The organism is Nonomuraea sp. NPDC004186 (genome assembly GCF_053603495.1).
Window position 1 is genome coordinate 1 of the sequence record NZ_JBSGFQ010000101.1, and the last position, 46,194, is coordinate 46,194.

Sequence of the window (46,194 nt, forward strand, 5' to 3'; positions counted from 1 at the left end):
TACCAGGCGCCAGTTCCGAATGTGGGTCATATCAAGTGCCGGCGTCGAGCGTGGCAGGCCCAACCGGGCCGTAGGTCAAGAATCACAGTTCCGATACTCGGCATGCCCCGACGACAAGGTCGCCGACGCCGAGATCCGCGCCGCACGCCGACGCCGGGACCAGGCGACGAACTAAGGAAGCTTCGCAACCAGGAGCAGCCTCAGCTCACTGTAATCAAGCTCCTTCTCAGCGCCGACAGCTGTCCACAGGTTCCCCAGCGCCGTAGTCGCCGACGGTGACTCGGTGGCTGAGGCCGCCCGCACGCTCAAGATCGGTCGCTCCACTGCGCACGAAACGCGGGCTCAACGCTGACCTGCGGTTATGTCGTCCCGCGGCCCGTTTCCGCCGTAGCCCGGTGGCACCCGTCCAGGGCGTGACGGATCGCGGTGCGCTCAGGACCCTCAAGAAGAGCGCGGTGGCCGGTGTTCAGGGCGCGGGCGATGGGAGCGCCACGCCGGGCATCACTTCGACTGAGTCAGGACAGCCCTGCTGACCTTCGTCTGATGGACGGCACCCACGGCGCCCCTGATGTCCGTTTAACTACTATAAGTGATGGATATATAGCTTTGGGTAACGGTGGGTGGGCGGCGTTCCGCCTCCACCCCCAAGCGAGAGATGGAGCAGCGATGACCGACCAGCTAATAGAGATCCCCAATTCCGCCACCGTCGCCGACGGCGAGGAGACCGCCCAGGGCACCTACCGCCTGTACTGGTACGGACCAGGAATGAAAAAGACACGCAACGAGGCCTACTCCTTCGCCGCCTCCCGGGGAAACGGGCACCAGCTGGCCGACATCCCCACCGCCTCGTGGCGCGACAGTGCCGCCAAATACCTCAACGGCCCAGCCTGGATCTACTCATGGAGGGGTGACAACTACAGCGAGGGCAACGTCGTGCTCCATCCCAACGGATCGATCGGCACCCTGGAGGACGGAAACCAGCAGCTTCCCTTCCTCATCAGCTACATCCAGTAGCGTTAGAAATTCGGCGGGTGCTACGGCATAGTTCGCCAGCGATCGCAGAGGCCTCGCCGGCGTGAGAGGCCTCGCACAGGCGGGTTGCCGGGGACGGTCTCCCCCTTGAATACCGTCCCCGGTGTCCCATGCGACGTGAGTAGAGGTGTTTCGCCGGGCAGCCTCTCTCCCGGTGTCGACGAAGCGGTTACCCTCCCGGCGTTGGCGGAGCCGGGTCCAGGTGACGATCGTCGCCGTCATGGGCACGGGAGTTGAGGAACATCCGTGTCGTTAAGGCATCATCTGTGCTGGTAGGCAGCCGGGGATACTCCCGCCGCAGTGCGCCTGCCGATAATTACATCCGCCCAGGGGAGCAGGGCGGGTGCGGCATGATGATCGGCCGTGCTCCTTCGCCTGGCCTTCTTGACCGTCACGAACGCCATGGCAGCGCTGCGGCTGCTGCCGATGAGCGATCGGGACAAGGACGTTGAGATACTTGCCCTGCGTCATCAGATCGTCACGCCCATACCCTGCCGGCTGAAGCGGCCTGGGAGGCCGCCCACGCTCCGATCGATCCGCGCTCTCATTCTGCGCCTGGTTCGCGAAAATCCTCATGGGGATATCGGCGAGTTCAACCACGCTTGGCATCAAGGTCGTTGCGTCCGGCGGTCTGGGAGATCCTCAAGCAGGAGGGACTTGATCCGTCGCCCGAGCGGGTTTCCACCACGTGGGCCGACTTCCTGCGCTCGCAAGCCGATGCCCTGCTGGCTTGCGATTTCATCGAGACCATCACCTTGAACGGGCAGCGCCAGTACATCCTGGCGGTCATGGAGCACGCCACCAGGCGCGTCCGAGTTCTCGGCACCACCGCGCACCCGAGCGCGAGCTGGATCAGCCTGGTGATGGACCTGGAGGATACGAGCTCCCGAGACCGGGAGGGGAAGTTCCCAGCCCTCACAAGCGACACCCTCGCCGAGGCCGGCATCCAGACCGTGCCCACCGGGATTCGGATGCCACGTATGAACTCGATCATGGAGCGATGGGTGCAGTCCCGCCGCCGCGAACGCTTTGGACATACGCCGAAGAGACCGGCTCGGCGGGGTTCTCCACGAGCACTCACATGCCGCTTGAACTGCATGGACGGACTTTCCGGCAGGCGCAAGCACCATCAGTTGGTGCCGCAACACCAAGATCTCGATCTCCTTGTCGCGATTGATCCGGGGTAGCAGCCCCAGAAACGAGAAGGTGGTCGTCATCGTCGGGTAGGCCAAGCGCAGTAGCACGATCGACCATTACGCCGTGCGTGGGAGCACAAGAGAGCGCATCACCTCCATGCCTGCGCGGATGGATATTCGCACCCGGAGCGCTATCGGTCTCGCGCCCCGAGGCTGGCCTGATCGGCGGCGGTACGGCCCGCCGCCCAGCCCTCCCGGTCCCAGGACGTGCGGACCGCATGCGAGACCAGGTTCGGGAACATGCGCTCGACCGCCTGCTCCACCTCCTGCTCGCGGGCCGCCAGCATCGGCACCAGGTCGGTGCCTCGGCTGGCGCTCTCCTGCGCGACCGCGTCCGCCGTGGCCTCGGCGAGTCGCTCCCCGATTCTGGAGGCGAACGCCGACAGGAACGACTGGCGGAACGCCTTGTTCCTCGACCGGCCGGTGCCGTGCTTCTTGGTGCCTGAGTTCACGAGCGCGGTCTGCGCCTGCACCAGCAGCGAGGTGAACAGCATCTCCACCCAGGACAGGTCCGCCCAGAACCCCAGCACGGTGGCGAACCCCAGCTCCTTCGACCAGATCACCCGGCACCGGTTGGCCTCGGCGATGAGGTTGAGCAGCACGGCCTTGGGCTGCTCGTACGGCGTGTCGATGCCGACCCGGATGCCCGCCGGGGCCTCACCTCCGCCTGGTTGCGCGTCCAGCATCGCCGCGTCGATGCTGTACTTCGCCATCAGGCTCTGCGCCGCCGACGTGAACGTCTCCGCTTCCGCCTCGTACGTCGTCGACTCCGCCTTGGCAAGCAGCGCCCGCACCCGCGCGAGCGTCTTCTCGCTGACCACGTGCGAGCGTGCCTGGACCGTACGGCGAGCGGCCCCGGGCGGCGGGCTCAACGATTCCAGCCGGGGCAGCCCGGTCAGCAACCCCAGCAGTTCCAGCACACCGGAGGCGGTCACCAGACGGCCGGACCCGTCGCGCGCCTGCCGCGCCGCCAGGTAGCCGCCCTTCCACCACACCGCGGCCTCCAAGCCGGTGAGTTGGTCGCGCCAGCGCTCATCCACCGTGGCCGGCTCATAGGCCCGCATCTCCCAGGCGATGAGGTCGGCCGCCGCCCGCCCGTGCCAGTCGGTCAGCCGCCTGGCCGCGATCCTGACCACGTCGGCGGGCTGCCAGCCGTTCCGCCACAACCCCGAGATCGCACGGGTCGCGACCTCCACCAGCACGCGATCGGCGTCGTCCCGGTCGGCCAGGAAGGCGGCGGCGGAGTCGAAGGACGCCTGATCCTCGCGGGCAAGCGCCTCCATCGCCGCGCCGATCAGCTCATTGGCCTTACTCACACATGCCGTCCACCTTAATGAAAGTCCGCCAGAACTCTACCGTGACGGAACCCCATCCCCTGCGCACCGGCGCGGAGAAAGGCGGCGAGGTCCCGACCGACCCTGTGGGGCTCAAGAACTCGAATCACTCTCAGCGCAGAACCCTCGTCCGGTTGAGCGGGAGGGGGTGAAGGCGCTGAGGGGCATTCCCCCTTGAACATGGACACCTCGGAGACTGGATCTTGAGGTCCAGGGGAAGAGACGTCACTGATGGTGATGAAGAACTATCCGCCCGAATTCACGGCCGACGCGGTGGCGTTGGTGTTGTCGAGGCCGGACCGGACGATTACGTCGATCGCGAGGGATCTGGGGATCAGCCGCGAGACGCTGCGGGTATGGGTGTGCACCGCGCAGGCCGACGAGCAACTGGCCGGGCGGATACGGCGGATCCATGCCGAGCATGACGGCACCTACGGCTCACCCCGGATGACGGCCGAGTTGCGCGCGGCCGGGATCACGGTCAACCACAAGCGGGTGATGCGCGAGCACGGCATCGCTGGACTGCATCTGCGGAAGAAGGTCCGCACCACCATCCCGGAGCCGGACACAGCGCCGGTGGCGGACCTGATACAGCGCGACTTCACCGCTGCCGAGCCGAACATCCGCTACGTGGGCGATATCACCTGCCCGTCGGCGGCGGCCGGTTCCTCTACCTGGCCACTGTGGTGGATCTGTACTCACGTCGGCTGGTGGGCTGGTCGATCGCCGACCACATGCGCACCGAACTCGTCGTTGACGCGCTGCAGGCCGCGGCGTATACCCGGGGTGGCTGTCCGGAGCATCTCATCCACTCCCGACAGCCGGCGCTGCCGCTTGCACACCTGCTGGGGATCGAAGCTGCCCGCCACGTCGCGCGGCACCCGCACCTCCACCGGGCCGACGTTGGTCACCACAGTCTTGGTGCGGCTGCCGTCGCGGCTATTCCGCTATTGTTCCCGGTCAGTCGTGCCGGTCGTAGCCGAGGTGATCGGTGATCTCGCCTTCCGGCGGGGGCTCCAGCACCCGCCACCGCGGGTCCGCGGTCACGTCGAGACGGCCGTGCGCGACCACTGCTGATTGGTGCCGGTGTTGCACGGATACTGCTTGAGGATCACGCCGTCCGCGGTCGATGCGGACGGTACGTCCACGCATTTGCTGCTGTGTCGTGCCCGGAGCTGGAAGTAACTCCCGTTGGCGACCATCTGGAACTGCTGGTTGGTGCCGGTGCCGCAGGTGTACTGGATGAGCTCGGCGCCGTCGGCGGTTGAAGCGCTCACCACATCAAGGCACTTTCCGCTGTGACGGCTGATGATGCGCCAGTAGCCGCTGCCGGCGTCCTGGAACTGCCACTGCTGCCACGCGTTGCCGCCGTACGTGTACTGGCCGACGCGCGCACCGTTGTCGGTGTTCGGTTGCTGGACGTCCATGGCCTTGCCGCTGTGGCGCGCGTTTATCGTGTAGACCGTCGGCGGAGGGGTGGGGTCGCCGACGGTGTCGCCCCAGCCGTATCGGATCCGGTCAGCGCCGGAGGCGTTGCGGACGGTCAAGTTGAGATCGGTGCCGCTGCCGCTCAGGGCGTACATCGAGTAGTGGTCGTAGCCGAGGCTTTCGGTTGGCTTGCCGCCGAGAGCGGGCCAGTAGGTGCCGCCCATCTGGTTGTCGCGCATGACCTGGGCCATGGCGCGGATATGGCGCACGAAGTTGTCGGTGCTGTTGGCGTCGCCGTAGTTGAGGCCGGTAGACATGGGTGCGCCGAACTCGGTCGCGACCGCGCGGGAGGCGCAGTTGCCCAGACGCGTCTGAATGTGGGTTCGGAAGGCGTCGTAGGTCATCGCGCTGTAGAAGAAGGCGTAATGGTGGAAGGACAGCAGCGTCGAGTTGAAGCGGCTGTCGTTGCAGACGTCCCGCAGGTCCTGGCTGTAGCCGGTGCCACCGATGAGCACCCGTCCGGGCACTGCCGAGGTGTGGTAGCTGAGCCAGTTCGCTGCGACGTTGCGCCAGTCCGCCGAGGTGTAGCCGTGCGGCTCGTTCATCGGCTCGAAGTAGACGTTGCTGTTCGAGCCGTACGTGTTGGTCACGCTGGACCACATCGTGTTCCATGCGGCGAGGTTCGTGATCTTGCCGCCGGAGGCGGCGCCGTCCTCCCAATAGGCGAGGATGACCTTGAAGCCACGGGCGGTGGCGGCGTCAATGGCTCCGCGGTAGGCGTTCCACCAGGTCGTGTTGGCCACAGTGTGAGTGTTGATAGGCAGCCGGACGGTGTTGACCCCCATGGTGGAGGCCATGTCGTCGTAGAGGGCGTTGGCTTTGGCCCGTACTGTCGCGTTGCTGTCGGACTGGCTCAGGCCCTGGACGACGAGCGTACCGGTGCTGAAATTGTCACCCAGCACGGCCCAGTTCATGCCTCGGAACTGGCTGGTGGCGGCATTGGCCGGCGACGCGGGAATGACGAGGCTTGCCACTGCGGCGAGCGCGGTCATCACAAGAGGGACCAGCGGCCGGCGCAACGACCGGGTGCTCCGCGACTGTCCTGACGAGCAAGCGTCAGACGCCTTGGTCGGTGTCATGAAACTCCCATCACTAGATCTGAGTTCCTGGGTCTGTGAAGATCACGTTGCTGACGTACGTCCGGGCCGCATCGTGCTGCTCCAGGAGCAGGGCCGGCGGCTCCCCGGCCCGGGTTGCACCGATCGCTGTGCGACGCTCCCTGCCACCGGAGGAATCAGCTGGTGATCCGGAAGGTGGCGTCCGCCCGACCGGTGGCCGTGCTGATCGGATCCAGGCGAAGCAGGTAGTTGGAATGACGGATGTACCGGTCCGGGAAGTTGTATGACTGGAACGACGCCGCCGAGGAGTCGGCCAGGCCCGCCACCCGGCGGAAGGTCGCGTCCCCGCGGAAGGTGGCGGTGCCGTCATACTTGGCCAGAACGAAGTCGTAGTCGTAGTGCCGCAGGTACCAGCCGGGGAAGTTCGACGACTCGAGCGACACCCCCGCCGGATCGGCCAGGCCCGGCACGATGCGCCACTGCGAGTCGGCGAGCGGGCTCACGTTCGGGTCGATACGGACATCGAAGTTGCTGTGCCGCAGGTAGCGGTCGGGGAAGTTGACCGACTGCAGGCGCCGGGTGCCGGCCGAGGCGGGGCCGCCCCACTTGGCCTGCAGCGCGGTGAGCTGCGCCTGGGTGATGCCAATGATCGAACCGTGCCGTTTGCGGCCGGCGCCGAGCGCGTATTCCGAGGCGACGCGGACGCGGTAGCCGCTGGGAGCGGCGAGATTGGTCGTGGTCAGCGGCAGGTAGCCGCGGCCGGCGGCGTACTGGTCGACCCACAGGCCCCACTCGTCGCGGCCGTTGTACTGGTGCAGGATCGGGCCCTCGACCTGCGCGCCCGTGTAGCCGAGGTGGGAGATGTCGCCGAGCCGGGTCCAGCCGGTGAGGATCTGGTTGCTGCCCTCGATCGTGATCTGACCGTCGCCGGACGCGCGGATGTAGCGGTAGCCGCCAACGCTGCCGGGGATCTCCAGGATCTGCGTGTCGATGATGCCCCGGGTGCCCGGCCGGTCGATGTAGAGCTGCGCGGCGGTGAACGTGCGGAAGTCGCGGGTGCGGGAGTAGTAGATGCGGGCTTTGTCGACGCCGTTCCGCGGCGAGATCGTCGCCCAGTAGACGACGTAGTCGCCGCTCGCCGGGTCGTAGATCGCCTCGGGCGCCCACGCGCAGCCGGCGTCGGGGATGGTCCCGGCGACGTTCACCAGGCGCGGCGCCGACCAGGTGACGAGGTCAGGTGACTCCCATACGACGAGCGAGGTGCTGCCATCGTGCTGGGCGACGTCCCAGCCCTTGCCGGCGGCGATACGCAGGTCGGTGGCGATCAGATAGAACCGGTCGCCGGACGGCGCACGGACGATGGCGGGGTCGCGGACGCCGAGTTCGCCGATGCTGGAGGTAAGCACCGGCAGCGAACTGTTGAGATCGGTCCAGTGCAGGCCGTCGGTGCTGGTGGCGAAGTAGATCTGCTCGCCGTTGGCGCTCTCGCCGGTGAAGTGCGCCATCAGATAGGCGGTGTAGGGGGCCGCGGCCTTGGCAGGGCGTTCGAGAACGGTGAGGCCGAGAGCGAGCAGCAGGGCACCGGCCAGGCCGACCAGCGCCGTTCGCCGTAAGAGGTGTGTCATCGTCGCTCCGAAGGTGCGGTGGGGTCAGGAGGAGGTGCGGGTCCACTGCTGGATGTCGGCTCCGTCGGCGGTCGGGGCGCCGGACACGTCCCGGTATTCGCCGCTGTGCCGGGCCGTGGTCCGGTACGACGGCGTGGCGCCTGAGCCCGTGATCACGCCGATGGCGACCTCGATCGTGGTCTGCGAGTGCCAGCTCATGCTCGTCGCGGACGGGAACGTGATCGGCAGCCGCACGTACTGCGAGCCGTTCACGCGGCCGCCCCGCGCGCCGCGCCGGAGCTGACCACCAGGTGGAGGGCGTAGCCGTCGCCGGACTGGTTCGGACGCCGAGGCCGGCGGTGCGGCCGTGCCGGCGGCGGCCGAGCTCGACAGGACCACGACTGGCGCGGTGAGCTTTGGGCGCAGGGACACGGGCCCACCCTCCGGAATCCGCGGCAGAAACATTTGTTAGCGTTAACAAAGAGCTGTGAGTCCCACGAAGAGCCTGAGACAAGATCCCCCTGTGGGAACGGGGACGACCGGATTGCGCGCGACGTTTGAGGCGTCCTGCCGCAGAGCGTTTACGTAACCATCTGACTTGTCAAGAGGCGGCCGAGAAAAGGGGGAATGCGCTTTCCGTGCACCGGCGCGGGCAATGGACCAATCTGACGTGATCACTCAAATGATGGGCGCCTCGACGTGCACCGGCGCTTTGCCGTCGGCATTGATCCCCTGTACGCAGCCACGCTTATAACAGGGACGATAGGGGGACAGAGGCCGGCAGATAAATATCCGCTGCTTCTCGCGGCGATCCTCTCGCCCCCTTTACAGCGCAGGCTCAGGTCGATCGGTTGCGCACCGTCTGCGCGATGACCACGACGGACAAGACGCAGGCCCGCTGCGCGCTCTGACGATCCAGGGGGGCGCCTCTCGCGGCGCCCCCTCTGCTACCCGGCGCTGACCAGCAGGCGGCGCGGCCGATAGACGAACGCGCCGTCGCTCCACCGCACGTCCGCCAGGTCCTCCCGCGCCCGCAGCCCCGGCAGGCCCGTCACCAGGGCGCGGAAGGCCTCCTGCAGTTCCATCCTGGCCAGGTTCGCGCCCAGGCAGTAATGAGGCCCGTGGCCGAAGGCCAGGTGCGGGTTCGGCTGGGCGTCATCGAAGCGGTGGATGTCGAACCGCAGCGGATCCTCGAACGCCTCCGGATCATGGTTGGCCGCCGAGAGGTTCGGCAGCACGACGCTCCCGGCCGGGATGGTCCCGGCGGACAGCGCGACGTCCTGGGTGATCCGCCGCAGCATGCCGTTGCTGCCCGGCGCCTCGTGGCGCAGGATCTCCTCCACGGCCGCCTCGACCTGCTCCGGGCGGGCGGCCAGCTCCGCGTACTGCCCGGGGTGGCACAGCAGCCGAAACGTGCCCCTGATGATCATCGAGGCGGTCGTCTCGTGCCCGGCCACGATCAGCGTGAACACCATGTTGGTCAGCTCGTCCTCGCTGAGCCCGTCGTTTTCGTCGCGCGCCTCGATGAGCAGGTCGATCAGATCCTCCCCCGGCTTGACCCGGTGCTGCTCGATCAGCTCCCGGGTGTACGCCGTGAACTCCGCCAGCCCTTCGTGCCTGGCCTCAGCGCTCGCGTCGGTGGTGGACAGGAAGGTGTCCGTCCAGCCCCTGAACTGCTCGTAGCGGTCCATCGGCACGCCCAGCATCTCGCAGATCACCCGCGCGGGCAGCGGCAGCGCGAAGTCCGCCACCAGGTCGAACTCCGCGCCGGCCGCCTCGATCAGCTCCTCGGCGATGACCGCGGCGCGGGGCCGCCAGCGTTCGATGTGCTTGGGGGTGAACGTGCCGTGCATGATGCGGCGGTAGCGGGTGTGCTCCGGCGGGTCCTGGTTCATGAGCGCCGCCGGGTCGTCATCCAGGAAGGGGCCCTTGACCAGCCGGGGCAGGCCGGGCTCGCGCAGGTTGCGGCTGCTGGCCGGCGACATCAGCAGGCCGCGGACGTCCGCGTACTTGACGATCATCGGGACCCGGTCGCCGCTCGGCAACGTCGCCGGCTCCATCGGGGCCTCGGCGTGCCGCCGCACCAGATCGGGCGAGAGGGTGCCGTACGGGCCTGGGGGAAGGTCTGGCCAGGTCGGGGTGGTGCTGGACTGTTCTGTCAAAGCCGCCTCCGGGCAATGCCGTCGTCCAACAAGCTCGCCGAGAACGTACCCCGAGGATGGTGGCGCGGCAATCTCAGGGGCACCGCCGCGGCCCTGGCCTGCGCGCCGGCGTCGTACTCGATCACGGCGTCGCCTGAACCGCCACCTGCACCCACAACCGCGAGGGGGCCATCCGGAACCGACCGTGCCGGCCGGGGGCGCCCTGATGGGTGCCGACGCGGCACGGGCCAGTGGTGTCGGAGACGGAGTTCGTCACGACGTCGCCCGGGTAGAAGCAGGCCGCCGAGATCTCCCGCAGCACGTTCTTCCGGTACTTCCGCTCCAAGGAAGAGGCCCTGTTCGGCGCGGCGGCCGACGCCGGCACGAACTCCTCCGCCCCGAGATGGCCCGCCGCCTCGGAGCCGACCCGGCCGACACCACCGACCCGCGCGGGGGAGTAGCCGGAGCCCGCGCAGGACTTCGCGCGGCAGCGGCGTCAGGAGAGCTGCGAGGAGGGTCCGGGCTCCCGGGGCGAATCTCACCCCTGGTGCCGACGCCGAGGTGCCGTTCCAGAACGGTGATCCGGTGTGGCAGGCAAGGACCATCCCGGCCGTGTCGCGCACGAATCCGGGCGTCAGAGTTGGCGAGCCGGCCGGCGGCGCGGGTCCGCGTCTTCGCCTGGGCGGCGGCCGACCTGATGGCCGGTCAGCCCATCGAGATGAGGATGGGCGCGACGTATCGCCCGCGGTCGCCCGGGTGGCGGTGGGCGCCGTAAACCATCGTCGGCAGGGCCGCGGGGCCCTCGGTGGGCCCCAGCCCAGTGAGCCACGGGCGCAGGCCCGGGTAGGCGTCCAGCAGGTCGATCCGCACGTCGCGGTCGGCGCCGTGGGCGGCGGCCAGGATGAGCTCGCGGGCGGCTTCCTCCGAGGGCGCGACGACGGGACCGATGACACGGTGGGGGCCGGCGTTCCAGGCCACGGCGAAGCCGCCGTCGGTGACGAGCGTACGCTCGGCCGTGGCCAGCAGGGCGGTCAGCGCCTTGCTCCGGTCGGCCCCGGTGACCTCGGCGTCCAAGTCGAGGAGCGCGGCGTGGTCGTCCGGTGTCGCCGCGCGGACTCCGGACGACCCCGCCGCCCCTTCCATCGGGCCCATAGCGATCGTCAGGCTGCCCGTGGGCCGGAAGCCCAGCCGTTCGTAGACGGGGCGCCCGAACCGGGTCGCGGTCAGCTCCACGACGCGGTCTCCGGCGGCCTCCAGGGCGTGCTCCATCAGCCGCGTGCCGAGCCCCTGCCTGCCGTACCTGCTGGCGACCAACATCATGCCGACGTCGGCCAGCGAGTCGCCGTAGCGGGTCACCACGACGCACCCGGCCAGGCCGTCGCCGTCGGCCGCGTCGACGGCGTAGACCTCACCCGTCTCGAACATCAGCCGCCATTTGGCCTCGTCGGTGGACCACTCGCGATCGCTTTCGAGCCGCTGGCACAGGGGCAGTTCCTCGGGACCGAGAAGTCGAATATCACTCACAGGCGCGAACCTACTCTGTCGGCCACCCCGGCACAGCCCCGGAAGTACCAGAGCCTGTACGGAGTCGAGATCACAGGGATGGCCTGCGCGCCGGTCTGCGGTTCTGGCAGGTCCTCGCCATGGCGCGCCAAGATCTCACCGACGTGATCGAGCGAGAACGGCCCGATCGGCCCAAGGCCGGTGTCGGCGGGCGTACGTACAACCTGTCTACAGGTGCGGTCCGAGCAGGCTCAGGTCGGCGGGCGAGAGCCGGTCGGAAGCGGTCGCCGCCTGATGCCAGTACGGGTAGAGCAGCGGCTGGCGGCTGACCTCGTCCAGCCGGGCGCGCTGCTCGGCCGTCAGCTTCAGGTCGGCGGCGGCCAGGTTGTCGGCCAGTTGCTCGCTGGTGCGCGCGCCCACCACCAGCGACGTGATCGCGGGCCGCCCCAGCAACCAGGCCAGCGCCACCTGCGCCGCCGACACCCCGTGCTCCCCGGCGATGTCGACCAGCACCTCGACGGTGTCGTACAACTGCTCCTGATCGCGTACGGGAGGCTCGTTCCACTCGGTGAGCTGGCGGCCCTCGGACGGCTGGGCGTCCCGCCGGTAGCGGCCGGACAGCAGGCCGCCGGCCAGCGGGCTCCACACCAGCACGCCGAGGCCCTGGTCGATCGCGGCCGGGATCAGCTCGTACTCGGAGTCGCGGGCCTGGAGGGAGTAGTAGATCTGCTGGCTGACGAAGCGCGGCAGGCCGAGCCTGTCGGCGGTGCCCAGGGCCTTCATGAGCTGCCAGCCGGTGTAGTTGGAGACGCCGACGTACCGGACCTTGCCGGCGGTCACCAGGTGATCGAGCGCCGCCAGGGTCTCCTCGACGGGGGTGCGGCCGTCCCATTCGTGCACCTGGTACAGGTCGATGTGGTCGGTGCCCAGGCGGCGCAGGCTCGCCTCAGCCCCGGTGATGACGTGGTGGCGCGACAGCCCGGCGTCGTTGGGTCCGTCACCCATCGGCATGCGTACCTTGGTGGCCAGCAGCAGGTCGTCACGGCGGCCCTGGATCGCCTTGCCGACGATCTCCTCCGACAGGCCGGTGGAGTACACGTCGGCGGTGTCGATGAGATTGACACCGGCGTCCACGCACATGTCGATCTGCTTGCGCGCCTCCTCCACCCCGGTGTCGCCGACGTAAGCGAACTTGCCCCCGCCGCCGAACGTCATCGTGCCCATGGTGAGCACCGATACCCGCAGCCCCGATCGTCCCAGCTCGCGATATTCCATCCCGTCATCATTCCAATCGGCGAGCGGCACCGCCAGGACGCCCGCTCATGGGAAGTGTCCGTTCCGTGGCTAGAGCCGGTGGTTTCGTCTTCGCAGGCGCCCCAGGCGTACTGAGTGCGGCACGGATGGTCGACGACCTGCGTTTCCACCGTGAGATCGCGGGTGGCAAGGCAGCCGGAGATGCGCTTCGCCGGGCCCAACACTGGTTGCGCGACGAGGCACGGTATATCGACGCTGCCCTCGCCATGGAGAACGCACTTGACTCTGGCCGAGTTGTCCCGGCGGGATGTGACGCGCATGTTCGTCGCGCTGGGACGGCGGCGGAATCCGTACGGTGAGCCGATCAGCGCATCCACGTTGGAGCGGGTCCGTGAACCATGCGGTGCGCGAGGACCTGATCGCCGCCAACCCCGCGCAGGGCGTACGGCTGAATGCATCCAGTGGTGTGGACGGCTCGGCGGGAGGCGGCCTGCAGACACGGAGGAGAGCGGCCGCCTGTGGCGGTGTGGACGGTGGAGCAACTGGCTGCCTTCCTGCGTCTCGCACACGAAGACCCGTTGTTCTGTTGTGGTGGCTGGTCTGCGCTGGGTGGACGTCGACCTGGGGCGGCGTGAGCTCACTGGCGCATCAGCTGGTGCACACCGATGATGGGCTGGCCTTGTGTGAGCCGAAGAGTGAGGCCAGCCGGCGGACGGTGGCGCTGGATCCGGAGAGCGTGCGGTTGCTGCGCCGGCATGAGCGTGCGCAGCGTCGGCTGCTGCGGGAGTGCTGGTCTCCAACCAGCCCAATTTTCACCCTCGGAAATGGAACGGCGGTGCAGCCGAGCTATCTCACTCACCGCTTCCACAAGCTGGTGGCCGCCAGCGGGCTGCCGCCGGTGCGGCTGCATGACCTGCGTCACGGAGCTGCGACGTTGGCGCTGGCGTCGACAAAGAGGCTGATCGAGGCCACCTGGCCGGTGCTGATGTCGTACATGCCGTCGCGCAGATAGGCGAACCGATCGAAGGCCGGGGTCAGCGACAGCGAGGTCGGGTAGCCGAAGACCTCGACGTGCCGCCCGCCGGTGCCGTCGATCCGCTGCACGAAGCTGCTCTTCTGGTCCCGCCCGCATCGCCGAGCGGCCCCCGTTCCGTACGGACCTTGCTGATCCCGGTTCCAGGGTGGCTGATCGCCCGGATGGAGGGCCTCGCTGCTGGAGCAGCGCACCGACCAGCCAGTGCTCGTGTTCCGTTCCGCGGTCCTGGCCCACGTCCACGACCGCCTCGGCCGGGAAGAGTTGGAGCGTGCCCGCCGACGGATGATCGACGCCGACGCGGACCTCCTGATCGCCCTCGACGGAACCCTGTTCGCCGAGCACAAGAACGTGAGGTGCGGTGGCAAGGGACTGGCCTTCGCGCCGGCGCGTACGCTCAGTTCAGCCGCCTGCGCGGCCGTGGTCGCTGCGGACGCCGTACCGGCCTCCTGGACAAGTCTTTCAACTGCTCCCAGACCTCATGGCCGTGCTCGAGGTCGGCCATAGGGTTGGCGATCTTGTTGAACGCCGCGACCGGGGTCACCTGCCTGCCACCATTGTCGTCCCATACGGCAACGAGACCGTAGTCTCCCCAGTCGAAGCCCTCAAGCTTCTCAACAGGTATCCGAATGGTCTTGCGCCCATTTATGATCACTACTTCGCCAGGCGCGACGGTGACGCCGACCATGGCATTGCGGACGGCCAAGGCGCCGCCCACCACGAGTCCCACCGCCATCAGGCCAAGCAGCGGCAGACCACTCAGGGTGAGTTTCCACGCGCCCAACACACCCGCACCTGCAGTCATGATCGCGATGGGAGCGACACATGTGACCATCCGCCGTCCTGGACGAGGTCGGAAGGTCACCTGCTGACGTCCCGAGTTGTCGCTCACTCTGGTCTTGTCCTCCTCCATGGGCTTGCGCGCAAGATGTCCGAAACTCCCATCACGCCGGAGCCTCTCAAGCGGCACTGTCATCCAACTTGCACGTCGCTGTCCCTTGAGGGGCCACGGTGATTCCGGACAGCCGCCTTAGTGCTTCCACGGGTGGCCGGTAGCCAAGCGCGGAATGTAGGCGCCGGCGGTTCGCGGATGGCGAGGCAGAGTCAAGGCATGACCGGCGCGCGGCGGAGTCAGGTGGACGAGACACTCGCCATGATCGCCCGGCGACGTCACCGGCCGTCCGGTTGCTCCATGTCTCCGCCGGTGCTGGAGGCGGGGCGGGTGAGGCGGACCATGGCGCGGTACAGCGCGGTGGGTGCGGGAGCCTGCTCCAGCGGCGGGAGGTCGGCGTCTGGGGCGGCGTAGGCGCGCAGCATCTGGCCGACCAGGCGGCGCCAGGCGCCGGGGGCGGCGTCTTGGGTGGCGGCGATGACACCGGCGTTGGCCATCAGCAGGATGACGAGGTCTTCTGAGGTGAAGTCGGCGCGCAGGTGGCCGGTGACCTGGGCGCGGGCGATGAGTTCGAGGAAGCCGTTGTAGGCCTCGGCGCGGCGGGCTTCCAGGGCTTTGGCGGTGGGGAAGGTCATGGCCAGCACGTCGGCGAAGCCGCGGTCGGCGGCCTGCATGGCGCACACCGTGTGGATGTAGCCGGTGAAGCCGTGCCAGGGGTCGGGGTCGGTGAGGGCCTGGGCGACGGCGGCGGCGTAGGCGTCCATGCGGTCGGCGAAGACGGCGTTGATGAGTTCTTCGGGGGTGGCGAAGCGGCGTGACAGGGTGGCCTTGCCGACGCCTGCCTCGCGGGCGATGCAGGCCATGGAGACGCCGATCCCGTGGCTGGCGTACAGGCGGCGGGCGGCGGCCAGGATGCGCTCGCGGTTGCGTTCGGCGTCGGCGCGCAGCCCCGGTTCGGGCTGCCGGTCCAGGGTCGAGTCGGGGTCTGCGGTGGAGGTCATGGTCCCATCTTACCCAAGTGGAACGGGCTGCCCAGTTTCATTGCTAGGCTGTCGACGTGGAACTGGGCACCCCGTTCCACTTTTCGAAAGGTGTACAACATGCGTGCCGTGACGCTGGACTCCGTCCCCGCGACTCCTGCCGTGACCGAGGTCGACACTCCCCGTCCTGAGGCCGGTGAGCTGCTGGTGAAGGTGACCGTCTCCTCGATCAACGGCTTCGATGCCGCCACCGTGGCCGGCTACCTGCAAGGGGTGATGGAGCACCGCTTCCCGCTGGTGATCGGGAAGGACTTCGCGGGCACCGTCGAGGATCTGGGCGAGGGTGTGGACGGTTTCGAGGTCGGCCAGCCGGTCTTCGGGGTGGTGATGAAGCCGTTCGTGGGCACCGGCTCGCTGGCCGAGTACGTCACCGTGTCCGCCGGCTACGGCGTGGCCCCCATCCCGGAGGGCCTGGGCGTTCGGGAGGCGGGCGCGCTGGGACTGGCCGGCACCGCGGCGCTGGACAGCCTCAACGCCGTCGCCCCGGCCGACGGCGAGACCGTGCTGATCTCCGGCGCCACCGGCGGAGTGGGCGCGCTGGCCGTACAGCTCGCCGCCGCCCGCGGCGCCCGCGTCATCGCCACCGCCCGTCCCGGCGCCGAGGCCGACTTCGTCACCGGCCTCACCGACGCCAAACTCGACCTCGTCGACTACACCGGCGACCTGCCGGCCCAGGTCCGCGCGCTCGCCCCGGCAGGCGTGGACGCCGTACTGCACCTGGCGGGCGACGGCGCCGGGCTCGCGAGCCTGCTGCGTCCGGGCGGCCGCCTCGCCTCCACCCTCGGCCTGACCGCCGACGCCGTCGAGACTTCCGGCGTCACCGTCCACACGATCATGGCCGACACCAACCCCCAGACCCTGACCGCCCTGGCCGCCCAGGTCGCCTCGGGCGCGCTGCGGGTCCCGGTCACCGCCACCTTCCCGCTGGAGCAGGCCCCGGAGGCGTTCGCCGCCTTCGGCGCCGGCGCGCTCGGCAAGCTCGCCGTCACCTGCTCCTGAACCGCCCACGAAAGAGATCTGATCATGCCCACCATCGCCATCGTCGGCGCCGGCCCCGGCATGGGCCTGGCCATCGCCCGCACCTTCGGCAGCCGCGGCTTCGACGTCGCCCTGATCGCCCGTACCAAAGAGAAGCTGGAAGCCCTGATCGGCCGGCTCGGCCAGGAGGGCATCACCGCCGCCGCGTTCCCCGCCGACGTGCTGGACCGGCCCTCCCTGTCCGCCGCCCTCGACGCGGCAGCCGAGCGGTTCGGCGGCATCGACGTGCTGGAGTACTCTCCGGCGCCGCACTCGCCGGTCCCCGGCCTCACGATGGCCGTGCCTTCCGAGGTGACGGTGGACAACCTGCAGCCGCAGATCGAGTACAACCTCTACGGCGCCGTGACCGCCGCCGGCGCGGTGCTGCCCGCGATGCGCGCGGCCGGGGCGGGCACGCTGCTGTTCACCACCGGTGGCGGCTCGGTGCATCCGATCCCCATGCTCGGCAACGTCAACGCCGCCGCCGCGGCTCTGCGCAACTGGGTGCTCAACCTGCACAACGAGCTGGCCGGCAGCGGCGTGCACGCCGCGCACGTGGCGATCAACACCTGGATCGGCGAGGGCGGCCCCGAGGGCTTCCCTACGGCCACGCCCGAGCAGATCGCCCCGCTGTACTGGGACCTGCACGAGCGCCGCGACCAGCCCGAGGCCATCTTCAACGGCTGACAGGCGGCTCGCGGCAAGCACTGGCAAGCCGGAGGACCCGTCCCCTCACGCTCACCCCCGTCTTCCCAAGGAAGTCTCATGCACATCGTCTTGTGGATCGTGCAGGCCGTACTGGCCGTCATGTTCGGCATGGCCGGGCTCATGAAGTCCACCCAGCCCAAGGACAAGCTCCAAGCCAAGCTGCCGTGGGTGGAGGACTTCTCCGCCGGCACCGTCCGCTTCATCGGCATCGCCGAACTCGCCGGCGCGCTCGGGCTGATCCTGCCCGCGGCCACCGGCATCGCCCCCGTCCTCACCCCGCTGGCCGCCACTGGCCTGGCCGTGGTGATGATCCTGGCCGCACTCACCCACGCCCGCCGCAAGGAACCCGCCGCGATCGCCTTCAACGCGGTCCTGCTGGTCCTGGCCGCCCTGGTGGCCTGGGGCCGCTTCGGCCCCTACGGCTTCTGACCCCCGTCGTCGGCCGACCAGTGCGACAAGCTGCGAGGGAAGCTCAAGGTGCTGCCCGTCATGGTCCGGTTGGCGGCGCCCCATGCGTTGGTCGAGCTGACGGGCAAGGCCTTTCCCCGACATGCCACGCCAGAGCGGGGCGATTGCGATCCTGAGGTCAGCTGCTCTTGCCCGGCGCCGGCGAAGTGATCCCCCCTGGATCGGCGCGGAGCATGGCCTTGTAAAGAGCGTCATGCTCGGGGGAGGCCGGCAGGGGGCCACGGGCCGGGGCCTCGAAGGACTGGACGAACAGGGCGACGACGCGTCGCCACGCGTCGGGAGCGGCATCGCCGGTGGCGTTCACGACGCCGGCGTTGGCCATGTGGATCAGCACCAGATCCGAGGGGCCGAAGTCCGCACGCAGACGGCCGGTGGCCTTGGCGCGGCCGATGAGCTCCACCATGCCCTCGTACGCCTCGTTGCGGCGCTCCTCCAGAGCCTTGGCGGTGGGGAAGGTCATGGTCAGCACGTCGGCGAAACCGTAGTCGGCGGCCTGCATCGCACAGGCGGCCTCGATGTAGCCGGTGAAACCGTGCCAGGGATCGGGGTCGTCGAGAGCCACGGCGACCGCGTCGGCGTAGGCGTCCATGCGGTCGGCGAAGACGGCGGCGACCAGCTCCTCCTTCGTGGGGAAGTGGCGCAGGACGGTGGCGATCCCCACGCCTGCCTCGCGAGCCACGGAGGCCATGGAGGCGTTCGGGCCGTCGCGTCCCAACACCGTGCGCCCGGCGGCGATGATCCGCGCGCGGTTGCGCTCGGCGTCGCTGCGCAGGGGCTGGGCGGTGCCGATCTTGAAACGGATAAGCCTATCCGAGTTGACGCACCGCTTCGCCATCACGTTCATGCGAAAGGATCGCTGTGACCAGCATCGCCATCGTAGGAGCCGGCCCCCAGCTGGGCCTGGCCATCGCCCGCACCTTCGGCACCCAGGGCTTCGACGTCGCCCTGATCTCGCGTAACGGGGAGAAGCTCGACGGTATCGTCGGCAAGCTCGCCGCCGACGGCATCACCGCCGCCGCGTTCCCCGCGAACGTGCTCGACCGCGCCGGGCTCACTCGCGCGCTCAAGGAGGCCGCCGCGAGGTTCGGCGGAATCGACGTCCTGGAGTACTCCCCGGTGGGGCAGTTCGGCATCACCACACTGACCTCTCCGTCCGGGACCGAACCGTCGGATGTGGAGTTCGAGATGAACTTCCAGCTCTACGGGGCCATCGCCGCCACCAACGCGGTGCTGCCCGCGATGCGGGAGGCGGGCGCCGGCACCCTGCTCTACACCACCGGCGCCGGCTCGATCTGGCCCGACCCGCGGGTCGCCAACGTCAACGCCGCCGCCGCGGCGCTGCGCAACTGGGTGATGAACCTGCACAAGGAGCTCGCCGACGCCGGCACCGGTATCCAGGCCGCCCACGTCGGCATCGACGCGTCCGTCGGCGTATCCATCCTCCCCGGCGTCGAGGCGGTCCAGCCCGAGCAGATCACTCCCCTCTACTGGGATCTGCACACCACCAAGCGCGACGAGGCCGAGCTCGTCTTCCGCGGCTGACACCGCTGTGCCGCGGCGTGCCCGCACCCCCTGAGACCAGGGCAACCGATCCCTGGCATCCGTCGCCGGCTGATGCCCCATCAGCCGGCCCGCCTTCGAGGAGCAGATGGGAATGACCACGACCACCGATCCGTCCTATGTCGACCCGGCATTGATCAACCCCCGTGCGGTACGTCTCGTCCAGGCATTCAAGGACGCTCTGGCCCGTATGCGCGACGAGGAGGGACTGACCTTCGAGGACCTCAACGTGGCCGCCGACCTGCTGCAGAGGATCCAGGCAGCCACCGGCGTCCCCTTGGCGTTGGCCGCCATGCCCCTGTACAGCGAGATCTTCCAGGGTGGCCAGGACGGGTACACCCCCTCAGAAGAGGTCAACAGCCCCACTTACATCGCCGGCTCCCCGCGCATCGACAACCCCGGCACCCTGCCGATGCGTCCGGACGAGCCCGGAACCCCGCTGATCGTCTCTGGTCGTGTCCTGGACGGTCACGGCCGTCCGATCGCGGGCGCCAAGCTGGAGATCTACCACGCGGCGAACAATGGCAACTACTCCGGGCTGTTCGACGACGGAGTGCCCACGTACAACCTGCGCGGGCATCTGTTCACCGATGCCGACGGCCGCTACACGTTCACCACCATCACGCCGGTCGCCTACGCCGACTCCCACACCATGCAGGTCAACGGGGTCCCCGAGGCCGTCGCGGCCCTCGGCCGCAGCCTCTACCGCCCGGCCCACATCCACTACGAGGTCCACCACGCCGACCTGCTCACTCCCTGGCGAGGCGAGATCTACTTCAAGGGAGATCCCGTCATACCGGTCGACTTCGTCGGCGGGACACTGGCCCCTCCCGCCCTGCAGGCCGACACCGTCCTGCACGAGGACCCCGAAGACATCGCCGAACACGGTTTCGCGGGCCCCTACAGGACGATGGCGTTCGACTTCCTCCTCAAGACCGGCACCAGCCCCGACACCATCACCCCGAAGGCCGGGCCCGCATGACCCCGGAGGATGCGACGGCCTGGTCGCCGGCCCGGCTCAACACGGCCTTTACCGCCTCCGTGATCGCCTACGCCGGCGCCACCCCCACCGGCGAAGGCCCTGCTCACCATCCAGCGGCAACCGCCGGACATGTCGTCGAACTCGCCGACCACTACCGGCCCGGCAACCAGATCCTCGTCTCGATCCCCAACTGACGGTCCACACGGGGGGAAGCGCCGCCGGGCGGCAGGCGCTTCCCGCCGTCGTGCGTACCGCGGTTCGACCGGAACTCCGAAGGAACACCATCATGGAGAAGCTCAGCGGCAGGACCGCTCTCGTCACCGGCTCCAGCCGGGGCATCGGCCGCGCCGTGGCCGTCGGCCTGGCCCGCGAGGGAGCCCTGGTCGCCGTGCACTACGCGCACAACGAGCAGGCCGCGCAGGAAACCGTCGAGCTCATCGAGAAGGACGGCGGCCAGGCTTTCGCGGTCGGCGCCGAACTCGGCGTGCCCGGCGACATCGACCGGTTGTTCCCCGGACGGTCCTCCTACGACAGGGACGCCCGTCCGGCCGTTTCAGAGCGTTCGCGCCGGAGATGGCGATTGCGCATGGTGCGTCGAGGCCGCGCGCCACCACCGCGGGGGAGGATTCGGTCGCGCCAGGGACGGGCGGGGGTGTTCCGGCCGGTGCGTTCGTGGTGCACCCGGTCACCGCAAGGGCTCGGCGCCGACGGTAACGCGGTATGCACCGCGGCCGATGTGCATCTGCCACAGGCGGTCGGCGAGCAGGTTCGGGGCGAACACCGGGTCGCCGGGCCGGATGGCACCGGGGACGATGAGCTGGCCCACGTGGATGTTCTGCCCAATGAGCGTGTCATGGAGCATCAGCCCATAGGCGGACTCGCCGGCGAACGCGACGGACGTGCCGGTCACGTTCGGGTTCGGCGTGACGGCGCTGGAGCCGTTGACGAACAAGATCGTGCCGCGCCCGAGCGCGGTCATACCGGGGAGGACCTGCCGGATCGCGGCGACCGGTCCGTGAACGGAGAACTCGACCGCAGCGCTGAGGTCATCGACACCGGTCTCCAGCAGCGGGAGAAGAAACTCGCGCCGCGGGACGGGGCTGTACTGCAGGACCTCGATTGGGCCGAGATCATCGGCCGCGGACGCCAGCGCGGTGGTGAGTCCGTCCCGGTCATGCACGTCAGCAGCGTATGCGCGAGCCGTGATTGCCTGTGCTGCCAGTCCGTCGACCAGGCCCGCGAGTCTTTCCTGGTTCCGGGAGAGCAACGCGACGGCGAATCCCTCGCGCCCGAACCTCTCGGCGGCGGCGATCCCCAACCCGGGACCGGCGCCGATGATCGCGAACGTGGTCATGACCCTCCTGCTTCGACGTCACTGCTGCGAATCGCCGGTGAACTCACGCGCCTGCTTCGGCGAGCGCTCGGCTCGTTCCACGGTAGGCAGGCCGTACCGGGAGGTGGGAGTCCCTGCGAGTACCTCCATCCACCGGGACTCCCTGGACGCTCCAGGGCCTGATTCTCTGGTTGGGCACCCCTCCTGCACCCCGGTACAACCGGGCCGTATGGGTGCGTGTCACCTCACCGTCCAGCAGAAAGCACTTCATCGCGTCATGTCCAGCGATACTGCCCTGACCGTTGCTGCCAAGGCACGACTCCCACTCGTCACGTACGTGCTGGCCGCCGGCACGTTCTTGATGGGTACCACTGAGTTCGTCGTCGCGGGCATTCTTCCCGAGATCGCTCACGACCTCGGCATCACGGTCGCGAACGCGGGGCTGACGATCACGGTGTTCGCGATCGGCATGATCGTCGGTACTCCGACGATGGCGATCGCCACGCTCAAGCTCCCACGGGGGGTGACGCTGGGCCTGTCGCTGCTCGTGTTCGCGATGGGGCACGTCATCGTCGCGACGACCTCGGACTTCGCGCTCGTCCTCGGCGCCCGATTCGTGACCGCTCTCGCCACCGGGGCGTTCTGGGCGGTCGCCGCGGTCGTCGGTGCCAAGGCCGCGGGCCCCGCGGCGAGCTCTCGTGCCCTCGGCATCGTGCTCGGCGGCGGCATGCTCGCCAACGTCATCGGCGTGCCGCTCGGCGCGTTCGCCGGCCAGGCCATCGGCTGGCGTGGCCCGTTCTGGGCACTCGCCGTCCTCGCCGTGCTCGCCGCCGTCGTGGTCTACCGGCTCGTCCCGGCGGATCCCGCATCGGGACCGGCGCCGTCGGTCCGCGCGGAGCTCGCGAGCCTCAAAGACGGCCGTGTCTGGCTCGTCCTCGCCGGATGCGCCATCGTGTGCGGCTCGTCGCTGGCCGCCTACAGCTTCGTCTCCCCGCTGCTCACGACCAACACCGGCCTGAACAGCAGCGCGGTGCCGTTCATCCTCGTCGGCTACGGCATCGGCGCGTTCATCGGATCCAACCTCGGCGGCCACCTGGGAGCTGATCGCCCGTACGCGGTGCTGTTCGCCTCGGCTGGGATGACGTTCCTGGTCCTCGCGGCTCTGTGCGTGTCCTCTCACAATGCTGTCGTCACCGTGGCGCTCATCGCCCTGCTGGGCCTGTTCGGGATGTCGACGAACCCGATCCTCATCGGTATGGCCGTACGCTACGCCGGCCACGCTCCGACACTCGCGTCGGCGCTCAGCACGTCGTCCTTCAACCTCGGCACCGCCATCGGATCGTGGATCGCCGGATACGCGCTCGAATCGACGCTCGGTGCCACCGGACCCGTCGTCGTCGGCACCGTCATCGCCGCACTCTACTTCGTGCCGCTCGGGCTCCTGCTGGGGGTCAAGGAACGCGCCGCCGCCGGTGAGGCCGCCACGATGAGCGCGGGTCCGCCAGGGTGAACTGCTCCCGGGCCCACCATCGAACAGCTCACCCACCGACGGAACCCCATACCGGAGAAAGGATCCGCACACCCATGCGCCTGAGGACCCTCCCGGCGGCAGCAGCCCTGGTCATCGCGCTTTCCCTCACCGCCTGCGGCCGGCCGGCGACAAACGACGGGGCGCCACCAACCGCGTCCACCTCCACGGGGACATCCTCGGCGCCGCCCAGCCCGCCCGTGAGCTCACCAGAACCCGGCGATCAGCGGGCGGCGGGCACAGTCGTGCGGTTCTCGGCGGGATCCACCTCGGTGGACGTCACCATCGGCGAGGACAATCCCGCAGTCCGTGACTTCCTCTCGATGCTGCCGCTGACACTTACGCTGGAGGAGTTCAACGGTCGGGAGAAGATCGCGAACTTGCCCCGCAAGCTCGCCTACGAGGGGTCGCCGGGCTCCGATCCCGAAGACGGCGATCTCATCTACTACATCCCGTGGGGCAACATCGGTTTCTACTACAACACCGATGGCGTCGGGTATTCCGACCAGACCATCCATCTGGGCACGTACGACGCCACGCTCAACAAACTTGAACTCCTCGAGAGCCAAGAGGTCACGGTGGACGTCGTGCGCTGACGTCAGCGCTCGAACCGCTCGGTCGCAGGCCGCGCCGGCTCCTCGGCTCCATACTCGCCGGCGGCCCACGATGCGAGGAGCCGCAGCGCGTCCTCGGAAGGCGAGCCGGGCTCCGCGGTATAGATGGTGAGCGTCAATCCCGGCTCGGCTGCCATCTCCAGCCCTTCGTAGGCGAGCGTCACGTCGCCCACGACCGAGTGGTGGAAGGTCTTGAAGCCGGTGCCGTGGTGTCGCACATCGTGCGCGGCCCAACGGCGGCGGAACTCGTCGTTGCGGGTGCAGAGCTCTCCGATGAGATCGTGGAGTTCCTTGTTGTGCGGGTCACGGCCCGCCTCGGTACGCAGGATCGATACGGTCACGTCCGCGAACGCGTCCCAGTCCGGGTAGAACTCATGCGCGCGTTCGTCGAGGAATGTGAATCGGGCGATGTTCGGCGGCTGTCCGGGCATGTCGTACACGTCCTTGTAGAACGCCCGGGCCAGAGCGTTGACGGCGAGAACGTCCATCCGACCGTTCCGGACGAATGCCGGACCGGCGGTGACGGCATCCAGCGCCCATTGCAGGCTCTGGTGCGGCGCCCAGCTCTTGGAGTTGCGCCGCCGCGGTGGGCGTGCAACCGGGCTTGCCGCATGGGCGAGGTCGAACAGGTGCGCGCGCTCGGCGTCGTCCAGGCGCAGCGCCTTGGCGAGACTGTCGAGAATCTCGGGGGAAGCGCCGCTGATCGCTCCGCGCTCCAGCCGGGTGTAGTACTCGACGCTGACGCCGGCCAGGGTCGCGACCTCGCTACGGCGCAGTCCTGCGACCCGACGATTCGTCCCGGCGGGGAGACCGACCTGCTCCGGTGTGACTCCGGCACGACGGGACGTGAGAAACTCGCGCACCTCCGCTCGATTGTCCATACCTTCCACGGTAGGCGAGAGCCGGTCCCTGAGGGAGTCCCTCCCAGTACCTCCATCAACCGGGACTCCCACGCGCGCGATGGAACCGATTTCCTGGACGTTGTCACAAGGAGTGACGGTCGAGGGTGCTGCCGCACGCGTCGAGGCCGCGTGAGCCGCGGGCACGGCGGCAGCTGGACGAGGTTGGCCTTTCCCAGCCCTTTGCCCCGCGTTTGATCGCCAGGAGCGACTGTGGCGTTGTGGCGGGAATTCCGTCTTTACCTGGGAAAACTTTGCTTCCTGGATACCTGATCATCAAATGAAGGACATCTGATGCGCGCAACCCTGATGTACGGTGCCGGCGACGTTCGAGTCGAGGACGTCCCGGACTCCGTCATCAAGCTGCCCACCGACGCGCTGGTCCGTGTCACCGCGTCCTGCATCTGCGGCAGCGACCTGTGGCCGTATAGCTCGAGGTCCCCGGCGGACGGCCCCGCACGGATGGGGCACGAATTCATCGGCATCGTCGAGGACACCGGCTCCGAGGTGACCACCGTCAAGAAGGGCGACCTGGTCGTCGCCCCGTTCGCCATCTCGGACGGCACCTGCGAGTTCTGCCGCGAGGGCCTGTACACGTCCTGCGTCCACGGCGGCTTCTGGGACGGCGAGCCCGACGAGGGCGGCCAGGCCGAAGCCGTCCGTGTCCCGCTCGCCGACGGCACCCTCGTCAAGCTCCCCGTCGCGGCCGACTCGGCCCTCATTCCGTCCCTGCTCACGCTCTCGGACGTCTTCGGCACCGGCTACCACGCCGCGGTCGCGGGCGGCGTCAACGAGCGCACCCGGGTCACCGTGATCGGTGACGGCGCCGTCGGCCTGCTGGCCGTGCTCTCGGCCAGGCGCCTCGGCGCCGAGCAGATCATCCTCATGGGACGCCACCAGGTGCGCACCGACCTCGGCCGGGAGTTCGGCGCCACCGACGTCGTCTCCGCCCGCGGCGAGGAGAGCATCGCCCAGGTCCGTGACCTCACCGGCGGGCACGGCACGCACGTCGTGCTCGAAGCCGTCGGCACCATGCCCGCCTACGAGCAGGCAGTCGGGGTCGTCCGCCCAGGCGGCGTCATCAGCCGCGTCGGCGTCCCGCAGTACGAAGAGGCCCCGATCGGCTTCGGGAGCCTCTTCCGCCACAACCTCCGCCTGGCCGGCGGACCCGCACCGGTCCGGGCCTACATCGAGGAACTGATGCCCGGCATCCTGGACGGCACCATCGAGCCGGGGAAGGTCTTCGACGCCACGACCGACCTCGACGGCGTCCCAGCCGGTTATCAGGACATGGCCGACCGCAAGAGCCTCAAGGTCCTCATCAAGCCCTGACCGGCGATGCCGGACTCTCCGCGCGACCGGCCGCCGCTGCGAAGCGTGCGGTCGTCCAGGTTCTACGGCGATGGCCGTCCGCCTCCTCTTGCGCTGCTGATTCATTTGTGACGGGAAGGAATAGATATGTCTGATGAAGCCCCTGCGTCTGCTGGTCCAGCCTCTGCCACAGCCGACGGGTCCTCCTCGACGCTCAGCCGGCGTACCTTCATCACGACCGCCACTACCGTGGGGGGCGCGGTCGCGGCCGGCGGGCTCATCCCGCAGTCTCCGGTGAGCGCCGATCCGGCGGCCGCCGCTGAGGTGCCGCTCAGCGGGCGGGTGTCGCTGACCGTCAACGGCGAGCGGCACGCCGCGTCGATCGACAACCGGACGTCGCTGCTGGATTTGCTGCGTGAGCAGTTCGGGCTGACCGGAACCAAGAAGGGCTGCGACGCCGGGGCGTGCGGCGCCTGCACCGTGCTGGTCGACGGTCGCCGGGTCAACGGCTGTCTGACGCTGGCGGTACGGCTGGAGGGCGCCGAGGTCACCACCGTAGAGGGGCTGGCCCTTGACGAGGACGACGACCTGCACCCGCTGCAGCAGGCGTTCATCGACCATGACGCCTTCCAGTGCGGCTACTGCACCCCCGGCCAGATCATGTCCGGCGTCGGCTGCATCCGGGAAGGGCACGCCGGCTCGCCGGAGGAGATCCGGGAGTGGATGAGCGGCAACATCTGCCGCTGCGGCTGCTACGTGAAGATCGTCAAAGCGGTCGAGCAGGCCGCCGGCGGGAAGTGAGTGCCGATGTATCCCTTCTCCTACACCAAGGTCTCCGACGTCGGTGGCGCGATCGCCGCCGGGCGTCGCGGCGGCCGCTACATCGCCGGCGGCACCACCCTGGTGGATCTGATGCGCGAGAGCGTCGAGCGCCCCGGCGAGCTGGTCGACATCAGCGCCCTTCCGCTGAGAGGAGTGACTGCCACCGCGGGCGGGGGCCTGCGCATCGGCGCGTTGGTGTCGATGTCCGAGGCCGCCGCTCACCCCAAGGTGCGCGGCACGTTCCCCGTCATCTCGCAGGCATTGGAGCTGAGCGCCTCGCCCCAGCTGCGCAACATGGCCACCATCGGCGGCAACATCATGCAGCGCGCCCGGTGCACGTACTTCCGCGACGTGACGGCGCGCTGCAACAAGCGGCAGCCGGGCTCGGGGTGCGCGGCGGTGGGCGGCTTCAACCGCAGCCACGCCATCCTCGGCGCCTCCGACCAGTGCGTGGCCACCCACCCGTCGGATGTCGCCGTCGCGTTCGCGGCGCTGGAGGCCACCGTGCACCTGCTCAGCCCGGACGGGGAACGCGGCGTCGCCTTCGCCGACTTCCTGCTGCAGCCGGGCAGCACCCCGGACCGGGAACAGGCCCTGCAGCCAGGGGAGTTGATCACAGCCGTCGAGATCCCGGCCCATCCGCGCCCGCTCAGATCCGGATATCTGAAGGTTCGCGACCGGCAGTCGTACGAGTTCGCGCTCACGTCGGCGGCCGTCGCCCTGCATGTGCGGGGTGGGGTGATCCGTGAGGCGAAGGTCGCCGCCGGAGGCGTGGGCACCGTGCCGTGGAAGCTGCCCGCCGTCGAGCGCCGGCTCATCGGCGAGCGGCCTTCCGAGGCGCTGTGGGCCGAGGCGGCCGAGCAGGCGGTCGACGGAGCCCGGCCGCTGCACCACAACCGATTCAAGATCGAACTGCTCAAGCGCACCGTCGAACGCCAGCTGCGCGTCGTAGGAGGTATGAAGTGAGCCCCCAGCCGCAAGCCGCCGTGGGCGCGCCGCTGTCCCGGGTGGACGGGCGGCTGAAGGTCACGGGCAAGGCGCTGTACGCCGCCGAGCACGACGTCGATGGCGTCGTGCACGCGGTCATCGTCGACAGCGGCATCGGCCGTGGACGTATCACCTCGATCGACACCCGGGCCGCCGTGGCCCACCCGGGGGTGCTGCGGGTGATCAGCCACCTCAACGCGCCGAAGCTGCCGTACTGCGACAACTCCGGGTCGAACAACCCGCCCGGGCGGCGGCTGCGGGTCTTCCAGGACGACCGGGTGCTCTTCTACGGCCAGCCGGTCGCCGTCGTGGTGGCCACCACCTTGCAGGCCGCGCAGCACGGTGCCGGCCTGGTCGAGGTCCGCTACGACGCCGAGCCGTCCTCGACTGATCTGCACGAGGCCGAAGCGGATGAGCCGACGCGTTATGCGCGCGGCGATGCCGAGGCCGGCCTGCGTTCCGCGGCCGTACGAATGGACCTGACCTACCGAACGGCGCGCAACCATCACAACCCGATGGAGCCGCACGCCACCATCGCCCGCTGGAACGGCCACAGGCTCACCGTCTGGGACAAGACCCAGTGGGTCGTGGGCACGCAGACCGAGCTCGCCGCGGTGTTCGGCATCCAGACGCAGGCAGTACGGGTGATCTCCCCGTTCGTCGGCGGCGCTTTCGGCTCGGGGCTGCGGTGCTGGCCGCACGTGGTCGTCGCCGCGGTGGCCGCCCGCGAGACGGCTCGTCCGGTCAAGCTCGTCCTGAGCCGCAAGCAGATGTACTTCGGCACCGGCTTCCGGCCCTCCTGTGAGTACCGGCTGCGCCTGGGCAGCGACCGGGGTGGGCGCCTGACCGGCATGGTCCACGAGATGGACGCCGAGACCTCGTCGTACGAGAAGTTCACCGAGTCCATCCTGGCTCCGGGGCAGATGCTCTACAGCATGCCCAACGTCTCGCAGGCATACCGGACGGTGCCGCTGGATGTGAACACCCCGCTGTGGATGCGCGGCCCCGGCTTCGCCACGGCGTCCTTCGTCATCGAGTCGGCCATGGACGAACTCGCCCACAAGCTCGGCATCGACCCGATCGAGCTGCGCCGGCGCAACGAACCGGCGCAGGACGAGTCGAAGAAGCTGCCGTTCTCCACCCGCCGGCTGCGCGAGTGCTACACCGTCGGCGCCCACGAGTTCGGCTGGCGCCGCCGATCCTCCAGGCCGCGTTCCCGGCGCGAGGGCGACTGGCTGATCGGCATGGGCATGGCCGCCGGCGTCTACGACACCGCGCGTTTCGCCGCACAGGCCCGGGTCCGCCTGAACGCCGACGGCACCGCTGTGGCAGAGGCCGCCGCCAGTGACATGGGGCCGGGCACCTACACCTCCCAGACCCAGGTCGCCGCCGACGCCCTCGGGCTGACCATGCGCACGGTGACCTTCCGGCTCGGTGACTCGCTCTTCCCGCCGACCCCGCCGCACGGCGGCTCGATGACCATGGCAAGCGTCGGCTCCGCCGTGCTCGACGGGTGTAACCAGGTGCGACGGCAGGCGATCAAGCTGGCCGTCGAGGACCGTGGCTCGCCGCTGTATGGAGCGGACGCCGACGTCGTCGTCGTCCGCAGCGGCCGGATGCACGTCGAGGACGACCCCGCGCGCGGCGAGACGTACCAGCAACTCCTGGCCCGCAACAACCGCTCCCACCTGGAAGCGCTCGGCTCCTTCGCCGGGCCGTCCGGTCCCGAGCGGCACTCCTTCTACGCCTACAACGCCACCTTCGCCGAGGTGGCCGTCGACGCGACACTGGGGCTGGTGCGGGTGCGGCGCATGCTCGGCGTGTACGACGCGGGCCGCATCATCAGCCCCAAACTCGCCCACAGCCAGGCGATCGGCGGCATCGTGGGCGGCATCGGCACAGCCCTGCTGGAGCACACGGTCACCGATCACCGTGACGGCCGGATCGTCAACGCCAACCTGGCGGACTACCTCGTCCCCGTCAACGCCGACGTCCCCGACATCAAGACCATCTACCTGGACGGCGAGGACCGCGAGGCCGACCCGCTCGGCGTCAAGGGACTGGGCGAGGTCGTGCACGTCGGCGTGGCGCCCGCCATCGCCAACGCGGTCTTCAACGCCACCGGTCGCCGCATCCGCGAACTGCCCATCACCGCCGAAGCACTGCTCTGACCCGGGCGCTCCAGCGACTCCTTCTTGATGGTTTCGAGGTAGGTGTCGAGGTGGTCGAATTCCCAGACGTTCAGTCCGCAGGCTTTGAGCAGGGACGGTACGTCGAGGTCGGCTTCGGGGGCCAGGATGGCGCCTTGGGCGTCGGTGAGTCCGGCCCCGATCGGTTTGCCGGTGCCGAGCCCGTGTCGTTCGAAGGGCAACCCGTCTGCGGTGCTCAGCCAGTTCGTCCACGGTCTGAGCCCTGATGAGGAGGCGGCCCTGCGCGCGCTGCTCGACGGATCCGGGAGCGGCAGGTGAATCTGGAGATCTACCTTCCCGTCGCGCTGCTCACCATGGCGAGCACGCTGATGGCCTGGCGGCAGCCGCGCATGCACCCGGCCTGGCACGCCCGGTTGCTGATCCTTCTCATCGGAGCCACGGCCCTGACCGTGCTGGGCATGCTCGCCTTCGTCGTCATGATCGCGATAGGCACATTGACGGCGGCCAAAGCCACCGTGATGGGCCGCGTCCTCATCGGCCACGGGCAGGTCCCCGCGGCTGTCGCCGGTGTGGTGATCGTGCTCCTGCTGATCATGGGCGGCGCCGTCATCCATGCCGTCGCACGCTGGCACCGGGACCTGCGGGATGCCAAGGCGCTGGGCACGGGCGTGGTGGCCGACGAGCGCCCCTTCGCCATGGCGGTACCGGGAAGGCGTGGAGGAGTGATCCTCTCCAAAGGGCTGCTGAGCATGCTGTCCCGGCGGGAGCTGGAAGTGGTGCTCCGTCACGAGGCCGCGCACATCCAGTACGGCCATCATCTCTATCTGATGGCCGGCATCATCGCCACGAGGATCTTCCCTGCGCTGATCTACCCCTATCGGGCACTGTGCTTCGCCATCGAACGCTGGGCCGATGAACAGGCCGCCGCCGCAGTCGGAGACCGCGAGCTGACGGCGCGTACGATCGCCCGAGTCGCCTTGGCACAGCCGGCAGGGGAAGCCCGCACATTTCCTTCCCTGACCGGCTCTCACATCGCCCGCCGCGTCGAGGCCCTGCTCGGACAGAGCCCACCGGACAACCGCATCACGGGTCCGGTGCTGCTCAGCGGCGCCTGGATGGCCACGGGAAGCGCCATCTCACCCACTCTTACCCACCATGCCAGCTTGCTGCTTGTGCTGTTGTGACCACGGTGACGGGAATGTTCAAGCACCTGGAAACGGAATTCGCCGCTCGTCTCGGACGAGACTGTCTCGCCGTGCCGTCGAACAGGCTCGGCCTGTTCATGGTCCTGAAGCACCTGATGGCTCCGGGCGAGCGCCTGCTGATGTCACCGATCACGGCTGACGAGATCCTGTTCCTGGTGCTCGCCGCCGGGCTTCGACCGATCATGGCGCCGGTGTGCCGGCAGAGCGGCAACATCGACGCCACCCGGATCGACGAACTGAACTTCGACGGGGTGCTGACCACCAACCTGTACGGCCTGCCCGACGACGTCCATGCTCTTGGCAGGCTCTGCGCCGAACGGCGGATCCCCTTGATCGAGGACGCCGCCCACGCCCTGCAGACCACCGTCGGCGGCGTTCCCGTCGGCACCTTCGGCGCGGCGGGGGTGTTCAGCCTGTCCAAGCACGCGGGCGCGGCACCCGGTGGCATGATCGCCCTGTCGTCGCCGCATCAGCGGCCGGCTCTGCTGGAAATGCGAGAGCGCTGGAGCACTCCCCGGTACCGCACGGTGGAACTCGCCGCCCTGCTGAAGACGATCGCCCGCAACACGCTGGCCGGGACCCTGCTGTCCCTGCCCGCGTGGCACATGTCCCACGCCCTTGGGCTGCTGGAAAGCCGACAGGGCCACCGCATCGAGCTACGACGTACCGCGCTCGCCCCGAGACTGGGCGGTCTGGCCTCATCGGCGGCGGGCGTCGGCGCGCTGGATCCCTGGATCCGCGCCGACAACCACCACTACCGCGCGAGGCCCGGCAGCCTGACCGAGAGTTACGCGCTCCGCAGGATGCAGGTGATGGACCGCCGGAGGGAACGTCGCCTGGCAGGAGTGGCGAGCCTTGCCGGTCTCCCCATGGCCGCCCCTGCCGTACGGGATCACATCGACCAGCCGCTGTTCCGGGTGCCTCTGCTGGTCGAGAACCGCGAGCGTGCCATCGAAGCGTTGCGGGGACAAGGCGTGATCACCGGATACATCTACGATCCACCCTTCGACGACTACGCCCCCGGCCTGATCGAGCCCTCGCCGCTGCCGCAGGCGGCGAACTGGTGGGCCCGACACGTGCTGCCCGTGGATCCGCTGCAGGCCGAACAGGCCTGGCCGGTGCTCGCCACGCTCTCGTCACCCGAGGTACCGGCGCGGCCCGCCTGACAACGAAACCAGGGAGATCAGCGAGACCCGGTAGCGCCGCAGCTCAGGCGGCAGGACGGCCCAGGCCGCGCAGTTGGGCGGGGGTCAGCGCGGAGACGTTCTGGTCGATGGGGGATTCGGTGTACTGGTGGATGGCCCAGGACTTCCAGTCGGCGGGCGGGGTGATGGCGCCCTTGGCCTTGCTGTAGTGGGCGACCCACAGGGGGTACTGGGCCAGGCCCTTGCCGTAGGTGTTGGCGAAGTTCCAGCCGCTGTAGATCATCGGGGTGATTCCGGTCTTGGCCTTCACGTGCGACAGCCAGGTCTTGGCCCAGGTGTTGACCTCGGCCACGGACTTGCCGTCGGTGGTCTCCAGGTCCAGGACCAGCAGGTCGCCGGCCTTGGCGGGCTGCGAGTTCACCATGGCGAGGAAGTACTCCGCCTCGGCGATGGGGTTGTTGCTGGGGTGGCCGAAGTGGTACGCACCCCGCACGATTCCCTTCTTGCCCATTTCGCGCCAGTGGCGGGCGAACGAGGAGTCGCGGAAGGACGTGCCCTCGGTGGCCTTGATGATGCCGAACTGGGCCGGGCTGGCAGCCCAGTCGTACTGGGACTCGTACCTGGAGACGTCCACGCCGTAGGTGAACGCCCTGGTCCCCTGCTTGGCTTCGTGCCGCGCGTCGTGGTCGGTGGTCGAAGCGAGCGCGGTGCCGGTCGCGCCCGTGAGGGCGGCGGTCCCGGCCAGGATCGCGCCGGTGATGGCGAGGCTCAGGTGCTTGGCGGGAAGAGCGCGGTGGCTCTTGAGGGAATGGGCGAGTGCGGCAAGCCGGGGCTTGAGCATGAGGGTATTGACTCCTTGCTTCCATGCCGCCTACCGGGTTAGCTGACGGGTTCGGGCGTGGAAGTGCCCTACGGGCGCAGCCTGGGCTGGCGTCCGATTCACCCCGAAGAGAATGGGTCCCCGGTTCCGCGAGGGGGCGGATTCGGCGGCCGTACGCGACGCTGGGGGCGGCGTACGGTCTGGTCAACGAAACGGCAACGCAGCGACGGAAAGGTTGGTCACTGCGCTTATCACAGGTACGTAAAGGTATATATCTCCCCATGGATGCTGCAAGCGGGACAAATCCGATCTCCGGTGTATCGGGCCCGAAACGCCTTGCCGGTAGCAGGTTCGGAGCCAGGTAAAGGTTTGCGACGCGTCCCCGTTCGCTTCTGCTCGGCTGGGTCAAGCGGGCCCGGAACTCTCCCGTGCTGTCCCGGCGGTGTGGCCGGGGCGGTTGATGCCGGTCTCGTAGGCGAAGATCACGGCCTGGATGCGGTCGCGGAGGCCCAGCTTCATCAGGATCCGCTTCACGTGGGTCCTGATCGTGGACTCCTCGACGACGAGCGCGGCGGCGATCTCCCGGTTGGACAGGCCGCGGGCGACGAGTTCGAGGGTCTCGCGCTCGCGTGGGGTCAGCGCGTCGAGCCTGGCCTGGTCGGCGAGGTCCGGGGCGGGCTGCCGGGCCATGCGGTCGATCACGCGGCGGGTGACCGACGGCGACAGCAGCGCGTCTCCCGCCGCGACCGCGTGCACCGCCGCGATCAGCTCCTCGGGGCGGGCGCGCTTGAGAAGGAAGCCGGAGGCGCCGGCACGCAGGGCGCCGAAGATGTAGTCGTCCTGCTCGAACGTGGTGAGGATGAGGATCTTGACGTCGGGCGCGGTCCGGGAGAGCTGCCGGGTGGCGGCGATCCCGTCGAGGTCGAAGGGGCCTACAACCATACGGCCAAGCAGGTGCTTCACCTGGTAGGCGCCTCCGAGGAATCCCTGCGCCGCCTGTTTCCGGTGAAATTCGAGGTCCCTCACGACGCCTTCTTCGAGATCACCGGGATGCTGACCTTCGTTGCGTCGCTCGGGGTCGCCTGGTCCCAATGGGGCATGGCTCGGTATCGGGAGCATCTGTGTAGACAGGCGACTTGATCTTCATACTTTTCACCGGCTCTTCCCCTGAATGGGATAAGCCTGCGGCGTGGCGTCATGGAGCGGCTGACGGCGGCTGGAAGCATCGTACGAGTCTCGTCGGCTCGCTCGGCGGGCGAAGAGCGCCGCTCTCCGGCCTGCCGGGCGGTCGCGATCACGGCTCGTATTTCGGAAGGAATGGTACATGTCCACGCCAATTCCCCGAAAAGTAGCCGTAGTCGCTCCTGGTAGGCCGAAGGTGCGTCGCTCCGCCAGAAGAATGACCATGTCGACCATGGGCGGCTGCCTGTCGATGGTCATGGCCGCTGCCTTGCCTCTCTCGGCGCGCGCAGAAAGCGTCGACCACCAGGACGACAGCCTCGACCCTGGCCGCGGCCGGTGCTCACCGCGAACCTTCATCAGAGCCGATCGGCTTTCACCGAGGAACTTCCTCGTGCCCCGCACCCGCTACATCGACGGCCCCGGTGGGTCAATGAAGGTGGAGATCACACGGGAGCACCAAGTGCGCGCCGCCATCGAGGGATTTAACGACAGGCAAGCTGAGGTCAGCACCGGCGAGTTGGTTCGCAAATTGCGAAGGATGGGGTTTTCTTCTCTTCAAGAAGCGCACAAGGTCTTCGGCGGACACGAATATGAGAGAAAGGTCAGCAAGGGCATGTACGGCAACCTGTCGTACCGCGTCTTCGGCTACCGCATCGGGTGGTCGGCCTGGGCCGTCCTTGGCACGTGCCGCCGCGTCCGGATCGATTCGGGAATCGCCAACGTGCCCGCCAGGGTCGAAGGCTGGCGATACTGGGAGACCAAGCACCCGCGGTTCAAGGGCCGCCGACTGTCTTTCGCGTAATGCCTGGCCTCGGGATGTGACTCCCGTACTGGAGCAGGTCAGGGCTGCGGGAGGCGCGGCATCAGCGCGTTCGGCACCACCAGTTCCGCCCGCAGGCTCGCCGGCCGCGCCAGAGCATCGCTGCCGTCACCGGCGGACTCGACCTCGCCCTCCATCCGTACGGCATCGTGCAAAGCCTGGTCATCATCGACCGGCGACACTCGCACCGCCGTCCCAAGCCCTCCAAGCCTGAGGGAACCATGTGAGATTGGCCCCGGCTCGGGCAACGTCACCGCCTCGGGGAAGGCATTCAACCTTGCCTACTGTCGTCTGGAGTCGTTGTTGCAACCATGCAGCAACCCGTTGGCGGCCGTGGAGGCGAGATAGGCCGCCGCGGTCGGTGAGCCGGGGGCCCAGGAGGGAGCGCCGCGTTCGAGCAGGGCCAGAGGGATGAACATCATCACTGCCAGCGAGCCCGTCGCGAACGCGGGTGCTGGCGAGTGTCAGCCGGAGCAAGGGAGCGGGAGGGCGCCAGCGCCGACTTGGCGCGGCGGTGCGTTCCTCGCCGCGGGGGAGGAAGGCCAGGGCGACCCCCGCGGCTGCCAGGCCCGCGATCGCCCTGCCTGCCGACAAACAGACCCCCAGCAGGGCGTATACCTGTAGGCGCCGCGTTCCCGTGGTGACGCGGGCGAGAAGCTCCTGGGTGGCGGGCTCGTACAGCTCGAACGCCAGGCCCACCAGGACTACCGCGCCTGGGATGGCACGGTCCGCGGGGGCAGCCGGTCCAGCAGGAACGCTCCGATCCAGAGGTGAGCGCGGCGATCCCGAAGCTCGCCAGGGCGGCGAGGCGCCAGCTCGGGGCCGGTGAGCACCGCGAGGAAGGCCAGGGTTTAGGAGCCGAGCGGGTTGAGCACCCGTATCCACAGCAGCGTTCGCGCCGCCGCCGGGATCAGCTCCTGATGCTCGTGTCGGACTGGGAGCGCCCGTGCCCTGAGGCACGGGCGCTGTCGTCATGCTTTCGAGCTGCCGGCGCGCTTTCGGCCTGCTACAAAGACGGACACGCCGACGACGACCACCAGCGCGACCACCACGAGCAGGACGACCGGGAATGTTCCACCGCCGTTGCCGGTGGAGTCGGCGGCGGCAGGAGTGGCCGTGACCTGAGTCGGCGACGGCGGCAGCGCCGATGCCGCACTCGGCTCAGGCGAGGCGCTCACGCTGGCCGTGTCGGTAGGGGTGGGTTCGGGCGTGGGAGCCTTGAGCGTGAAGTGGAGCTCCTCGGCGACGGGGTGGCCGTCGGCGGAGACCACCCGGAACGCGATCGCGTAGCGTCCGTTGGCCAGGTCCGGCTTCAGTGCCTGGGTCAGGGTTTCGCCCTTGACCTCCGGCTTGCCGTCGGCGACCTTCGCGCCGCCGGGACCGGTGACGACCACCGTCACGTACTTGCTGTTGATGTCCTCGGTGAAGACCAGCTCGATGCTGGAGATCGCCTCTTCCACGGTTGAGTTGTCTTTGGGATCGCTGGACTTGAGCCCGGCGTGCGCGAACGCCGGAGCCCCGAAACCGGCGACCGCGGCGAGCGTGATCGCCAGTAGCACGAGAAGGCGGATGGGCAAGGAGCGATGAATCATGGTGAACCTTTTCAAAGGCAAGAACGGCGCGTTGGGGGTCGATTTCATGTCAGCAGGCCCTGTCCGATCCAGCCGTCGGGGTCGCAGCCCGGCGGGATGGCGAAGACGGCCGAGCCGATCGGCGTGGTCCACTCGTTCAGCAGGTCGGCCTCGGCCAGGCGCCGCTGGATGGGGACGAACTGGCGGGTCACATCGGCCTGGTAAGAGGCGAACAGCAGTCCTGCGTCGGCCTTGCCGTCCGGGCTGACGCCTTCGTCGTAGTTGTAGACCCGGCGCAGGATGCGCAGGCTGGGATCGTCGACGCGGGCGCGCCGGATGTGGGCGTACTCGGAGATGACGGGGAATCCGGTCGCGGTGAGCCGGGTGAAGTCCGCCTCGTCGTGCTCGCGGCTGCCGGTCAGCGGAGCGCCGTCGGCCAGGCGCCGGCCTATGGTGAACTCCTTGGCGGTCGTGTCGGCGGCGTCCCACGTCTCCAACTCGGCCCGGATACGCCGGAGCACCAGCGTGGTGCCACCGTGGAAGACCCCGTCGGCCGACCAGACGGCCCGGTCGAAGTCCGGAGTGCCGGGCGTGGGGTTCACCGTGCCGTCCAGCTGGCCCATGACGTTGCGCTGGGTCACCTCGCCGGGCTGGGAGTGGGCGGCGCGGCGGAACCCGCGCTGGGTCCAGCGGACACGCGCGAACGAACGCGCGTCCTTGACGATCATGCGTAGCGCATGACTGGCGGTCAGCGGGTCGTCCGCGCAGATCTGCGCCAGCAGGTCGCCGCCGGTCCATCGTTCCTGCAGCTTGTCCACGGCGAACGCGGGCAGGGCACGCACCGATTCCGGGCGCCGCTCGGAAAGCCCGGCGGCCTCGAAGAGGCCGGGGCCGAACCCGAAGGTGACAGTGAGCCGGGCGGGCAGTGCCGCCAGGTGCGGCTCGGTGTCGGCGAGTGCCGGCCGTCCCTGGGTGAGACGGCGGGCGTCGTCGGTCAGCAGGCGCATCAAGCGCGACAGAGCCTCGCGGTCGACACCGGTGCGCAGGTCGAAGGCGACGAACACGGCGTGCGCCTGCGGCGGTGTGGCGATGCCTGCCTGGTGCGGGCCGTGGAACGGCTCGACGCGGCTCGTACGTGCTGTCGTTCCAGTATCTGGCCCTGCCGCTCGAGCTCGGTGACAGGGGGGCGGTCAGCGTGCTGTTCGTGGTGTCCGCGCTGGTGGCCATCGCCGGGCAGGTGCGGATCACCGAGTGGGCGCGCGGCCGGTGGAGCGGGCCGCAGGCCGTGGTGCGCGGGGTCGCGCTCATGGCGCTCGCTTTCGTGCCCCTGACGGTGCCCGCTCCGGGCGGCCTGCGCACGGCCGCCGTGATCGCCTGCGTCGTGCTGCTGGCCCTGGGCGGCGCGTTGACGTACCCGTTCGAGATGGACACCGTCGTGGCTCTGTCGGGCGAGCGGCTCGTCGCCACCCACTACGGCCTGTACAACACCGTCGCGGGGATCGGTATCACCGTGGGGAACCTGCTGGTCGGAGCCCTGCTCGGCAGTGGCCGGGTGTGGGTCGCGCTTGCTGTCCTCGGCGCGCTCTGCGCCCTGGCCGTGGGCATGCTGAACCGCGGAGGGGTGCTCACGGTCAGAGCCGTGCCGGCTCACGCCGGCCGTTGAGGCTCGCTCAGTCGTGCCGGGGGATGCCCGACACCTCGTGGTCGGCGTGGAAGAGGGCCTCCTTGATGAGCGAGCGGACGTGGGCGTCGCGTGCCCGGTACAGCACGCGACGCCCGTCCCTGCGCGTCTCCACCAGCCCCGCGTAGCGGAGTTTCGCCAGGTGCTGGGAGACCGAGGGCCGCGCGACCGCGATGGCCTCGGCGAGGCTGGTGACGTCGTACTCGCCGGACGACAGCAGCCACATCAGCCGCAACCGGGTGCCGTCACTGAGCAGGCGGAAGGCATCGACAGCCGCTCTGACCTGCCTGTCAGTCGGTTGCTCCTGCACAGAGTTGGCACCTGATTCGTTGTCGCGTGCGTACATGGCTACATATATTGCCGTGGCGAGTCGTTTCAGGCAAGGAAGGCAGACATGTCGGATCAGCACGGTCACGGACACGGACATGGGCACGGCCACGGTGATGGGCACGGTCACGGCCATGGGCATGACCGTGGGATCAAGCGGGCCCTGGGCTCTCTCAAGCACGTGATCACCCCACACAGCCACGACAGCGCGGACAAGACCGACGCGGCTCTGGAGTCCAGCAGTCGCGGCATGCGGGTGCTGGCCATCTCGTTCGCCGCCCTCATGGTCACCGCCGTGGCCCAGGCGGTCATCGTCGCCTACTCCGGCTCGGTCGCGCTGCTCGGCGACACCTTGCACAACTTCGCCGACGCGCTCACGGCCGTCCCGCTGGCCATCGCGTTCTCGCTCGGCAGGCGTGCGGCGACGCACCGCTTCACCTACGGGTACGGCCGGGCCGAGGACCTGGCGGGCATCGTCATCGTGCTGCTCATCGCGGCGTCGGCGGGGCTGGCGGGCTACGAGGCGGTCAAGCGCCTCATCGACCCGCAGAACGTCGAGGCGCTCGCCTGGGTGGCCGGCGCCGGTTTCGTCGGGTTCCTGGGCAACGAGCTCGTGGCCCGGTACCGGATCAAGGTCGGCCGGGAGATCGGCTCGGCCGCGCTGGTGGCCGACGGGTTGCACGCGCGTACCGACGGCTTCACCTCGCTGGCCGTGCTCATCGGCGCCGGCGGCGCGGCGCTGGGCTTCCCCATCGCCGACCCGATCGTGGGGCTGCTGATCACCGTGGCCATCTGCTTCGTGCTGCGCGACGCCGCCCGCGAGATCTACCACCGGCTGATGGACGGCGTCGACCCGGCCCTGGTCGAGCAGACCGAGCAGGCGCTCGACCGCCCTCGCGGATGCGCCTTCCACGAACGCTGTCACCTGGCCCGGGAACGCTGCCACCACGACCTGCCCGCCCTGTCGCCAGGCACGCACGCGGCCGCGTGCTGGTTCCCGGCGAACAGATCATTGCCCGTTTCCCCCGCCTAGTCACGAGGAGGACGACATGCCCACCGTACTCAGCCCAGAAGACGTGGTGCCGCACGACACCGACGCCAGGAGGATCTGGCGGCTGCTGACCCCCGAAACCTGCGGCGCGCACCTCGGCGCCGTCGCCGGTCTCGTCGCCTACAAGTACCGCGCGCCGGCCGACGAGCCCTCGGCCGACCTGCTCGGGGATGGGCACGCGCGCGCCGAGTTCTACTACGTCGCGCAGGGCACCGGCGTGGTCCGTACGCCGACCGAACGGCTGGAGGTCGCCGCCGGTCAGGCCTTCGTCATCGAGGCCGGGATCCCGCACACCATCTGGTCCGACCGACCGGAGGAGCCGGTGCTCACCTTCTACGTGTCGCTCAAATGACGGCCGTCGCCTCCGCGGCGATCGCCCAGCGTTCGATGGGCGATCCCGCGATCGAGTACCCCCTGTGGCCGCCGCTGACGTCCGGCTGCCCCAAGACCAGCACCAAAGCCGTGAGCTTCCCGGTCGAGGTGACCTACGACTACGAGGCCGTCCCGCTTGACCTGTTCCAGCGGGAACGGCCGTCCGCGGGCCCGCACGGCTGGGCGCCCTTGCTGCCGCCGCTCGATGACCGGTTAGAACTCGGCATCGGTGACACCCCGTTGCTGTCGGTCCCGTCGATCGACCAGTTCACGGGCGCCCGCAGCCTGCTGAAGGACGAGAGCCGCAACCTGACCTGGAGCCACAAGGACCGGCTCAACCTCTGCACGATCAGTGCCGCCGCCCTGACCGGAGCACCCGGAGTGGTCGTGGCCTCCTCGGGCAACCACGGCGCTTCGGCCGCCGCGCTATCGGCACGCCTCGGCCTGCCGTGCGTGGTCATCACCTCCACAGGCATCCCCCCGGCGATCGGCTCGTTCCTCGCCGCGTACGGGGCCGCGGTGATCGTCGTCGAACGCGAGGCGCGCTGGCAGGTGCTCCGAGACATCGTCAGCAGGCTCCACTACCACCCCGTGAGCAACCTGACGACGACGCACACGGGGCACCCGTTCGGCGCGGAGGGCTACAAGACCATCGCCTACGAGCTGTTCCTCCAGCTCGACCGCACCGCGCCCGAGGCGGTGTTCGTGCCGACCGGGTACGGCGAGCTGCTGTACGGCGTCCACAAGGGCTTCGCCGAGCTTCGCGAACTCGGCCTCACCTCAAGGCTGCCACGGATGTACGCGTGCGAGCCCGCCGCGCGAGCCCCCTTGGCAAGAGCGCTCGACCTGGGACTGCCCGCCACCACCGTCGCCAGCGCCGACACCTCCGCCTACGCCATCGGCACCACGGTCAGCGGTTACCGCTCCACGGTCGCGGTGCGGGACAGCGGCGGCCAGGCGATCCGGGTCACGGACGAGGAGATGGCGGTGGCGCAGCGGGAGCTGGCCCGCGCGGGGATGTGGCAGGAACTGTCCGCGTCCGCCGGCGTCGCCGGACTGCGCCAGGTGACCGCGTCCGGTGCCCGGTTTGATGGGCCAATCGTCTGTTTGTGTACTTCGAGCGGATTCAAGGACAAGAACGTCGGGCAAGGGCCGTGGCAGGCGGGGGACGCCGATTGGACCTCGATACGGCGTGAGCTGCATCGGCAGGGGCTGCCTGTGTAGCCACCCCGGTAAGGAAGGAAGCTCAACCCATGGAACCCCCCAACGGGATCGGCAGTATCCGAGCGCTCGGATACCGGCTGACCTTCCAGCGCGAGCAGATCTACTACGCACTGGAACGCCTCGGCCACGCCACTCCCGACCAGGTCTCGCAGGTCCTGCCCGACGCCGCCGGAGTGAGCCTGTCCACCGTCTACCGAGTGCTCGATCTGCTGGAGAAGATCGGGCTCGTCCACCACACGCACGTCGGGCACAACGCCACCTACCACATAGGCGGCTATGACGATCATGTGCATCTCGTGTGCCGAGACTGCGCCGTCATCTACGAGGCCGACCCGCACCTGCTGGACTCCGCGTTCGCGGCGATGCTCAGAGATTGTCAGTTCGCCGCCGACGTGCGCCAGCTGGTCATCTACGGACGGTGCAAGTCATGCGCACCGGACGAGCACGGCGCGGGCGGTTAGTTCTGGGGAGTACGGGCAGGGCGGCGCCACCAGCCGGCGCCGCCCTGCCCGATCGCGCTGATCGGGCGCCGGTACTGGGAGGTGAGGCCGCCTCCCGCCCTTGTCGTGAGCCGAGCACTGGGGCAGCCCGTTTTCGGGTGCCTGCTTGGTCCAGCACCCGAGAGTGAGCGGCCACCAGCCCCACCGACGTACGTCCCGGCCCGTCGGCAGGGCAATCGAACAGCTCGCGACGCAGCCAGGTTTCTACGCGCTGACCTGGGAAACTAACGTCGAGTGCGATGCTTACCTTGACCGCCTCACGATAGGCTCGATGGTTTCGATGCGACAGGCTGCAGGCACAGCCCCGGCCCAAGTTGCCACGCCGAGCAATGAGCAGCCCGTAGAGCCTGATCAATCGCGCTGATCGCAGGGCCAATCCCGAGGGGATTCACCTCGGCAATCGATTCGTACGAGCGGGCGACACGTCGGCGGCTGTCAGGTCGGCGGTTGAGAACGCAGGGCGATCTCTAGGCGCAACGGTGTCGTCGAGGGGCCCAACAGAGACGATCCAGAACACATCCGCAGTTTCGTGGCGGTTTGAGGCATGGATGGAGGTGGTGTCATGGGCGTTGATACGGAGAGCGCGCGTCCATCCATGCTCGTTCTGGCTCGTGAGTCGCGGGCCATGACGCAGGCGGACGTTGCCGAAGCTATGACGAAGGCTCTTGATGGCGAGGGAGTGGTAAGCCAGGGTTACGTGAGCAAGGCGGAGTCAGGCCGCCTGGCAGTGTTCGGCGACCGGCTCGCGCTCTACGCGCAAGCTCTCCGCTACACGCCCCACCTCCTCTGCTTCGACGGTGATGCCGAGGGGGCCGGTGTCGGACTCATTCACCACCGCAAGAAGGCCTCGCTCGCCACGACCTCGCTGCGGACCGTTCATGCTCAACTCAATCTGGTTCGGCTGCAACTCCGTAATCTTCTGCAGGCAGTCGAGGTACGTCCTGCCGTCCTGTTCGAGCGCATCGAGGTGGATGACCGCGAGCCCGCCGAAGATGCGGCGCAGACGCTCCGCGCCAGGTGGGATCTTCCTCCCGGCCCGATCGAATCCGTTGTCGGCGCCATCGAGTCAGCCGGAGGTCTGGTTATTCGGCGTCCACTGGCAGGGCGTGAGCTCGACGCGGTAAGTCAGTGGCCTGAGGGAGAAAATCCGATCTTCATCGTCAACGCCCTTGCACCTGCCGACCGTCAGCGTTTTACGCTCAGTCACGAACTCGGACATGTGGCAATGCACGTCGTTCCGAACGGCCTCCAAGAGCAGCAGGCGGACCAATTCGCCGCAGAGTTCTTGCTGCCCGCCCGTGACATCGAATCCGACCTCAGGACTCATATCGATCTTGATCGCCTCTACGAGCTGAAGAAAGTTTGGCGGGTGTCGATGGCGACACTCCTCCGACGCGCCCAGACCCTGGGGGCAGTAAGTGGCTGGCGTCACCGCCAGCTGACCATCGAGCTGTCCACACTCGGATACCGCACGGCGGAACCCCAGATTTTTCCGCCGGAGAAACCGGCCCTGATCCCGGCCTTGATTCGGCATCTGCAGCAGGAGCGGCAGCTGGCAGTGGCAGACCTTGCGCGTCTTGCCGGACTGCATGAGGACGAGTTCATCGACTTCTTCCTCGCGGAGGCCGGCACTCCGTAGACCAGCAGTCCGGGCATGATCGTCGTTCTGGCCAGTCCTTCGAGCGGGGGATGCGCGGTCACATCGGCACCACCGACTTCATGACAGAGCGGATGGCGGCTTCCTCAAAACCAGTGCGCAGATGTAGCGCACCTTGAGCAGCTGACCATGTCCCGTGACAACGAACAGCACGGTTTCGCCAGTGGGGAAGCTCTCCATGTCGGAGGCGTACTCGACGTAGGAACTACGCAGCACATAGCCGGGCGCACCGCCGCCGACCGCCACTCTCTGACGCTCTTCCAGGACGAAGTCGGAAGCGTCACGGATGGACTTGAGGTACTCCTCCAGCGAGGCCGCCCCGGGAACGCCGCATCGACGGGATCGTCGATCTCGATACTGCCGAACACGCTCGGGCGCCCTGCCGACGGGGTCAGCCACGAGCGACTCTCGGTGGTCGCCGTCGGCGAGGTGACGGGTGCGTTCACCGGTTTGCTCCTGCACCCCTCGCAGCAGTCGCTGGAAACCGGCTCATCCGCAGCCCAGTGAACGTCCCACCCACAAAAGGTCAGCCCGCAACGCCCCACCCATGCGCGGAAGATGCCTGCTCAACTACTGTTTGCAACACGCTTTAAAGCACGAACGAACCTGGCCACCACGCCGGGTGACCAGGTCGACATGCTGGGACCCACGGGAGTGAAACCCGTGCCAATCCAATCCTCGCTCAACGGCGACGACGGCGGATGGAACGGCGGCTGCTGCCACCGCCGTCCCTCCTCCTCGGCCTCAGCCGCGGCCCAGGCCAAGGAGGTTCTATAGCCACGGGCAAGATCCTCGCAGCGGACATGTAGTACGGGAAGATCATGGATTCGCTCCTTTCGGGAAATCAACGGAGCGGTTGAGGGGCTGGAGCGCACATCCCCAACTATCTAGACCCACCTCTCATACAGCCACGTTACCCCGCTCATCATTCCCTGACTCAGGTGCGCCCGGCATGCGGGTCTGGGCCCGAGACAAGCCCACAGGCGTGGACATGTCGCGCCGTCATGCGCTGCGAGCCCGGCGACATGCTGAAGGTAGAGATTCTGGAGATCGTTCCCCTCGGTCAACGGATCGCGGGAGCAATACGGCGCCATCGGGAGCGAGCCGCGAAGCGAGCCAAGGCGACTTTTAGCGCGTGACCGGGACTATGGGATTGCTTTTCTTGACGCTTTCCGTGTCTGCGTTCAGGCTTCCGCTGTGTGCCACGTCCCGGCACATCAGGACACTGGGAGGGCATCATGCGGCGACGCTTCCTTGTGATCGACCCCCAAACCGAGGGCGGCCACTGCCCGGCCATGCAGCTGGACGAGGAAACCGGTGATCTGGCTTTTGCCGGGGAGACGATCACCGACCCTGACGACCTTGCGCAACTGCAAGCAAGCAGTGGGATCTCTCCAGGGGAGTCAGGGGTTCGCATTCCGCGTCGCATGAGAAGACTCGTCCTGGAGAAGCTCCTCGAACTCGAAGCAGAAGATCCCACCGTTCCCTGAGCTGCTCACGGCCACCACTCGCAGCGCCATCCACCTGGAGATGCGCGATACGCACTGGCCTGACAACCCCAACTTCCTGGCGTGGCTGGAGACGGGGAAGCTCCCGCGGCGTCGGCATCCGCCTCATCGCGGACGATCCGGACCGTCCGATGCCGGTCGACCTGCTGGCCCGTTCACACGGTCACAGGCCGATGTTGGACTTGGCGCCCATATAGGAGCCTGCGCCGGGCCATCCGGCCCGTGCCAACTCGACGAAACGCGAGGAGAAACCGATCGCCGGCAGGTCGGCCAGCGGCACGAACCGCACGCCGCGGATCGGCGTGGTGTCGGCGCCCTCGGCGCCCTCGGCGACCGCGCCGACTCTGCCGCCGGTCCGGGTGGCCTCGAACGTCAGGTGCACGACGTGGGTTCCGCCACCGGGCAGGTGGTCGCACACGTACAGCAGCCGGCCCACCTGAACCTGGATGCCGGTCTCCTCGCGCATCTCCCGGGCGAGGGCGTCGGCGAGGCTCTCACCCTCCTCGACCTTCCCGCCGGGCAGCGACCACGAGCGGCCGGTGTCGGTGTCCTGGTCAAGGAGTAAGATCCGATCGTCTTCGACGACGACGCCGGTGACCCTCACTTTCACCACCCGGGCACGCTATCCCACGAGGTCGTGTCACGTGCCGAGATCAGCCTGGTGGTGGCCGGAGGGTTGGGCACACGGGCACATGACCAAAATCGAGATCAGAGGCCGATGAGAGCCGAGAAACCCCAGGTCGAACGCGGTATTGAAGAGTAGGGCGGGTGGGACTTGAACCCACGACCCACGGATTATGAGAATCCTCGGTTGATGTCGCTCAGTGTCACGGAGTGCTGTTCTGTATTGTCGTGGCTGGGATTATCCCCGTCGTCGTGTCGGTCTGTGCCGACGCGTGCCGTGCTGTATCGCGTACACGCGAGCAACCACCGAGCAACCATGCGTTCTTGACCATCGGCGCGATGTGCCATTTGCCCCCATCTCGGCGCGGCTGTCTGGGGCCAGGCTTGCGTGGTGAACTCGAACTTTACGGCGGATCGAACGTGTGCGAGCAACCACCGAGCAGCCATCGCCTGGTCATTTGCGTCCACAGGCAGGATGGCTCGCAGCGGACCTCGGATGCGATGCATGGTCTGCCTGACGTGCATGGACGTGATTTTCGGCAGGCGCAGGGCA

At 68.5% G+C, this 46,194-nt stretch carries 47 protein-coding genes, 4 pseudogenes and 1 riboswitch; of the genes and pseudogenes, 27 read left to right on the plus strand and 24 right to left on the minus strand.

Annotation, left to right across the window (positions count from 1 at the left end):
• Positions 1-666 precede the first annotated feature (666 nt).
• A complete protein-coding gene (locus ACWEPL_RS49975; protein ID WP_363985010.1) occupies positions 667-1,014 on the plus strand; it encodes a hypothetical protein in 348 nt (115 codons plus the stop codon).
• A 635-nt stretch (positions 1,015-1,649) separates the two neighbouring features.
• On the plus strand, positions 1,650-2,219 hold the full coding sequence (locus tag ACWEPL_RS49980; RefSeq protein ID WP_452440484.1) for a hypothetical protein: 570 nt from the start codon (positions 1,650-1,652) through the stop codon (positions 2,217-2,219).
• Positions 2,220-2,359: 140 nt separating this feature from the next.
• Here ACWEPL_RS49980 and ACWEPL_RS49985 read toward each other — a convergent pair whose 3' ends face one another.
• Positions 2,360-3,544, minus strand: coding sequence for a DUF2786 domain-containing protein (locus ACWEPL_RS49985; protein WP_452440485.1), 1,185 nt, complete (start codon positions 3,542-3,544; stop codon positions 2,360-2,362).
• 249 nt (positions 3,545-3,793) lie between these two features.
• Here ACWEPL_RS49985 and ACWEPL_RS49990 point away from each other — a divergent pair.
• A pseudogene (locus tag ACWEPL_RS49990) lies at positions 3,794-4,377 on the plus strand (IS3 family transposase); the annotation flags it as partial.
• On the opposite strand, the pseudogene ACWEPL_RS49995 reads toward ACWEPL_RS49990, so the two are convergent.
• The 11 genes and pseudogenes from ACWEPL_RS49995 to ACWEPL_RS50045 all read right to left on the minus strand — a co-directional run.
• Positions 4,360-4,561: pseudogene (locus ACWEPL_RS49995) on the minus strand (transposase); the annotation flags it as partial. The pseudogenes ACWEPL_RS49990 and ACWEPL_RS49995 overlap by 18 nt on opposite strands.
• Positions 4,562-4,605: 44 nt before the next feature.
• A complete protein-coding gene (locus ACWEPL_RS50000; RefSeq protein ID WP_363985004.1) occupies positions 4,606-6,042 on the minus strand; it encodes an RICIN domain-containing protein in 1,437 nt (478 codons plus the stop codon).
• A 242-nt stretch (positions 6,043-6,284) separates the two neighbouring features.
• Positions 6,285-7,733 carry a glycoside hydrolase family 43 protein gene (locus ACWEPL_RS50005; RefSeq protein WP_452440487.1) on the minus strand — a complete coding sequence of 483 codons (1,449 nt, stop codon included), beginning with the start codon at positions 7,731-7,733 and terminating at the stop codon, positions 6,285-6,287.
• A gap of 24 nt (positions 7,734-7,757) precedes the next feature.
• Entirely contained in the window at positions 7,758-8,144 is a 387-nt protein-coding gene (locus ACWEPL_RS50010) for a hypothetical protein (RefSeq protein WP_452440488.1), read from the minus strand.
• Positions 8,145-8,659: 515 nt separating this feature from the next.
• Positions 8,660-9,874 (minus strand): cytochrome P450, encoded by a 1,215-nt coding sequence (locus ACWEPL_RS50015; RefSeq protein ID WP_363984999.1) that lies wholly within the window; start codon positions 9,872-9,874, stop codon positions 8,660-8,662.
• A gap of 121 nt (positions 9,875-9,995) precedes the next feature.
• Complete coding sequence (locus tag ACWEPL_RS50020) at positions 9,996-10,238, minus strand: hypothetical protein (RefSeq protein WP_452440489.1); 243 nt, start codon at positions 10,236-10,238, stop codon at positions 9,996-9,998.
• 320 nt (positions 10,239-10,558) lie between these two features.
• A complete protein-coding gene (locus ACWEPL_RS50025; RefSeq protein ID WP_452440490.1) occupies positions 10,559-11,377 on the minus strand; it encodes a GNAT family N-acetyltransferase in 819 nt (272 codons plus the stop codon).
• Positions 11,378-11,584: 207 nt separating this feature from the next.
• Entirely contained in the window at positions 11,585-12,631 is a 1,047-nt protein-coding gene (locus ACWEPL_RS50030; RefSeq protein WP_363984994.1) for an aldo/keto reductase, read from the minus strand.
• Between the two features lie 897 nt (positions 12,632-13,528).
• Positions 13,529-13,714: a hypothetical protein gene (locus ACWEPL_RS50035; protein WP_363984992.1), complete on the minus strand. Its 186-nt coding sequence runs from the start codon at positions 13,712-13,714 to the stop codon at positions 13,529-13,531.
• 326 nt (positions 13,715-14,040) lie between these two features.
• The gene (locus ACWEPL_RS50040) at positions 14,041-14,448 is read right to left on the minus strand and encodes a hypothetical protein (RefSeq protein ID WP_452440491.1); all 408 of its coding nucleotides are present in this window, start codon (positions 14,446-14,448) and stop codon (positions 14,041-14,043) included.
• A 365-nt stretch (positions 14,449-14,813) separates the two neighbouring features.
• A complete protein-coding gene (locus ACWEPL_RS50045; RefSeq protein WP_452440492.1) occupies positions 14,814-15,536 on the minus strand; it encodes a TetR/AcrR family transcriptional regulator in 723 nt (240 codons plus the stop codon).
• A gap of 99 nt (positions 15,537-15,635) precedes the next feature.
• On the opposite strand from ACWEPL_RS50045, the gene ACWEPL_RS50050 reads away from it, so the two are divergent.
• The 3 genes from ACWEPL_RS50050 to ACWEPL_RS50060 all read left to right on the plus strand — a co-directional run bounded on the left by ACWEPL_RS50050 (position 15,636) and on the right by ACWEPL_RS50060 (position 17,729).
• On the plus strand, positions 15,636-16,574 hold the full coding sequence (locus tag ACWEPL_RS50050) for an NADP-dependent oxidoreductase (RefSeq protein ID WP_363984986.1): 939 nt from the start codon (positions 15,636-15,638) through the stop codon (positions 16,572-16,574).
• Positions 16,575-16,598: 24 nt separating this feature from the next.
• Positions 16,599-17,279: an SDR family NAD(P)-dependent oxidoreductase gene (locus ACWEPL_RS50055; protein WP_452440494.1), complete on the plus strand. Its 681-nt coding sequence runs from the start codon at positions 16,599-16,601 to the stop codon at positions 17,277-17,279.
• 78 nt (positions 17,280-17,357) lie between these two features.
• Complete coding sequence (locus ACWEPL_RS50060; RefSeq protein ID WP_363984982.1) at positions 17,358-17,729, plus strand: DoxX family protein; 372 nt, start codon at positions 17,358-17,360, stop codon at positions 17,727-17,729.
• A 157-nt stretch (positions 17,730-17,886) separates the two neighbouring features.
• On the opposite strand, the gene ACWEPL_RS50065 is transcribed toward ACWEPL_RS50060, so the two are convergent.
• On the minus strand, positions 17,887-18,603 hold the full coding sequence (locus ACWEPL_RS50065) for a TetR/AcrR family transcriptional regulator (protein WP_452440495.1): 717 nt from the start codon (positions 18,601-18,603) through the stop codon (positions 17,887-17,889).
• Positions 18,604-18,626: 23 nt separating this feature from the next.
• On the opposite strand from ACWEPL_RS50065, the gene ACWEPL_RS50070 reads away from it, so the two are divergent.
• The 4 genes and pseudogenes from ACWEPL_RS50070 to ACWEPL_RS50085 all read left to right on the plus strand — a co-directional run.
• Entirely contained in the window at positions 18,627-19,310 is a 684-nt protein-coding gene (locus ACWEPL_RS50070) for an SDR family NAD(P)-dependent oxidoreductase (RefSeq protein WP_452440496.1), read from the plus strand.
• Positions 19,311-19,422: 112 nt separating this feature from the next.
• On the plus strand, positions 19,423-20,310 hold the full coding sequence (locus ACWEPL_RS50075; protein ID WP_452440497.1) for a dioxygenase family protein: 888 nt from the start codon (positions 19,423-19,425) through the stop codon (positions 20,308-20,310).
• Positions 20,307-20,504: a hypothetical protein gene (locus ACWEPL_RS50080; RefSeq protein ID WP_452440499.1), complete on the plus strand. Its 198-nt coding sequence runs from the start codon at positions 20,307-20,309 to the stop codon at positions 20,502-20,504. Before ACWEPL_RS50075 ends, ACWEPL_RS50080 begins: the two co-directional genes overlap by 4 nt.
• A 92-nt stretch (positions 20,505-20,596) precedes the next feature.
• Positions 20,597-20,803, plus strand: a pseudogene (locus tag ACWEPL_RS50085) (SDR family NAD(P)-dependent oxidoreductase); the annotation flags it as partial.
• 192 nt (positions 20,804-20,995) lie between these two features.
• On the opposite strand, the gene ACWEPL_RS50090 reads toward ACWEPL_RS50085, so the two are convergent.
• Positions 20,996-21,664, minus strand: a complete 669-nt coding sequence (locus ACWEPL_RS50090; RefSeq protein WP_452440500.1) for an SDR family NAD(P)-dependent oxidoreductase — start codon at positions 21,662-21,664, stop codon at positions 20,996-20,998.
• A 256-nt stretch (positions 21,665-21,920) separates the two neighbouring features.
• Here ACWEPL_RS50090 and ACWEPL_RS50095 point away from each other — a divergent pair, with 256 nt between their 5' ends.
• Together ACWEPL_RS50095 and ACWEPL_RS50100 are read left to right on the plus strand one after the other, a co-directional pair.
• On the plus strand, positions 21,921-23,153 hold the full coding sequence (locus ACWEPL_RS50095; RefSeq protein WP_452440501.1) for an MFS transporter: 1,233 nt from the start codon (positions 21,921-21,923) through the stop codon (positions 23,151-23,153).
• A 74-nt stretch (positions 23,154-23,227) separates the two neighbouring features.
• Positions 23,228-23,767, plus strand: a complete 540-nt coding sequence (locus tag ACWEPL_RS50100; RefSeq protein ID WP_363984968.1) for a cyclophilin-like fold protein — start codon at positions 23,228-23,230, stop codon at positions 23,765-23,767.
• A gap of 2 nt (positions 23,768-23,769) precedes the next feature.
• On the opposite strand, the gene ACWEPL_RS50105 is transcribed toward ACWEPL_RS50100, so the two are convergent.
• The gene (locus ACWEPL_RS50105; protein ID WP_452440502.1) at positions 23,770-24,666 is read right to left on the minus strand and encodes a helix-turn-helix transcriptional regulator; all 897 of its coding nucleotides are present in this window, start codon (positions 24,664-24,666) and stop codon (positions 23,770-23,772) included.
• A 312-nt stretch (positions 24,667-24,978) separates the two neighbouring features.
• Between ACWEPL_RS50105 and ACWEPL_RS50110 the strand changes: the two genes are divergently transcribed.
• The 6 genes from ACWEPL_RS50110 to ACWEPL_RS50135 all read left to right on the plus strand — a co-directional run bounded on the left by ACWEPL_RS50110 (position 24,979) and on the right by ACWEPL_RS50135 (position 32,325).
• Complete coding sequence (locus ACWEPL_RS50110; RefSeq protein ID WP_452440503.1) at positions 24,979-26,016, plus strand: zinc-dependent alcohol dehydrogenase family protein; 1,038 nt, start codon at positions 24,979-24,981, stop codon at positions 26,014-26,016.
• A 126-nt stretch (positions 26,017-26,142) separates the two neighbouring features.
• Positions 26,143-26,796 (plus strand): (2Fe-2S)-binding protein, encoded by a 654-nt coding sequence (locus ACWEPL_RS50115; RefSeq protein WP_452440504.1) that lies wholly within the window; start codon positions 26,143-26,145, stop codon positions 26,794-26,796.
• 6 nt (positions 26,797-26,802) lie between these two features.
• Entirely contained in the window at positions 26,803-27,783 is a 981-nt protein-coding gene (locus tag ACWEPL_RS50120; protein WP_452440505.1) for an FAD binding domain-containing protein, read from the plus strand.
• Positions 27,780-29,975 carry a xanthine dehydrogenase family protein molybdopterin-binding subunit gene (locus ACWEPL_RS50125; RefSeq protein WP_452440506.1) on the plus strand — a complete coding sequence of 732 codons (2,196 nt, stop codon included), beginning with the start codon at positions 27,780-27,782 and terminating at the stop codon, positions 29,973-29,975. The genes ACWEPL_RS50120 and ACWEPL_RS50125 overlap by 4 nt, the downstream gene beginning before the upstream one ends.
• Positions 29,976-30,268: 293 nt before the next feature.
• Positions 30,269-31,138 carry a M56 family metallopeptidase gene (locus ACWEPL_RS50130; protein WP_452440507.1) on the plus strand — a complete coding sequence of 290 codons (870 nt, stop codon included), beginning with the start codon at positions 30,269-30,271 and terminating at the stop codon, positions 31,136-31,138.
• A 14-nt stretch (positions 31,139-31,152) separates the two neighbouring features.
• Positions 31,153-32,325, plus strand: a complete 1,173-nt coding sequence (locus ACWEPL_RS50135; RefSeq protein WP_452440508.1) for a DegT/DnrJ/EryC1/StrS family aminotransferase — start codon at positions 31,153-31,155, stop codon at positions 32,323-32,325.
• A 43-nt stretch (positions 32,326-32,368) separates the two neighbouring features.
• Here ACWEPL_RS50135 and ACWEPL_RS50140 read toward each other — a convergent pair whose 3' ends face one another.
• Both ACWEPL_RS50140 and ACWEPL_RS50145 read right to left on the minus strand, forming a co-directional pair.
• The gene (locus ACWEPL_RS50140; RefSeq protein ID WP_452440510.1) at positions 32,369-33,145 is read right to left on the minus strand and encodes a glycoside hydrolase family 25 protein; all 777 of its coding nucleotides are present in this window, start codon (positions 33,143-33,145) and stop codon (positions 32,369-32,371) included.
• Positions 33,146-33,157: 12 nt separating this feature from the next.
• A riboswitch (cyclic di-AMP (ydaO/yuaA leader) is annotated at positions 33,158-33,303 on the minus strand.
• A gap of 226 nt (positions 33,304-33,529) precedes the next feature.
• Positions 33,530-34,150 carry a LuxR C-terminal-related transcriptional regulator gene (locus tag ACWEPL_RS50145; RefSeq protein WP_452440511.1) on the minus strand — a complete coding sequence of 207 codons (621 nt, stop codon included), beginning with the start codon at positions 34,148-34,150 and terminating at the stop codon, positions 33,530-33,532.
• 379 nt (positions 34,151-34,529) lie between these two features.
• On the opposite strand from ACWEPL_RS50145, the gene ACWEPL_RS50150 reads away from it, so the two are divergent.
• A complete protein-coding gene (locus tag ACWEPL_RS50150; protein WP_452440513.1) occupies positions 34,530-35,108 on the plus strand; it encodes a hypothetical protein in 579 nt (192 codons plus the stop codon).
• Between the two features lie 38 nt (positions 35,109-35,146).
• On the opposite strand, the gene ACWEPL_RS50155 is transcribed toward ACWEPL_RS50150, so the two are convergent.
• The 4 genes and pseudogenes from ACWEPL_RS50155 to ACWEPL_RS50170 all read right to left on the minus strand — a co-directional run.
• On the minus strand, positions 35,147-35,281 hold the full coding sequence (locus ACWEPL_RS50155) for a hypothetical protein (protein ID WP_452440514.1): 135 nt from the start codon (positions 35,279-35,281) through the stop codon (positions 35,147-35,149).
• 126 nt (positions 35,282-35,407) lie between these two features.
• Positions 35,408-35,548, minus strand: coding sequence for a hypothetical protein (locus tag ACWEPL_RS50160; RefSeq protein WP_452440515.1), 141 nt, complete (start codon positions 35,546-35,548; stop codon positions 35,408-35,410).
• A gap of 549 nt (positions 35,549-36,097) precedes the next feature.
• Complete coding sequence (locus tag ACWEPL_RS50165; RefSeq protein WP_452440516.1) at positions 36,098-36,766, minus strand: copper resistance CopC family protein; 669 nt, start codon at positions 36,764-36,766, stop codon at positions 36,098-36,100.
• Positions 36,763-37,863, minus strand: a pseudogene (locus ACWEPL_RS50170) (Dyp-type peroxidase); the annotation flags it as partial. The pseudogene ACWEPL_RS50170 and the gene ACWEPL_RS50165, both read right to left, overlap by 4 nt.
• On the opposite strand from ACWEPL_RS50170, the gene ACWEPL_RS50175 reads away from it, so the two are divergent.
• On the plus strand, positions 37,833-38,360 hold the full coding sequence (locus tag ACWEPL_RS50175; protein WP_452440517.1) for a hypothetical protein: 528 nt from the start codon (positions 37,833-37,835) through the stop codon (positions 38,358-38,360). The pseudogene ACWEPL_RS50170 and the gene ACWEPL_RS50175 overlap by 31 nt on opposite strands.
• Before the next feature lie 7 nt (positions 38,361-38,367).
• Here the strand turns inward: ACWEPL_RS50175 and ACWEPL_RS50180 are convergent, their stop codons facing one another.
• On the minus strand, positions 38,368-38,688 hold the full coding sequence (locus ACWEPL_RS50180) for an ArsR/SmtB family transcription factor (protein ID WP_363984930.1): 321 nt from the start codon (positions 38,686-38,688) through the stop codon (positions 38,368-38,370).
• A 198-nt stretch (positions 38,689-38,886) separates the two neighbouring features.
• Here ACWEPL_RS50180 and ACWEPL_RS50185 point away from each other — a divergent pair, with 198 nt between their 5' ends.
• From ACWEPL_RS50185 to ACWEPL_RS50205, 5 genes are all read left to right on the plus strand, one after another.
• A complete protein-coding gene (locus tag ACWEPL_RS50185; protein ID WP_452440518.1) occupies positions 38,887-39,738 on the plus strand; it encodes a cation diffusion facilitator family transporter in 852 nt (283 codons plus the stop codon).
• A gap of 16 nt (positions 39,739-39,754) precedes the next feature.
• A complete protein-coding gene (locus ACWEPL_RS50190) occupies positions 39,755-40,108 on the plus strand; it encodes a cupin domain-containing protein (RefSeq protein WP_452440519.1) in 354 nt (117 codons plus the stop codon).
• Positions 40,105-41,352: a threonine synthase gene (locus tag ACWEPL_RS50195; protein WP_452440520.1), complete on the plus strand. Its 1,248-nt coding sequence runs from the start codon at positions 40,105-40,107 to the stop codon at positions 41,350-41,352. Before ACWEPL_RS50190 ends, ACWEPL_RS50195 begins: the two co-directional genes overlap by 4 nt.
• 29 nt (positions 41,353-41,381) lie before the next feature.
• Complete coding sequence (locus ACWEPL_RS50200) at positions 41,382-41,813, plus strand: Fur family transcriptional regulator (protein ID WP_366317060.1); 432 nt, start codon at positions 41,382-41,384, stop codon at positions 41,811-41,813.
• Positions 41,814-42,414: 601 nt separating this feature from the next.
• Positions 42,415-43,491 (plus strand): ImmA/IrrE family metallo-endopeptidase, encoded by a 1,077-nt coding sequence (locus tag ACWEPL_RS50205; RefSeq protein WP_452440522.1) that lies wholly within the window; start codon positions 42,415-42,417, stop codon positions 43,489-43,491.
• Between the two features lie 78 nt (positions 43,492-43,569).
• On the opposite strand, the gene ACWEPL_RS50210 is transcribed toward ACWEPL_RS50205, so the two are convergent.
• Entirely contained in the window at positions 43,570-43,971 is a 402-nt protein-coding gene (locus ACWEPL_RS50210) for a hypothetical protein (RefSeq protein WP_452440523.1), read from the minus strand.
• 776 nt (positions 43,972-44,747) lie between these two features.
• Here ACWEPL_RS50210 and ACWEPL_RS50215 point away from each other — a divergent pair.
• Positions 44,748-44,999 carry a hypothetical protein gene (locus ACWEPL_RS50215; RefSeq protein ID WP_452440524.1) on the plus strand — a complete coding sequence of 84 codons (252 nt, stop codon included), beginning with the start codon at positions 44,748-44,750 and terminating at the stop codon, positions 44,997-44,999.
• A gap of 181 nt (positions 45,000-45,180) precedes the next feature.
• Here ACWEPL_RS50215 and ACWEPL_RS50220 read toward each other — a convergent pair whose 3' ends face one another.
• The gene (locus ACWEPL_RS50220; protein WP_452440525.1) at positions 45,181-45,630 is read right to left on the minus strand and encodes an NUDIX domain-containing protein; all 450 of its coding nucleotides are present in this window, start codon (positions 45,628-45,630) and stop codon (positions 45,181-45,183) included.
• 335 nt (positions 45,631-45,965) lie between these two features.
• Here ACWEPL_RS50220 and ACWEPL_RS50225 point away from each other — a divergent pair.
• Positions 45,966-46,194: hypothetical protein (locus ACWEPL_RS50225; protein ID WP_452440526.1), on the plus strand; the 229-nt coding region annotated here is incomplete at its 3' end.

Coding starts and splice junctions, on each gene's coding strand:
- ACWEPL_RS49975 (WP_363985010.1), top strand. CDS start 667: ATGACCGACCAGCTAATAGAGATCCCCAATTCCGCCACCGTCGCCGAC.
- ACWEPL_RS50000 (WP_363985004.1), bottom strand. CDS start 6,042: ATGACCGCGCTCGCCGCAGTGGCAAGCCTCGTCATTCCCGCGTCGCCG.
- ACWEPL_RS50005 (WP_452440487.1), bottom strand. CDS start 7,733: ATGACACACCTCTTACGGCGAACGGCGCTGGTCGGCCTGGCCGGTGCC.
- ACWEPL_RS50030 (WP_363984994.1), bottom strand. CDS start 12,631: ATGGAATATCGCGAGCTGGGACGATCGGGGCTGCGGGTATCGGTGCTC.
- ACWEPL_RS50040 (WP_452440491.1), bottom strand. CDS start 14,448: ATGACTGCAGGTGCGGGTGTGTTGGGCGCGTGGAAACTCACCCTGAGT.
- ACWEPL_RS50045 (WP_452440492.1), bottom strand. CDS start 15,536: ATGACCTCCACCGCAGACCCCGACTCGACCCTGGACCGGCAGCCCGAA.
- ACWEPL_RS50050 (WP_363984986.1), top strand. CDS start 15,636: ATGCGTGCCGTGACGCTGGACTCCGTCCCCGCGACTCCTGCCGTGACC.
- ACWEPL_RS50055 (WP_452440494.1), top strand. CDS start 16,599: ATGCCCACCATCGCCATCGTCGGCGCCGGCCCCGGCATGGGCCTGGCC.
- ACWEPL_RS50060 (WP_363984982.1), top strand. CDS start 17,358: ATGCACATCGTCTTGTGGATCGTGCAGGCCGTACTGGCCGTCATGTTC.
- ACWEPL_RS50065 (WP_452440495.1), bottom strand. CDS start 18,603: ATGGCGAAGCGGTGCGTCAACTCGGATAGGCTTATCCGTTTCAAGATC.
- ACWEPL_RS50075 (WP_452440497.1), top strand. CDS start 19,423: ATGACCACGACCACCGATCCGTCCTATGTCGACCCGGCATTGATCAAC.
- ACWEPL_RS50080 (WP_452440499.1), top strand. CDS start 20,307: ATGACCCCGGAGGATGCGACGGCCTGGTCGCCGGCCCGGCTCAACACG.
- ACWEPL_RS50090 (WP_452440500.1), bottom strand. CDS start 21,664: ATGACCACGTTCGCGATCATCGGCGCCGGTCCCGGGTTGGGGATCGCC.
- ACWEPL_RS50095 (WP_452440501.1), top strand. CDS start 21,921: ATGTCCAGCGATACTGCCCTGACCGTTGCTGCCAAGGCACGACTCCCA.
- ACWEPL_RS50100 (WP_363984968.1), top strand. CDS start 23,228: ATGCGCCTGAGGACCCTCCCGGCGGCAGCAGCCCTGGTCATCGCGCTT.
- ACWEPL_RS50105 (WP_452440502.1), bottom strand. CDS start 24,666: ATGGACAATCGAGCGGAGGTGCGCGAGTTTCTCACGTCCCGTCGTGCC.
- ACWEPL_RS50110 (WP_452440503.1), top strand. CDS start 24,979: ATGCGCGCAACCCTGATGTACGGTGCCGGCGACGTTCGAGTCGAGGAC.
- ACWEPL_RS50115 (WP_452440504.1), top strand. CDS start 26,143: ATGTCTGATGAAGCCCCTGCGTCTGCTGGTCCAGCCTCTGCCACAGCC.
- ACWEPL_RS50120 (WP_452440505.1), top strand. CDS start 26,803: ATGTATCCCTTCTCCTACACCAAGGTCTCCGACGTCGGTGGCGCGATC.
- ACWEPL_RS50135 (WP_452440508.1), top strand. CDS start 31,153: ATGTTCAAGCACCTGGAAACGGAATTCGCCGCTCGTCTCGGACGAGAC.
- ACWEPL_RS50140 (WP_452440510.1), bottom strand. CDS start 33,145: ATGCTCAAGCCCCGGCTTGCCGCACTCGCCCATTCCCTCAAGAGCCAC.
- ACWEPL_RS50150 (WP_452440513.1), top strand. CDS start 34,530: ATGTCGACCATGGGCGGCTGCCTGTCGATGGTCATGGCCGCTGCCTTG.
- ACWEPL_RS50160 (WP_452440515.1), bottom strand. CDS start 35,548: ATGATGTTCATCCCTCTGGCCCTGCTCGAACGCGGCGCTCCCTCCTGG.
- ACWEPL_RS50165 (WP_452440516.1), bottom strand. CDS start 36,766: ATGAAATCGACCCCCAACGCGCCGTTCTTGCCTTTGAAAAGGTTCACC.
- ACWEPL_RS50190 (WP_452440519.1), top strand. CDS start 39,755: ATGCCCACCGTACTCAGCCCAGAAGACGTGGTGCCGCACGACACCGAC.
- ACWEPL_RS50195 (WP_452440520.1), top strand. CDS start 40,105: ATGACGGCCGTCGCCTCCGCGGCGATCGCCCAGCGTTCGATGGGCGAT.
- ACWEPL_RS50200 (WP_366317060.1), top strand. CDS start 41,382: ATGGAACCCCCCAACGGGATCGGCAGTATCCGAGCGCTCGGATACCGG.
- ACWEPL_RS50205 (WP_452440522.1), top strand. CDS start 42,415: ATGGGCGTTGATACGGAGAGCGCGCGTCCATCCATGCTCGTTCTGGCT.
- ACWEPL_RS50215 (WP_452440524.1), top strand. CDS start 44,748: ATGCGGCGACGCTTCCTTGTGATCGACCCCCAAACCGAGGGCGGCCAC.